Genomic DNA, 50,317 nt, shown 5'->3' with positions numbered 1-50,317 from the left:
AAGATCATTCCCGAACGACGCCGTCTCCGACGTGAAACGGTCACCCGTCAGCTGCATACCGTCACCCGAATCACCCGCGAAACGGATGATCACACGGTCCACGCGGCGGATTTCCTTGCCGGTTCCATCGGGCGCATGCTCGCTGCGCTGCTCACCGATGGACCCACCGGCCCCGTCGGCCTGCTCGGCCGGGCTACTGACCTGGCTGGTCACTGAACTGGACCTCCTTCGAGGCGCGGGCGTTCGTTCCCAAGGCCAACCCTACGTCCGTGAGGATTTTCGGCCTCTGGGCGCCCGCATTCTGGACCGGCCTTTCGGGGCCGGTCTGTCCGACAGACGTCGTGCTCCAAACGAATATTCCGAATCCCCCGACCTGTGCCGGTGTGCTCTACCTGACAGAGTGTCAGTCGATCAGGACCTCAGATAGGTGAGGACGGCCAGTACGCGCCGGTGATCCCCGTCACTCGGGGACAGCCCGAGCTTCATGAAGATATTGCTGACGTGCTTCTCGACCGCCCCGTCACTGACCACGAGCTGCTTGGCCACGGCGGAATTCGTGCGTCCTTCCGCCATCAGGCCCAGCACCTCCCGCTCGCGCGGGGTCAGGCCGGCCAGGACGTCCTGCTTGCGGCTCCTGCCGAGCAACTGGGCCACGACCTCGGGATCCAGGGCCGTACCGCCCCGGGCCACCCGGACGACGGCGTCGAGGAACTCTCGAATGTCGGCCACGCGATCCTTGAGCAGATACCCCACTCCGGTGCTGGAACCGGCCAACAGTTCGGTGGCGTACTGCTCCTCCACGTACTGGGACAGCACGAGCACCCCGATCCCGGGATGCTCCCGGCGCAGACGTACGGCGGCCCGTACGCCCTCGTCGGTGTGCGTCGGCGGCATCCGGACGTCGGCCACCACCACGTCCGGCAGCGCGTTCTCGGCCGCGAGGTCCGCCACCGTCTTGATCAGGGCTTCCGCGTCCCCGACGCCGGCCACGACGTCATGCCCCCGGTCGGTCAGCAGCCGGGTCAGGCCCTCACGGAGCAGCACTGAATCCTCGGCGATGACCACCCGCACCCTGTCGTCCACGTTCAGCAGCTCCCGCGTCCACTCGTCATCCGCAACCCATTCCCGGCAGCCGGGTTTCCCTGGCCGAGCCAAGCATCCCAGCCCAAAGGCCCGGTAAAGGGCGGTCTTGGTCAACAAGTGCGCGCGGGACGAACGAAATCCGGCCGAATCAAGCCTGGCCGATCAATTCCAGCCGCCCGAGTGGAATCCGGCCCGCCGGGCGGGGCGGTGGCTAGGAGGGGTGCTGGGCCGCGCGGATGGGGGCTGGGCGAATCCAGCTCCGCGGGTGTTGGAGGGGCTGGGCCTGGCAAATCCAGCCCTGCGAGCGAAATTCAGCCTCGCCGGCGTTTGAGGCGCGGGGGTCCGGGTGCGGAGCCCCCGGGAGACGACCCGCACCGATCCGGCAGCCTCCCCGGCGCCTGAGGGGGGAACGGGCGAAGGGCGGGTCGGGGACCAGCCCCGCGCAGCGGCCCCGGGCCCCGGGCCCCGGGATCCGCACCGGGCCCGGGCCCCGATCGGCCGCCCCCCCGGAAGGCCCCCGTACCGGCCCGGCCAGGGCAGCGTCATGCCCGCCAGGGAAGCTCCGCCGTCACCGTGGTCCCCCGCCCCGCCTCGGAGTCCACGACCAGCACCCCGTCCACCGCGTCCAACCGCTCGGAGAGCCCCGCCAGCCCCGTCCCGCCCCGCGGATCGGCCCCGCCCCGTCCGTCGTCCGTGACCTGGACCAGCAGCCGCCCCCCGGACTTCCACACGTCGACGCTCGCGCCCCGCGCCCCCGCGTGCTTGCTGACGTTCTGCAGCAGCTCGGAGACGGTGAAGTACGCGATCCCCTCGATCGCCGCCACCGGGCGGCCCGGCAGGTCCACCGACACCTTCACCGGCACCGCACACCGCGAGGCCACCGAGGACAGCGCCGCGTCCAGGCCCCGGTCGGTCAGCACGGCCGGGTGGATCCCGCGCGCCAGGTCCCGCAGCTCCTGGAGGGCGACCTTGACCTCCCCGTGGGCCGCGTCCACCATCCGCGCGGCCCCCGCCGGGTCCTCCGTCAGCTTCTCCTTCGCCAGACCCAGGTCCATCGCGAGGGCGACGAGCCGTGCCTGGGCCCCGTCGTGCAGGTCCCGTTCGATGCGCCGCAGGTCGGCCGCCGCCGTGTCCACGACCACCCCGCGGTCGGACTCCAGCTCCTGGACCCGGTCGTCGAGGCGGGAGCGCCCCAGCAGCCCGCCGACCAGGATCCGCTCGACGCCGGTCAGCGCGCGGATGACCCAGGGCGTGGCGAGGGTGACCAGCAGCCCGGCCAGGCAGGTGGCCGCCACGGCGACGGGCGAGTCGAGGTAGAAGGTGTACTCGCCGTTCTGGACGAGCTGCAGGCCGGGCTGGTTGGTGAAGGCGGGGAACACCCAGAACCACAGCGGGTACAGCAGGGCGCTCCACCCGTAGGCCCACAGCGTCAGCGCCAGGCAGAAGGCGAACACCGCCCACGGGAAGTGCACCACCGAGTACAGCACGTGGCGCCAGGCGCTCCCGCTCTTGAGCAGCGCCCCCATGCCCGCCAGCGCCCCGCCCTTGGCGGACCGGACCGGCGCCGGTTCGGCGACCGGCATCCGCAGCAGCGACCGTACGCGGCCGCGCTCGATCCGCCCGAAGCCCCGGCACACCAGGAGGACACCGGCCAGGACCGGTACCCCGACGAAGGTGACGAGCAGCCCGGCGCCGAGGGCCACGCCCGTCAGGGCGACGCAGAAGTACAGGGTGCTCAGCGGCAGCCCGATCAGCAGGTACCCGAACTCCCGCCAGGTCCGCGCCGCCACCGGTGCCCGCAGCACGGCGGCGAGCCCGCTGCCGCCCGGCCCGTCGCTGCCGCCCATGCCGTTGCCCATGATCCCGCCCCGCCCTTCCTCGTGTCCTTGTCGGCTCCCAGCCTGCCGCCCGGCCCTATTCCGGACCATGCGGCGGGTCGGCCTCTGCTCCCGGGGGATAACCCCACCCCACTGCGCCCCGCCCCGCCCCGCCCCGCCCCGACCCCGGACCCCGGACCCCGGACCCCGGACCCCCGACCCCGGACCCCGGACCCCGGACCCCGGACCCCCGACCCCGGACCCCGGACCCCCGACCCCGGACCCCGGACACACGGGCGGGGCCTCCGCCCGCCCCGGCCGGAAGCCCCGCTCGATACCCGGATCTACGCCCGTTCCCGCCACGGCAGCTCCGCGGACACCACCGTGCCCTCCCCTTCGGGGGAATCCACCACGAACACCCCGTCCACCGCCCGCAGCCGCTCCGCGAGCCCGGACATCCCCGTCCCCGTCCCGCCGGCCATCCGCGCCCCGCCCCGCCCGTCGTCCGAGACCCGGATCAGCAGCCGCGGCCCCGCCCGCCACACCTCGACGCTCGCGCTCCGCGCCCCCGCGTGCTTGCTGACGTTCTGCAGCAGCTCGGAGACGGTGAAGTACGCGATCCCCTCGATCGCCGCCGCCGGCCGGGCCGGCAGGTCCACCGACACCTTCACCGGCACCAGGCAGCGCGAGGCCACCGAGGACAGGGCCGCGTCCAGGCCCCGGTCGGTCAGCACGGCCGGGTGGATCCCGCGTGCCAGGTCACGCAGCTCCTGGAGGGCGAGCTTCACCTCCCCGTGCGCCTCGTCGACCATCGCCGCCGCCCCCTCCGGGTCCTCCAGCAGCTTCTCCTTCGCCAGACCCAGCCCCATCGCGAGGGCGACGAGCCGTGCCTGGGCCCCGTCGTGCAGGTCCCGTTCGATGCGCCGCAGGTCGGCCGCCGCCGTGTCCACGACCACCCCGCGGCCCGACTCCAGCTCCGCGATGCGCCGCTCCAGCTCGTCCGAGGGCGACAGCAGGCCCCGTACCAGCGCCCGGTCCACATTGGCCATGCCGCGGACCAGGTACGGCAGGACCGGCCACAGCACGAACAGACCCGTCAGCGTTACCGTGAAGGTCAGCACCCCCCACGGCAGCCGGACCAGCTCGTACAGCACGGTCCGCCAGCCCACCGGGTCCTTCACGCCCGCCCACAGCCAGGCGAAGAACCCGCCCGCGCGCCGCGGCCCCGGCAGCGGGGTCGGCTCGGCCACCCGCACCCCCAGCAGGGCCCGCGCGCGTATCCGCTCGAACTTCCCGAGCAGGCGAGTCCCGTAGAGGCCGCAAACGAGCAGGGGCAGTCCGACGGCGGTCACGGACAGTCCACCGGCCGTGGCGACCATGAACACCGTGTAAACAAAACCGATCAACGCCAGCGGCAGATTGCCCAACAGGTGAGCGATCTCCTTCCACGTGACCGCGTCGAAGGCGGGGCGGACGGGAGGAGGGGACGGAGCTTGATCGTTCACGGTCATGCCGGACAGCCTGCCAATTCCGTCCGGCCGATGCCATGGGGCGGCCCGGCGGCAGTGAACGGGGGATAACCCCACCCCGCGCAGCCCAGGCCCTAGACTCCCGTCCGTACCAGATCAACCAGATCGTCGACAGTGGCCGAGGAACGAGGAAACGGACGTGCCCGACCCAACGGTATCGACCGTGACCGTGACCGCCGCGGACTACTTCCGGAGTTATTCGGTCGTCGGCCTGCTCGCGGTCCTCGGCGTGCTCTTCGTGGCGGTGGCCTTCGGCGCCGGCCGCCTGCTGCGGCCCGTCGTCCCGACCCCCGAGAAGCTGCTGACCTACGAGTGCGGTGTGGACCCCGTGGGCGAGGGCTGGGCGCACACCCAGGTCCGCTACTACGTCTACGCCTTCCTCTACGTCATCTTCGCCGTCGACTCGATCTTCCTCTTCCCGTGGGCGACGGTGTTCGCCGCCGCCGGTTACGGCGCCACGACCCTGGTGGAGATGTTCGTCTTCCTCGGTTTCCTGGCCGTCGGCCTGCTCTACGCGTACAAGAAGGGCGTCCTCGAATGGACGTGACACCGCAGGTGGACGTGACTGTCCAGCCCGAGCTGCTCCCGGAGCCCAAGCGCCTGGGAGTCCTCTCCCGCCTCGCCCCGGAGCCCATGAAGGTGGTCCTGAACTGGGGTCGCCGCTACAGCCTGTGGGTGTTCAACTTCGGGCTCGCCTGCTGCGCGATCGAGTTCATCGCCGCCTCCATGGCCCGCCACGACTTCATCCGGCTCGGCGTCATCCCCTTCGCGCCGGGCCCGCGCCAGGCCGACCTGATGATCGTCTCGGGCACGGTGACGGACAAGATGGCCCCGGCCGTCAAGCGGCTCTACGAGCAGATGCCCGAGCCGAAGTACGTCATCTCCTTCGGCGCCTGCTCCAACTGCGGCGGCCCCTACTGGGACTCGTACTCGGTCACCAAGGGCGTCGACCAGATCATCCCGGTCGACGTCTACGTCCCCGGCTGCCCGCCCCGTCCCGAAGCGCTCCTCCAGGGCATCCTCAAGCTCCAGGAGAAGATCGCCCGGGAGTCCCTCGCGGAGCGGTACGCGGCGGCCCCCTCGGTCTCCCAGCTCACCAGCGGCCTCGTCACGCCCCCGCCCGCCCCCGTCTCCGCCCCGGAGGCCGGCGCGTGAACCTCTACGACTCCCTCCCCGACGCGGCCTCCACCGTCTTCGGCGCCGAGGCCGTGGGCTCCTTCTCGTACGACGTCCTCACGGTGGACGTCCCGGTCGGATCCTGGGTCCCCGCCCTGGAGATCGCCCGCGACAAGCTGGGCTGCACCTACTTCGACTGGCTGAGCGCGGTCGACGAGCCCGGCACGGGCTTGCGGATCTGCGCGCACGTCGTCTCCCTGGAGAACCACCGCGTGCGCCGCCTGCTGCTGCGCACCACCGTCCCGCACGCGGCCCCGTCCCTGCCGTCCGCCGTCGCCGTGTACGCCGGGGCCGAATGGCACGAGCGCGAGACGTACGAGATGTTCGGCGTGACCTTCACCGACCACCCGCACCTCGTCCCCCTGCTGCTCCCGGAGAACTTCGAGGGCCACCCGCTGCGCAAGGACTTCGTCCTGGCGGCGCGCGTCGCCAAGGCGTGGCCCGGAGCGAAGGAGCCGGGCGAGGCCCACGACCCGGACGCGCCCAAGCGGCGGCAGATGCTGCCGCCCGGGGTGCCCGACCCGAACGACTGGGGTCCCCTCAAGGGCCAGCTCCCGCCGGCCCCCGCCCGCCCCGCCCGCACCCCGCGCGCGGCCGGCGAGGGCGCCCCCGCCCGCCGTCCGCGTCCGGCCGGGGAGGCCCCGGCGGCCCGCCGCACCCGCTCGGTGACGGAGGGCTCGGCCACCCAGGCGACCCCGACGGCGGAGGCCACTGCTCCGGGTACGGCCGCTCCGGACGCCGCGCGCCCGGTCCGCCGCAGCCGCTCGGTATCGGAGGGCTCGGCGAGCCAGGCGGCCCCGGCGGCGGAGGCCGCTGCTCCGGGGCCCGCAGCCCCGGACGCGGCGCGTCCGGTCCGCCGTAGCCGTTCGGCTTCGGACGGTTCGGCGAGCCAGGCGGCCCCGGCGGGGGACACCGGGACGACCCCGCAGCCGGAGGCCCCCCGGCGCTCCGCCCCGCGCGGCGACGACGCCCCCTGGCACAACCCGAAGCCCGCCTTCGAAGACCCCGGGGGGTCCCCGGCCGCACCCCCGGACCCCGAGGCCAAGCCGGAGCCCAAGCCGGAGCCCAAGGCGGAGCCCCAGGCCGAGCCCAAGCCCGGCACCCCCCAGCCCGAATCCGATCCCGATCCCGACACCACCGGAGGCGACGCGTGAACGACGTCCTCGACGTCGCCCTGCGACTCATCGTCGTCTTCGCCGTCTTCCTCGTGCTCCCGCTCGTCGTCGGACAGACCGAGCACAAGGTGATGGCGCACATGCAGGGCCGCCTAGGCCCCATGTACGCCGGCGGCTTCCACGGCTGGGCCCAGCTCGTCGCCGACGGCGTGAAGTTCGCGCAGAAGGAAGACATCGTCCCGGCCAACGCCGACCGCCGCATCTTCCAGCTCGCCCCGGCCGTCGCCCTGCTGCCGTACCTGCTCGTCCTCCTGGCCATCCCCATCGGGCCGGGCGAGGGCGCCGTCGGCCAGGTCATCGACGCCGGCCTCTTCTTCGCCCTCGCCGTCATGGGCATCGGAGTCCTCGGCTCCCTCATGGGCGGCTGGGCCTCCGCGAACAAGTTCTCCCTGCTGGGCGGCCTCCGCACGGCTGCCCAGCTGCTCGCGTACGAGCTGCCCATGCTGCTCGCCGCCGCCTCCGTGGCCATGGCCGCCGGGACCGTGTCCCTGCCCGGCATCGTCAACGCCTTCGAGTGGTGGTGGCTGCCCTGGCAGATCATCGGCGCGCTCGTCTTCTTCACCGCCGGCCTCGCCGAACTCCAGCGGCCCCCGTTCGACATGCCCGTCGCCGACTCCGAGATCATCTTCGGCGCGTACACCGAGTACACCGGGCTGCGCTTCGCGCTGTTCCTGCTCGCCGAGTACGCCGGCATCGTCGTCCTGTGCGCCCTCACCACCGTCCTCTTCCTGGGCGGCTGGCACGGCCCCTTCGGCGGCGACGGCCTCGGCTGGGTCTGGACCCTCCTCAAGGTCGCCGTCCTCGCCTTCGTCGTGATCTGGCTCCGCGTGAGCTACCCCCGCCTGCGCGAGGACCAGCTCCAGAAGCTCGCCTGGACCGTGCTCATCCCCCTCGCGCTCGCCCAGATCGCGCTCACCGGCATCGTGAAGGTGGCGATCCAGTAATGCCCCCGATCCCCGGATCCGGCCTCGCCAAGGGCCTGGCCGTCACCCTGCGCACGATGACGAAGCGCGCGCACACCGCCCAGTACCCCGAGACGCAGCCCGAGCTCCCGCCCCGCAGCCGCGGGGTCATCGGCCTGTTCGAGGAGAACTGCACGGTCTGCATGCTGTGCGCCCGCGAGTGCCCCGACTGGTGCATCTACATCGACTCCCACAAGGAGACGGTGCCCGCCGCCACCCCCGGCGGCCGCGAGCGCAGCCGCAACGTCCTCGACCGCTTCGCCATCGACTTCTCCCTCTGCATGTACTGCGGCATCTGCATCGAGGTGTGCCCCTTCGACGCCCTCTTCTGGTCGCCGGAGTTCGAGTACGCGGAGACCGACATCCACGAGCTCACCCACGAGCGCGACAAGCTGCGCGAGTGGATGTGGACCGTGCCGGCCCCGCCCGCCCTGGACCCCGCCGCCGAGGAGCCCAAGGAGATCGCCGCCGCCCGCAAGGCCGTGGACAAGGCCGAAGCCGCGGCCGCGGCCGCCGCCGCCCAGGACCGGGCGGCGGACACCGCGCCCGGTACGCCCCCGACCACCCCGGAGGCCGACGCGTGAGCATCGCAACCGCCCCCCTGGCCGCCGCGGGCCACGGCTTCCTCTCGCCGACCGGCGTCGAGATCGCCTTCGTCCTCGTCGGCCTCGCCACCCTCGGCGCCGCCCTCGTCACGGTCACCACCAAGCAGCTCGTGCACGCCGCCCTCTGGCTGGTCGTCGCCCTCGGCGGGATCGCCGTCGAGTACCTGCTGCTGACCGCCGAGTTCATCGCCTGGGTCCAGGTCCTGATCTACCTCGGCTCCGTGGTCGTCCTCCTCCTCTTCGGACTCATGCTCACCAAGGCCCCCATCGGCCGCTCACCGGACGCCGACTCCGGCAACCGCTGGGTCGCCCTCGGCGTCGCCGGTCTCGCGGGCGCCGCGCTCGTCTGGGTCGTGGTCGACGCCTTCCGCACCACCTGGATCGACCTCGACGGGCCCGCCCAGGGCTCCACCAAGGTCACCGGCGAGATCCTCTTCCAGCACTGGGTGCTCCCCTTCGAAGCACTCTCCGTCCTCCTCCTCGCGGCCCTCATCGGCGCCATCGTGCTCTCCCAGCGCAACACCGCCGCCGAGGAAGCCGCCGACGCCGCCGCCCGCACCGGGAAGGGCCAGCGCTGATGCACCTCGCCTACCCCGCCGTCCTGGCGGCGCTCCTGTTCGCCACCGGCCTCTACGGCGTGCTCGCCCGCCGCAACGCCATCCTGGTCCTGATGTCCGTCGAGCTGATGCTCAACGCCGTCAACCTCAACCTGGTGGCCTTCGACGTCTGGCTGCGCGACACCCTCCACGCCGGACAGGCCCTCACCCTCTTCACGATCGCCATCGCCGCCGCCGAGATCGGCATCGGCCTCGCGATCGTGCTGATGGTGTACCGCAACCGCGGCACCTCGGACATCGACAAGCTGCGCGACACCGCCGAGGGCCACGAGCCCGCCCGGCCCGACGACAACACCGCCCGGCCGGAGGTCGCCGCGTGAGCACCACGACCCTCGCGGTCCTCGTCCCCGTCCTGCCCTTCCTCGGTGCGGTGGCAGGCCTGCTCCTCGGCCGCACCGCCCCCGGATTCGTCCGGCCGCTCGCCATTCTGCCGACGCTGGGCGCCGCCGTACTGGCCGTGTTCGTCGCCGTCCGCCAGGGCGGCGGCCCGGCCATCGAGACCGCCACCGAACTGACCCCGACCGGCTCGGTGCCCATCGACCTGTCGCTGTACCTGGACGGCTTCGCCGTCCTCGTCGCCGTCCTCGTGGGCGTCGTCGCCACCTGCGTACAGCTCTACTCGACGGCCTACCTCCGCGACGACCCGCGCTACCCCTCGTACGCCGCGCTCGTCTCCCTCTTCACCTCCGCCATGCTCCTCGTCGTCTACTCCGGCGACCTGATGGTGCTGCTCGTCGGCTGGGAGGTCATGGGCATCTGCTCGTACTTCCTGGTCGGCCACTACTGGGAGACCGAAGCAGCCCGCTCCGCCTCCCTCAAGGCCTTCCTCGTCACCAAGCTCGGCGACGTCCCCTTCCTCATCGGGCTGTTCGCCCTCGCCACCGACGCCGACTCCTTCCAGATCACCAAGATCCTGGGCACCGTCGCCTCCGGCGGGCTCGACCACCCGACGCTGATCGCGCTGCTCCTGCTCGCGGGCGTCGCTGGCAAGTCCGCCCAGTTCCCGCTGCACACCTGGCTCCCGGACGCCATGGCCGGCCCCACCCCCGTCTCCGCGCTGATCCACGCCGCGACGATGGTCGCCGCCGGCATCTACTTCGTCGCCCGCCTCCTGCCCGTCTTCGAGGCCTCGCGCGCCGCCCTGGTCGTCATGGCCGTCATGGCGGCCGTCACGATGATCGGCTCCGCCCTCGCCGCCCTGGCCCAGGACGACATCAAGCGGGTGCTCGCCTACTCCACGATCGGCCAGCTCGGCTACATGACCGGGGCCCTGGCCGTCGGCGACCGCGCGGCCGCCGTCTTCCACCTCCTGTCCCACGGCGCCTTCAAGGCGCTCCTCTTCCTCGGCGCGGGCGTCATCATCCACGCCGCCGGAACGAACTCCCTGGCCGCCATGTCCCGCATGGACGGCCTGGCCAAGCGCATCCCCGACGCCTTCTGGACGATGACGATCGCGCTGCTCGCGCTCGCCGCCATCCCGCCCTTCGCCGGCTTCTTCTCCAAGGAAGCCGTCCTCGTCGCCGCCGAGCAGACCGCGACCGGACACTCCGACACCGCCCCCGGCGCGGCCGGCTGGCTGGTGCTCGTCGCCGGCGTGCTGACGGCCCTGCTCACCGCCGCCTACGCCACCCGGCTGTGGCTGATGGCCTTCCGCGGCCGGGGCGCGGCCGCCCCCGACCACGGCAAGGAGCCCGTCGCCATGACCGGCGTGCTGTGGCTGCTGGCGATCCCCACGGTCGGCTTCGGCCTCGCCGCCGGAAACCTCGCCGACTGGTTCGGCGGCCGGGAGCTCACCCCGACCGTGGCCACCTCGGTCCTCGGCACGGGCGCCGCCCTCATCGGCGTGGTCCTCACCTACGGCCTCTGGCAGCGCGCCGCGGCCAAGGCCGCCGCCGTCACCGCCGGCGCCACGGCCGCGCCCGCCCCCGGAACGGCCCCCGCCGGCCCGGCCACGGGCGCCCCCGTGCCCGCCTCCGTCGCCGCCGACGAATCCGCCGCGCTCGCCGCCGTGTCCGCCGCCGAGACCCCCGAGGTCGCCGAGGTCACCCACGACCACCCCGCCGTCCCGGCCGGGCCCGCCCCCGACCCGGGCCGCGCGTTCCTCGGCCCCCTGCACCGCCACGCCGCCGACGGCTTCCACCTCGACGCCGTCTACGACCGGCTGTTCATCCGCCCCGTCCGGGCCGCCGCGACCCTGGTCCGCTTCCTCGACCGCGAGGTCGTGGACACGTACGTCCGCGGCGCGGGCGCAGGCCCCCGGCTGCTCGGCGCCCTCGTACGCCGGGCCCAGACCGGCAACGTGCAGAGCTACCTGAGCGCCCTGCTCGCCGGCGCCGTGGTCCTGGCGATCGCCACCGCCGTCCTCGCCAACGTCAACGCCGGATCGTGAGCCGTGAGTCAGCCGTGATTGATATCAGCCCGTCCGTGATGCAGTTCCTTCTGGCGTTCACCGTGGCCGTGCCGCTCCTCGGGTCCGTCGCGGCCCTGCTGCCCGCCCCGCCCGGCCTCAAGGGCAAGAACCCCGACCAAGCGGTCCTCCGCCACGGCGTCACCGTCACCGGAGTCGTCCTCGCCGCGGCGATCGCCCTCGCCCTGGGCTTCGACCACGACGCCCCGTCCCGCTTCCAGGCGACGACGGACATCAGCTGGATCCCGGCGCTGGACATCCGGATCCACCTCGGCATCGACGGCATCTCGCTCCCCCTCCTCCTGATGACCGCGCTGCTGTTCTTCCTCTGCGCGGTGTACAGCTACTTCAAGCTCCCCGAGGGCCCCTCCCCGAAGGCCTTCGTCTCCCTGCTGCTCGTCCTGGAGGCCGGCACCCTCGCGACCTTCGCCGTCCTCGACCTGCTGCTCTTCTTCCTCGCCTTCGAGATGGTCCTCATCCCGATGTACTTCCTCATCGCCCGCTGGGGAGGCGCTCAGCGGCAGGCCGCCGCCTGGAAGTTCATCCTGTACACCCTCCTCGGCTCCGTGGTCATGCTCCTCGGACTGCTGCTGATCGGACTGAACAGCGGCACCTTCGACATGGTGGCACTCGCCTCTGACAACGGCCGCGAACTGTCCCACACCACCCAGGTCCTGGCCGTCCTGGCCATCGGTCTCGGCCTCGCCGTGAAGACCCCGATGTGGCCGCTGCACAGCTGGCTGCCGGACGCCCACACCGCCGCCCCCACCGTCGGCTCCGTGCTGCTCGCGGGCGTGATGCTGAAGATGGGCACGTACGGGTTCGTCCGCATCCTGCTGCCCGTCACCCCCGAGGGCATGCACACCTTCGCCCCGTACCTCGGCGCCTTCGCCGCCGTCGGCATCGTCTACGGATCCCTCGCCTGCCTGTCCCTCGCCCGCAAGGGCAACAAGGGCGACCTCAAGCGGCTCATCGCCTACTCCTCCGTGGGCCACATGGGCTTCGTCCTGCTCGGCATCGCCACCCTTACCCCCACCGGGGTCAACGGCGCGCTGTTCGCGAACATCGCCCACGGCCTGATCACCGGCCTCCTCTTCTTCCTGGTCGGCGCCCTCAAGGACCGCTACGGCAGCAGCGACCTCGACACCCTCGCCGGAGTCACCGGCGCGGCCCTCTACGGCCGCGCCCCCCGCCTCGGCGCGCTCCTGGCCTTCGCCGCCGTCGCCTCCCTCGGACTGCCCGGCCTGGCCGGCTTCTGGGGCGAGATGCTGGCCCTGTTCGGCGCCTTCGACCCGGCCGAGGGCCTGTCCCGCCCGGCCTTCCTCACCTACATGGCCGTCGGCGCGTTCGGCACCCTGCTGACCGCCGCCTACCTGCTGATCGTCGTACGGCGCGTCTGCATGGGCGACCCGAAGGCCGGTCCCGAGGTCTCCCTCGCGGACGTCCAGCACTACGAGTTCGCCGCCTGGACCCCGCTGGTCGCCCTCACCGTCCTCGCCGGCCTGTGGCCCGCGACCCTCCTCGGCCTCACCGACCCGGCCGTCCAGAAGCTCCTCGCAGGAGGCAACGCATGACGGCCCCCACGGTCCTCGCCGCCGACACCGCCACCCTGGTCCAGTCCGTCGACTGGCTCGCGATCGCGCCCGTCGTCGTCCCCGCCGCCGTCGCCCTGCTCGTCCTGGTCGCCGACCTCTTCGTACCGGAGGCCCGCAAGCCGCTCCTCGGCTGGATCTCGGTCGCCGGCCTGGCCGTCGCGACCGCCGCCCTGCTGCCGCTGCGCGCCGGGAACCGCACCACCTTCTGCCTCACCGGCGACCCCACCGCGTGCAGCTACACCGCCGACCACTTCGCCCTCGTCATCCAGTTCCTGGTCCTGGCCGGAGCCCTGGTCACCGCCCTGCTGTCGCTGACCGCCGTCCGCGAGGGGCGCATCCCGGCCGGCGAGTACTGGTTCCTGCTGCTCTCCTCCGCCGCCGGCGCGGCCCTGCTGCCCGCCGCGCGCGACCTCGCGACCCTGATCGTCGCCCTCGAAGTCGCCTCGCTGCCGGCCTTCGCCCTCGTCGGCATGCGCCGCGGCGACCGGCTCTCCTCCGAGGCCGCCCTCAAGTTCTTCCTGTCCTCGGTCACCGCCACCGCCGTGTCCCTGATGGGCGTCAGCTTCGTCTACGGCGCCACCGGCTCCCTGCACCTGTCCCAGGTCGCCGACCGGCTCGAAGACGTCCCGGGGCAGCTCGACAACCTCGCCATGGCGGGCGTCGCGCTCACCCTCGTCGGCTTCGCCTTCAAGACCGCGGCCGTGCCCTTCCACTTCTGGGTCCCGGACACCTACGTGGGTGCCCCGCTGCCCGTCGCCGGCTACCTCTCCGTGATCGGCAAGGCCGTCGGTTTCACCGGCCTCGTCCTCGTCACCGTGATCGCCTTCCCGGCGTACTCCGACGTCTGGGGCCCTGCCCTGGCCGTCCTCGCCGCGCTCACCATGACCCTCGGCAACGCCGCCGCCCTGCGCCAGTCCCCGGACCGCCCCAACAGCGCAGTCCGGCTGCTCGCCTGGTCCTCCGTGGGCCAGGCCGGCTACCTGCTCGTCCCGATCGCCGCGGCCGCGTACTCCGACCGCGACCAGATCGGCTCCACCGTCGCCTACGCCCTGATGTACGCCACCGTGAACCTCGGCGCCTTCTCCGTGGCCGCCCTGGTCGCCCGTACGAAGCCGCTGAACCGCATCAGCGACTACCGGGGCCTGTACGCCGAGCGCCCCCTCGCCGCCCTCTCGATGGCCTTCTTCCTGCTCTGCCTGGCCGGCCTGCCGCCCGGCATCATCGGCCTCTTCGCCAAGGTCGTCGTCTTCCGGTCCGCCGTCGACGCGGGCCTGGGGTGGCTCGCCGTGCTCATGGCCTTCAACGTCGTCGTCGCCCTGTACTACTACCTGCGCTGGACGGCGCTCCTCTTCCGCCCCGCGCGGGAGGGAGCGGCCGAGGGGGCCGTACACACGAAGACGCCCCCGCCGGTCAAGGCCGCGATCGCCCTCACCGCCGTCACCGCCCTGGTCCTGTCCGGAGCCCCCCAGCTGGTCCTGCGGTTCGCCTCGGGCACCCTCTTCCCGCAGTAGCCCGACGCGGCCACCCGAACGGAGCAACGCCCGCCGCCGCCCCCGGCCCAGGCCACGGGGGCGGCGGCGCCGTCGTGCCCGGGGAACCAGAAGCCGCCACCTCGCGTTGACCAGGAAGGGAAGGTCCACTGGACCGAAGACCCTCGGACAGGACGGGGTTCCCCTGCCGCACCACTTGGAGGGCGTACCGTGCACCGCCGGCACAACGGGCTGAAGACCGCCGTACTCCTCGGCGGGCTGTCCGCACTCATCATCCTCATCGGAAGCTTCTTCGGACGGGGCGGCCTGATCATCGCCGTCATCGTCGCCCTGGGGACGAACGCGTACGCGTACTGGAACAGCGACAAGCTGGCTCTACGCGCGATGCGCGCCCGGCCCGTCAGCGAATTCGAAGCCCCCGAGCTCTACCGGATGGTGCGCGAGCTCTCCACGTCCGCGCGCCAGCCCATGCCACGGCTCTACATCTCCCCGACCGAGGCCCCCAACGCCTTCGCCACCGGCCGCAACCCGCGCAACGCCGCCGTCTGCTGCACCGAGGGCATCCTGCGGATCCTCGACGAGCGGGAGCTGCGCGGGGTCATCGGCCACGAGCTGAGTCACGTCTACAACCGGGACATCCTGATCTCGTCGGTCGCCGGAGCCCTGGCCTCCGTGATCATGTTCCTGGTGAACTTCGCCTGGCTGATCCCGATCGGCCGGTCCAACGACGACGAGGGCCCCGGCCTCATCGGTATGCTGCTGATCATGATCCTCGGCCCGCTGGCCGCCTCCGTGATCCAGCTCGCCATCAGCCGCTCGCGCGAGTACGAGGCGGACGCCTCCGGGGCCCAGCTCACCGGCGACCCCCTCGCGCTGGCCAGCGCCCTGCGCAAGCTGGACGCCGGCACCAAGCAGCTTCCCCTGCCCCCGGAACCCCGACTGGAGACGGCGAGCCACATGATGATCGCCAACCCGTTCCGGCCCGGCGAGGGGCTCTCCAAGATGTTCTCGACGCATCCTCCGATGGCCGAGCGCATCGCCCGACTCGAACAGATGGCAGGACGCGGCCAGTGAAAACCATCCTGAACGTCATTTGGCTCGTGCTCAGCGGGATCTGGCTCTTCCTCGGCTACTGCCTCGCCGGGGTACTGCTGTGCATCACCATCATCGGCATCCCGTTCGGCATCGCGGCCTTCCGCATCGCCGTCTACGCCCTCTGGCCCTTCGGCTACACCACGGTCGAGCGCCACGACTCCGGCGCCGGCTCCTGCATCGGCAACGTCCTGTGGCTGGTCCTCGCCGGCTGGTGGCTCGCCATCGGCCACATCGTCACCGGCATTGCCCTGTGCATCACGATCATCGGCATCCCCTTCGGCATCGCCAACTTCAAGATGGTCCCCCTCTCCCTGCTCCCGCTGGGCCGCGAAATCGTCCCGACGGACGCCCCCTTCGCCTCCCGCTGACCCCGCTCCACAACCCCCCGGCGGCCCTGCCTCCGGGGGGTTATCCACAGGCCTGGCGGAGTGTCGGTGGCGTGCCTCACCATGAACACATGAACGAGACCGAGCAGTTGCTCCAGCAAGTCGTATGCCGCTCAAGCCCCTGCCCGCGCCGCCCCCGCACCGCCCGCAGGACAGGCCCTGCGGGCGGTACGGGGACCCGCCCGGCCGCACCCGTGCGGCCTCGCTCCGCCTCCCTCCGGCCCCCGCACCGCCGCCGTTCGCCGGAGCTCGCGCGGGGGAGGGGCGAGCCCCGGAGACGCCCCCTCGAACCCGCTCCAGCCCGCGTTCAGCTCCCGGAGCCCGACCGGCGTCGCACCCCGTAGGACAGCGCCCCCAGCGCCAGCACCGCGGCCCCCGTCACCGTCGAGGCGAGGGGCAGCGCGCAGCCGAGCAGTACACAGCCGGACAGCCCGACCGCTGCCACGGCCCGATCCTTGACAGCTGAACCGAGAGTCCACGCGGAGGCGTTCGCGATCGCGTAGTAGGCCAGCACTCCGAAGGAGGAGAAGCCGATCGCGCCCCGCAGATCGACCGTGGCCGCGAGCACCGCCACCACCGCGCCCACGGCCGCCTCGGCATGGTGCGGGACCTGCCGCCGGGGATGGACGGCGGCCAGCGGACGCGGCAGATGGCCGTCCCGGGCCATCGCCAGGACGGTCCGCGACACCCCGAGCACCAGGGCCAGCAGGGAGCCCAGCGCGGCCAGCGCCGCCCCCACCCGCACCACCGGCGCCAGTCCGGGCCACCCGGCCGCCCGCACCGCGTCCGCCAGCGGGGCCGTCGACCCCGCCAGCACGTCGGCCCCGAGCACCGACAGCACCGCCACCGTCACGGCGGCGTACACGCACAGGGCGATCCCCAGCGCGATCGGCACCGCGCGCGGGATCGTGCGCTCCGGATCGCGCACCTCCTCGCCCAGGGTGGTGATCCGGGCGTAGCCCGCGAAGGCGAAGAACAGCAGCCCCGCCCCCTGCAGCACCCCGACCGCGCCGGGGTCCGCCCCGCCGAGCCGGCCGGACTGCGCCGCCCCCGACGTCAGGCACGCCACCACCACCGCGGCCAGCACGGCCAGTACCGCCGCCACGATCAGCCGGGCGATCCGGGCGGACTTCCGCACCCCGCCGTAGCCCGCCGCGGTCACCGCCACCACCGCCAGGGCGGCCACGACGTGCTCCCGTCCGGGCCACACGTACGCGCCCACGGTCAGCGCCATCGCCGCGCAGGAGGCCGTCTTGCCCACCACGAAGCCCCAGCCGGCCAGGTACCCCCAGAAAGGACCGAGCCGCTCGCGCCCGTACACGTACGTCCCGCCGGAGGACGGATACCGGGCGGCGAGCCGCGCCGAGGAACGGGCGTTGCAGTAGGCCACCAGGGCCGCCACCGCCAGAGCGCCCAGGAGGGCGCCGCCCGCCGCCCGCGCCGCCGGGGCCAGGGCCGCGAAGATCCCGGCGCCGACCATCGCACCCAGCCCCACCACGACCGCGTCCGACACGCCCAGGGTGCGTCTCAACTCGTTGTCCACGCGCGGAGGGTAACCGCCTTAGATGACTCCCTCCCGGCCGGGAAGCGGCGTCCGCGTGCGCTCCCACCCCTCCAGGGCCGTCAGACAGGCGTGGTCGAGGTGCCGCAGCCCGCTGAGGTCGAGGCGCACCGACTGGGCGTGCGGCACCGCCTCCAGGGAGTCCAGGAGCTTCGGCAGCTTCAGGAAGCTGGCGTTCCCCACGACCCGGACGCACAGCTCCTCGCCCTCCCAGACCTCCTCGATGTGCACGTGGGAGGTCTCCCAGGCCGCCTTGGCCACGGCGAGCCCCAGCCCGACCAGCACTCCCTCGAACAGGCTGGTCGCCACGATGGCGACGGCCGTCGCCAGCAGGACCACCGCCTCCCCCCGGTGTGACCGCCACAGGGCGGCCACCGCGCGCGCCGGCAGCAGCTTCCAGCCCGCGTGCAGCAGCACCCCGGCGAGCGCCGCGAGCGGCACGGCCTCCAGCGCCCCGGGGAACACCGCGGCGAACAGCAGCAGCCAGGCGCCGTGCAGGATCCGCGAGGCCCGGGTGCGGGCCCCGGCCTCCACGTTGGCGGAGCTGCGCACGATGACGGCGGTCATCGGCAACGCTCCGAGCAGACCGCAGATGGTGTTGCCCACCCCCTGGGCGATCAGCTCCCGGTCGTACTCGGTCCTCGGCCCCTGGTGCATCCGGTCGACGGCCGCCGCGCTGAACAGGGTCTCGGCCGAGGCGATCAGCGCGAGGGCGATCACCGTCCCGACGGCCCCCGCGGACGCCAGCACCCCGAAGTCGTCCCAGCCGGGCGGCGCCACGGCGTCCAGCACCCCGGTCACCCGTACCCGCTCCACGGGCAGCCGCAGCAGCGCGGCCGCGGCGGTGGCGGCGGCCACCCCGACGAGCGCCCCGGGCACCAGCCGCAATCGGGGCGGCACCCGCCGCCACAGGACCAGGACCGCGATGGTCCCGGCGCCGAGCGCCACCGCCGCCCAGTCCGCCCGCGCGCCGAGCTCGTGCATCGCGCCCAGCTTGGCCAGCGTCCGCCCCGGTGCCTCGACGCCGCCCAGGGCGTAGAGCTGTCCCACGATCAGCACCAGCCCGATCCCGGCGAGCATTCCGTGCACGACGGCCACGGAGATCGCCCGGAACCACCGGCCCAGCCGCAGCGCGCCCATGACGAGCTGGAGGAATCCGGCGGCCAGCACCAGCACCCCGAGCGCGGGCAGTCCGTAGGCGCTCACGGCCTCGTAGACCAGCACCGTCAGCCCGGCGGCCGGGCCGCTGACCTGCAGTGAGCTACCCCGGAACCAGCCGGTCACCAAGCCGCCGACCACCCCGGTGACGATCCCCAGCTCGGCCGGCACCCCGGAGGCGACGGCCACCCCCACGCAGAGCGGTAGCGCGACCAGCGCCACGACGACGGACGCCCCGAAGTCCGCACGGAAACTGCCGGCCCCAGGCATGCGGGAACCCCCTGTCACACGGTGGTTGATGTTTCACCCAGCGTGACGGGCGCACCGGCCCGCGCCTAGTGACCATGAGGGGGCCGCGGAGGAGCGTGCGCCGCTCACGCCGGGCACACACCCTGACGAGCGCCGACACGACGAAGGGCACAGCGCGGGCGATCGCCGAGGAAGTCTCGGCGATCTGCCCCCGCTGTGCCCCGCGGGTCCGCTCAGCGGCGCGTCACAGGCGCCGGTCAGCGGTAGTTCACGAACTGGATCGCGAAGTCCAGGTCCTTGCCCTTCAGCAGGGCCTGGATGGCCTGGAGGTCGTCGCGGCTCTTGGAGCTGACGCGCAGCTCTTCACCCTGGACCTGGGCCTTGACGCCCTTGGGGCCCTCGTCCCGGATGATCTTCGCGACCTTCTTGGCGTTCTCCTGGGAGATGCCCTCCTCGATCGTCGCGAAGATCTTGTACTCCTTGCCGGACAGCTGCGGCTCGCCGGCGTCCAGCGCCTTCAGCGAGATGCCGCGCTTGACCAGCTTGGTCTCGAACACGTCGAGGACGGCCTTGACGCGCTCCTCGGAGTTCGCCTCCATCAGGATCTTCTCGCCGGACCAGGCGATCGACGCGCCCGTGCCCTTGAAGTCGTAGCGCTGCGAGAGCTCCTTCGAGGACTGGTTGAGGGCGTTGTCGACCTCCTGCCGCTCGACCTTCGAGACGATGTCGAAACTGGAGTCGGCCATGTGCTGTGGCTCCTTGAAGTCGGCTGTGATGTGCCCCGGAGGGCGCGGCCGGACATCCCCGGACCGCTCCGCAAAGCCTAGCCACCGCACCCGCGCGCGGCGCTGATCAATCCGGTGGCTAACCACCCCCGAGCATCGGGTATTGTTTACGTCGTTGCCAAGGAGCGCCGCCGAGAGGCGGAAAGAAGGCAGCGATCTTGGCGGTGTGCCCGAGTGGCCAAAGGGAGCAGACTGTAAATCTGCCGGCTCAGCCTACCCAGGTTCGAACCCTGGCGCCGCCACGCGAGTGGAACCCCCGTTCATCTGCGGAAGCGCAGTGGGCGGGGGTTTCTTCGTACACCCGCACGCCCGCCCCGGCCTACGCGGCCGCCGGATCGGTCACCGTCAGGTGGTAGGTGGTGTCGGCCCAGAAGCCCCGGGTGTCGGCCGCCTGGATCTCCAGGACGAACTGACCCGCCGGGAGAGGCGCGAGAGCGCACCACAGACCCCAGGCGACCCGGGGTATGCCCCTGCTCAGGAAGGGCTTCGAGGTGAACTCGCTCAACGGCAGGGGAGTGCTGTTCAGCGCCGCGGAGGCCCGGGTCGCGTCCAGGCGCCGCGGCTTGGTCACGAAGGGCACCACCGGGCGCTGGGTGTTCAGGACCGGGAAGAACAGCCGCCGCCCCGCCGGGACGCTGCACCGGCGCACCACCCGGCCGCCGAAGGTGCCCGCCAGGAACCACAGGTCCGACGGCTGGCGCCACCCCGCGTAGGCCCCCGTCACATCGGCCACGGGGCTCTCGTCGACCGGCGCGGACAGGGCCCACTTCCACCACCTGGCGGCGAGCCGGCCACCCTCCGCCGCACCGATCCGCCAGTCGCCCTCGCCCATGCCCCGACCCCGCCGCCTCACGCCACCGCCCCCTGCGGCCGATTCCGGGTGACCCTATCGGGCCACTCGGGCGCACCGATGTGGACGGACCGTCGTTCACGGGGCGTGACATGGACATCGGACACACGGGGGAAGGTCGGCGGCGGCGTGCTGGCCGCCCTGCTCGGCGCGGGCATCCCGGCCCTGCTCGGAGCGACGCTCCACGGACACGCGGGGGAGCCCTACAGGGAAACCCGGCTCTCCTTCGGCACCGAACGCCCCGGTGGCCGCGACCCCGTCGCCCGGGACGAGTTCATGCGGTTCCTGGACCGGGAGGTCACCCCCGCCTTCCCCGAAGGACTGACCCTCCGGGACGGACACGGCCAGCGGAGCGGACCCGGCGGGGCGATCGTCCGCGAAGCCTCCTACGAAGTCGTCCTGCTCTACCCCGAGAAGGAGGCCGAGGAGCGCGACACCCGCGTCGAACGGATCCGCCGGACCTACCGGGAACGCTTCCGGCAGGAATCCGTCGGCCGCTCCGACGACAAGCTCGAGGCCGACTTCTGACGGGCACTCGGAACGTGCCGCACCCCCGCCCTCAGTTGCCCGCCACGTCCTTCACCGCCACCGACACCGGCGTCGAACCCGACACGAGCTCCAGCGTCAGACCGGCCGTCGCCGGAGTGTCGACCAGCTCCGCCAGCACCGCCGCCACGTCCTCGCGCGGCACCGGCCCCCGGCCGGTGCGCGCCTCCAGCCGGACCAGACCCGTACCGGCGTCGTCCGTCAGCGCTCCCGGCCGCAGGACCGTCCACTCCAGCCCCAGCCGCGTGCGGACGTGGTCGTCGGCCTCGCCCTTGGCCCGCAGGTAGAAGTCGAAGACCTCGCCCCCGTCGTGGCGGGCGTCGGCACCCATCGAGGACACCATCAGGAAGCGCCGCACGCGCGCCCGTTCGGCGGCGTCGGCGAACAGCACCGCCGCCGCCCGGTCCACGGTGTCCTTGCGCTCCGCGCCGCTGCCCGGACCGGCCCCGGCGGCGAACACCGCCACGTCCGCGCCCTGCAGGATCCCCGCCACGTGCTCGACCGAAGCCGACTCCAGGTCGCACAGCACCGGCTCGGCGCCGGCCGCCCGCAGATCGGCGCCCTGCTCCGGATCACGGATGATGCCCGCGACCTCGTACCCGCGCGCGGCGAGCAGGGGCTCCAGCCGCAGCGCGATCTGACCGTGTCCACCCGCGATGACGATGCGCATGTCCAGACCGTACGACGTACCGGGCGCCCACGCCCGCGAACGGCCCGCGGACGCTCAGGGCCCGGACTCCGTACGGCCCTGCCGGGGCAGGTCCAGGGCCACCGCCACCGCCGAATCGCAGTACTCCCGTACGGCACTCGTCCGGGCTACCACGCGCCCCCGGTGGATCACGATCCTGCTGTACGCGAGGGACAGCACCCCCGCGATCCGTTCCCCGCGCACGGCGAGCAGCTCCGCCGGGAACCCCGCCTCCACCCGCACCTCCGGCAGGCCCATGGCCTCGCGGGCGGCCGCGCTCACCGCCTCGTAGGCCTCCGCGGGGCGCAGCCCGCCCTGGGAGGCGAGCAGGTACGCCGCTTCGAGCGGATCGCCCCGGCCGACCGGGTTCCCGGCGTCCCGCAGCGCCCCGCTGCCGGCGGCGACCCGGACCCCGGCCGCGCGCAGGAGGCGTACGGGAGCGGTGCGCAGGCCGCGGCGCTCCAGTGCGGCACAGTCCCCCTGGGGCAGGCAGGTCACCCGCACCCCGGCCGCGGCGAGCTGGTCGGCGGCCCGCGCGGCCGCGTCCAGCGGCAGCCGGGACAGCCCGCCGCACGGGCCGATGGTCACTCCGGGTCGCAGCCCCCCGGCCATCGCCGCGAGGCGGGCGAGACGGCCCGGATCGTCACCGTCGGTGTGCAGGTCGACGGGGCAGCCGTGCTCGCTGGCCAGTTCGAGGACGGCTTCGAGGAAGCCCGTGGGGTCCGGGTCCAGGTCGGGGCAGCCCCCGATCACCGAGGCGCCCATCTTGACGGCGTCGCGCAGCATGGCGAGCCCGTCGGCGCCGGCCACCCCGGTCAGCAGCCGGGGGACGGCCACCGTGGTCAGGTCGGTGAGGCCGCGCAGCGAGCGGCGGGCCTGGAGCGCGGCCTCCATGGGACCCAGCCCGTGCACGTCCCCGATGCGCACGTGGGAGCGGACGGCGGTGGCGCCGTGGCCGAGCTGGAGCAGCGCCGCCTCGGTGGCCCGGCGCTGCACGTCGTCGGGGGCGTACGAGACGGGGCCCTCGCCGTCGGCCGTGAGGGCGGTGTCCCCGTGGGCGTGCGGCTCGGCGGGGGCGGGCAGGAGCAGGTACCCGCTCAGGTCGACCCGGGCCATGGCCGGCGCGGGGAGGCTGCCCGCCGTCCCGACGGCCTGGATCCGGCCGCCGCCGAGCCGTACGTCGACGGTGCGGCCGTCGGTGAGCCGCGCCCCGGCGAGGAGGAGGCCGGTCGCCTCGGAGGCGGGGCCGCCGAGGGGGTCGCGGGCCGGGTTGCGGGAAGGGCCTTCGGCAGGGTTCCGCGGGGAGTGGGACGGCTGCTGCGGCTGGCTGTCGGACATCGCGCTCCTGCGGGGGCTCGGGCGGTTCCTGTGCCGTGGCCGCAGCCCGCGGCCCAAGATCACGCAGCGTGCTCAGAGCCTAGGGCGCGGGGGTCCCGGGTTCGCGGAAGAGCTCAATAGTCGTACCGGTGTGGTGCCCATGCGTCCGGCGCCCGGGTGGGGGAGAGGGCGGGGGCGTCCGGACCGGATGCGGCTCCGGGAATGATCCCCGGGGTGTGACCCCGGGCACATTTGGGGGTGAAAGTGGGTCGGGAGGGGGTGCGGGGTCGGTGGGGAAAGCCCTGGTCCCGCCTTCAGAGCCCAGTCCCCCCAAAGGATTTGGGCGATCGGCTGGCAACCGTGTAATGTCTTCCTCGCTCGCCCCAATAGCTCAGTCGGTAGAGCGTCTCCATGGTAAGGAGAAGGTCTGCGGTTCGATTCCGCATTGGGGCTCTGGTGAGAGAGGTTCCCCACCCTCGGGTGGGGAGCGGATCTCATCAAAGCGGCGTAGCTCAGTCGGTAGAGCAAGCGGCTCATAATCGCTGTGTCACCGGTTCAAGTCCGGTCGCCGCTACAACCAGTAGCCGATTGCGGGGTCGGTCTCCCGATCGGCTACTCTTTTATGCGTTCATCCGTCCCATAGTCCGTCAAGGAGCACTCACGTGGCTGCCACCGACGTCCGCCCGAAGATCACGCTGGCCTGCGTGGAGTGCAAGGAGCGGAACTACATCACCAAGAAGAACCGGCGTAACAACCCGGACCGCATGGAGATGAAGAAGCACTGCCCGCGCTGCAACTCGCACACCGCGCACCGCGAGACCCGCTGATCCTGGCGAAGTCTTCAATATAGGCACCGTCATGAGGTCGTCCCCTTCAATGGGGGGCGGCCTTGTGTCGTTTCTGCTCCGGTTTCTTGATCGGCGATCGATGATCGTCGATCGGTCGACCGCAGCCTTTCGTGTCCCTTCAACAGGAGGTAGTGAGCCATGGCCCTCGACCAGACCTTCGTGGGGCGGACGTACCCGCCCACCGAGCCGTACGAGGTCGGCCGGGAGAAGATCCGCGAATTCGCGGTAGCGGTGGGTGACGAGAATCCCGTCTACACCGACCCCGAAGCCGCCAAGGCGTTCGGTCACCAGGACGTGATCGCCCCGCCGACCTTTGTGTTCGCCATCACTTTCGCGGCCGCGGGCCAGGTCGTCGAGGACCCGCAGCTGGGGCTGGACTACAGCCGCGTCGTGCACGGCGACCAGAAGTTCGCGTACGTCCGCCCCGTGCGGGCCGGTGACCGTCTCACCGTGACCTCCACCATCGAGGCCGTGAAGTCGCTCGCGGGCAACGACATCATCGACATCCGCGGCGAAGTCCACGACGAGTCCGGCGAGCACGTGGTGACCGCCTGGACCAAGCTCGTGTCCCGCGCCCCCGAGGAGGCCTGAGATGACCGCGCAGATCCAGTACGCAGACGTCGAGGTCGGCACCGAACTGCCGGCGGCGTCCTTCCCCGTGACCCGCGCCACACTGGTCCGCTACGCCGGGGCGTCGGGTGACTTCAACCCGATCCACTGGAACGAGAAGTTCGCCAAGGAGGTCGGACTGCCGGACGTGATCGCACACGGCATGTTCACCATGGCCGAGGCGATCCGTGTGGTGACCGACTGGACGGGCGACCCGGGTGCGGTCGTCGAGTACGGGGTGCGCTTCACCAAGCCCGTGGTCGTCCCGAACGACGATCAGGGCGCCCTGATCGAGGTCACGGCGAAGGTCGCCGCCAAGCTGGACGACAAGCGCGTACGGGTCGACCTGACGGCGATGAGCGCGGGCCAGAAGGTCCTGGGCATGTCCCGCGCGGTAGTCCAGCTGGGCTGAGGGGCCAGGCGGCCCTGGGCGGGGTCGGGGTGGGAGTGCACCCCGTGCGGGCCCTGGGCCCTGGGGGCTGGTCGGGGGTGGGGTGGGCGGGACTTGACCTGGGCCGTGTCCCACCGCTCCCCACCGCTCCCCACCGCTCCCCGCCCCGCTCGTTCACCCGCCCTTGACTTAGTTAGTGAGTGAGCACTAACTTTGAGGCGTGGCAAGGATGAGTGCAGAAGAGCGGCGCGAGAGCGTCATTCGGGCGGCGGCCAAGGAGTTCGCTCGCGGGGGGTACTACGGGACCTCCACCGAGGCGATCGCCAAGCGGGTCGGTGTTTCGCAGCCCTACCTTTTCCGGCTCTTCCCGAACAAGCAGGCGATGTTCCTCGCGGCGTCCGCGCGGTGCCTGGAGACCACCCGGGCCGTTTTCGCCCGGGCGGCCGAGGGGCTGGAGGGTGAAGAGGCCCGGAGTGCGATGGCGGACGCGTACATGCGGCTGATCGCCGAAGACCCGCACGTGCTCCAGATGCAGCTCCAGATGTACGTCACCGTCTCCGCCGCGGAGGCCGCCGGCGACCACGAGCTCGGTGAGCTCGTGCGGGAGGGCTGGATGAAGCTGTGGGACACCGTGACGGCGCCGATCGGTGGCGACGTCAAGGAGACCACCACCTTCATGGCCTACGGGATGCTCATCAACACCCTCGCCGCCATGGGCTTCCCGCCCGGGCACCGCATCTGGGAAGGGCTCCACCCCTCGGGTGGGGCCGACGTGGCCGACGTGGCCGACGCTGCCGACGTGGCCGAGGAGAAGCCCGCCCGCGGGGGCGTCGAGTAGTCGCCCCGCTCCACCCCGCCCCGCCGGCCCCGTACCCGGGCCGCTTTCTGGCCTTCAAAGTTAGTCAGCAATAACTAACAACCTTCAGGGGGAATCGTGAACCAGCAGGACCGGCTCAGCAGGCCCGCGGTGTGGGCCCTCGTCCTCACGGGGGCCGCCAGCTTCATGGCCGCGCTCGACAACCTCGTCGTCACCACCGCCCTCCCCGCCATCCGCGCCGACCTCGGCGGAAAGCTGGAGGACCTGGAGTGGACGGTGAACGCCTACACGCTCACCTTCGCCGTCCTGCTCATGTTCGGCTCCGCCCTCGGGGACCGCTTCGGGCGCCGCCGGCTCTTCATCGCCGGACTCGCCGTGTTCACGACCGCCTCCGCCGCGGCCGCCCTCTCGCCCGGGATAGGCCAGCTGATCGCCGCCCGCGCCGTCCAGGGCGTCGGGGCCGCCGTCATGATGCCGCTGTCCCTCACCCTGCTCACCGCCGCCGTCCCGGCCGCCCGGCGCGGCATGGCGCTCGGCATCTACGGAGCCGTCAGCGGTCTGGCCGTCGCCAGTGGTCCGCTGATCGGGGGCAGCCTCACCGAGCACATCTCCTGGCAGTGGATCTTCTGGCTCAACGTGCCGATCGGCCTCGCCCTGATCCCGCTCGCCCGCCTGCGCCTCGCCGAGTCCACCGCCCCCAACTCCCGCCTCGACATCCCCGGCACCCTCCTCATCAGCGGCGGGCTCTTCGGGGTCGTCTACGGACTGGTCAACGCCAACGCCCACGGCTGGACCAGCGCCCCCGTCCTCACCGGCCTGATCGCGGGCAGCGTCCTCATCGCGGGCTTCGTCCACCACGGCTTCAACAGCGCGAACCCCATGCTCCCCATGCGGCTCTTCCGCAGTCGGGGCTTCTTCGGGATCAACCTCGCCAGCCTGCTGATGTACCTCGGCATGTTCGGGTCGATCTTCCTGCTCAGCCAGTTCCTCCAGGGCGTCGCCGGCTACTCGCCCACCGAGGCCGGTCTGCGCATGCTGCCCTGGACCGGTATGGGGATGATCGTCGCCCCGATCGCGGGCATCGTGTCCGACCGGATCGGCGGCCGCCCCGTCGTCGTCGCCGGGCTGGCCCTCCAGGCGCTCGGCCTCGGCTGGTTCGCGGCGGTTCTCGCTCCGGACGTTTCCTACGCCGCCCAGCTCCCCGCCCTGATCCTCAGCGGGATCGGCATGTCCCTGTACTTCGCCCCGGCCAACAACGTGCTGATGTCCACCGTCGCCCCCGCCGACCAGGGCAAGGCCTCCGGCACCAACAACGCCCTCCGCGAGGTCGGCGGAGCCCTCGGCGTGGCCGTCCTGGCCTCGGTCTTCTCCACCCGGGGCGGCTACGAGACCCCGCAGGCCTTCACCGACGGGACCGTCCCCGCCCTGTGGATCGGCGCCGCATCGGTCGCCCTGGCCGCAGCCCTGGCCCTGCTCCTGCCCCGCCGCTCCACCCCCCGGGCCATGCAGTCCGCCCACTCCACCCAGGCCACCCCCGCCCCCACCGCGGCCGTATCCGCGGACAAGGTCCCCACCACCCGCTGAAGCCCCGGACGAGAACGCAAGGAAAGGAACAGCAGCCATGCCCGACGTGCCCTGGTCCACGCCCCACGAGCCCGCCCCCGACGCCGAGGTCTACGTCATGGCCTCCCGCTTCGAGACCGAGACCCTCATCGGGGCGCTCAGGTTCTTCCTCAAGGCCCCCGGCATCATCCGCCAGATCCGCAAGGCCCCCGGCGCCCACGGCGTCGCCCTCCGCGCCCGGGTGACCCGTCGCACCTTCCTGACCCTCTCCGCCTGGGAGGACCGGGACGCCCTCCACCGCTTCGCCCGCAGCGAGCCCCACCGCTCCAGCTCGCGCGCGGCCGCGGCCTTCATGAAGGAGTCCGCCTTCACCTACTGGACCGCGCCCGCCTCGGAGCTGCCCATCGGCTGGGCCGAGGCCGAGCGCCGTCTGGCGGAGAGCGAGCAGGGCTACTGAGTGCCCCGCCGGGATGCGAGGGGGACGGACCGTACTCTTGTCCACGTGCAGGAACTCCACGACGCCCCCCTCGCCCCGCTGACCACCTTCCGCCTCGGCGGCCCGGCGGCCAGGCTGGTCACCGCGACCACCGACGCCGAGGTGGTCGACGCCGTACGCGCCGCCGACGCGAGCGGCACCCCCCTCCTGATCATCGGAGGCGGCAGCAACCTGGTCATCGGCGACCGGGGCTTCGCCGGAACCGCCCTGCGCATCGCGACCACGGGCTTCACCCTCGACGGCACCACCCTGGAACTCGCCGCCGGCGAGAACTGGAGCGACGCCGTCGCCCGCACCGTCGAAGCGGGCCTCGCGGGCATCGAATGCCTCGCCGGCATCCCCGGCTCGGCCGGAGCCACCCCGATCCAGAACGTCGGGGCGTACGGCCAGGAAGTCTGCGACACCATCGCCGAGGTCGTCGCCTACGACCGCACCACCGACGCGACCGTCACCCTCTCCGCCGCCGAGTGCGCGTTCCGCTACCGCAACAGCACCTTCAAGGACCAGCCCGACCGCTACGTCGTCCTGCGCGTCCGCTTCGCCCTGGAGGACGCCGGCGGTCTCTCCGCCCCGGTCAAGTACCCCGAGACGGCCCGTGCCCTCGGCGTCGAGGCCGGCGACCGGGTCCCGGCCGCCCTCGCCCGCGAGACCGTCCTGCGCCTGCGCGCCGGCAAGGGCATGGTCCTCGACCCCGCCGACCACGACACCTGGTCCGCGGGCTCCTTCTTCCACAACCCGATCCTGACCGACGAGGCCTACGCCGCCTTCCTCGCCCGCGTCCAGGACCACCTCGGCCCCGACACCGCCCCGCCCGCCTACCCGGCCGGCGAGGGCCGTACGAAGACCAGCGCGGCCTGGCTGATCGACAAGGCCGGATTCACCAAGGGCTACGGCACCGGCCCCGCCCGCATCTCCACCAAGCACACCCTCGCCCTCACCAACCGCGGCGAGGCCACCACCGAAGACCTCCTCACCCTGGCCCGCGAGGTCGTCGCCGGAGTCCACGCGGCGTTCGGCGTCACCCTCGTCAACGAGCCGGTGACGGTCGGCGTCCACCTCTGACATGCACTGCCCCCTGCACGGGGCCGGTACGGACCCCACCCGCCTGGTGGGCCGCGAGATCAGCCGGGTCGTCGCCTCCTGGCACATCTGCGAGGGCGAGCGCTCCGAGGCACCGCTCGACGTCTGGCTGATCGACAGCGACGGCGAGTCCACGCGGATCACCACCGGCTCGGACCAGTGCCTCATCGTCGAGTCCGCCACGCCCCACGAGCCCTACGACACGGGGGAGTGGGGCCGGATCGTGGTCGGCGAGGACCTCGGCGACCACCCCTTCCTGCGCCACCTCGGGCAGACCGTCGCCTCGGTCGCCGAGTTCGCCGTCCCCGAGCAGGGCCGCACCCACCTGGAGATCGTCTTCGAGGACGGCCACCGGGTACGGGCCGACTGCTACGAGGGGGACCTGCGGCTCACCCGTTGAGCCAGTGGTCGATCCCGTCCAGCAGCTTGGCCTTGACCTCGTCGGGCGCGGCCGAACCGCGCACCGACTGCCGCGCCAGCTCGGCGAGCTCCGCGTCCGTGAAGGCGTGGTGGCGGCGGGCGATCTCGTACTGGGCCGCCAGCCGGGACCCGAACAGCAGCGGGTCGTCCGCACCCAGCGCCATGGGCACCCCGGCCTCGAAGAGGGTGCGCAGCGGCACGTCCTCGGGCCGCTCGTAGACGCCGAGCGCCACGTTGGAGGCCGGGCAGACCTCGCAGGTGATCTGCCGGTCGGCGAGCCGCTTCAGCAGCCGGGGGTCCTCGGCGGCCCGTACGCCGTGCCCGATGCGGGCGGCGTGCAGGTCGTCGAGGCAGTCGCGGACGGAGGAGGGCCCGGTGAGCTCGCCGCCGTGCGGGGCCGCGAGCAGGCCGCCCTCACGGGCGATGGCGAAGGCGCGGTCGAAGTCCCGGGCCATGCCGCGGCGTTCGTCGTTGGAGAGCCCGAAGCCGACGATGCCGCGGTCGGCGTAGCGGACGGCTAGGCGGGCGAGGGTGCGGGCGTCGAGGGGGTGCTTCATGCGGTTGGCGGCGATGAGGACCCGCATGCCCAGGCCCGTCTCGCGGGAGGCCGCGTCGACGGCGTCGAGGATGATCTCCACGGCCGGGATCATGCCGCCGAGCAGCGGGGCGTAGGAGGTGGGATCCACCTGGATCTCCAGCCAGCCGCTGCCGTCCCGGACGTCCTCCTCGGCGGCTTCGCGGACCAGGCGGCGGATGTCGTCGGGCTCGCGCAGGCAGGAGCGGGCGGCGTCGTAGAGCCGCTGGAAGCGGAACCAGCCGCGCTCGTCCGTGGCGCGGAGCTTGGGCGGTTTCCCGGCGGTCAGGGCGTCCGGCAGCCGGACGCCGTACTTGTCGGCCAGCTCCAGCAGGGTCGACGGGCGCATCGAGCCGGTGAAGTGCAGGTGCAGGTGGGCCTTCGGCAGAAGCGTGAGATCGCGTACGTGCTCCATCTGGTGATCCTGCCGCATCGCTCACCCGATTGGCAGCGGATTACCTGAACGGGACGTTGCCCGAACGTGAATCTGATGCCGACCGGCCCTCCCACCGCTCCCGGCGGCCGGAAACGCCGGAGCGGCGCCACCCGACGGGGTGGCGCCGCTCCGTATCCGCTCCGCTCGACCGCCGGAGGCCGAGACCTAGGCCTTGGCCTCCGCCAGGAGCTTCTGGACGCGGGAGACGCCCTCGACCAGGTCCTCGTCGCCCAGGGCGTAGGACAGGCGCAGGTAGCCCGGGGTGCCGAAGGCTTCGCCCGGGACGACCGCGACCTCGACCTCGTCCAGGATCAGCGCGGCGAGCTCGACGGAGCTCTGCGGGCGCTTGCCGCGGATCTCCTTGCCGAGGAGCTCCTTCACCGACGGGTACGCGTAGAACGCGCCCTCGGGGGTCGGGCAGAAGACGCCGTCGATCTCGTTCAGCATCCTGACCATGGTCTGGCGGCGGCGGTCGAAGGCCTTGCGCATCTCCGCGACCGCGTCCAGGTTGCCCGAGACGGCGGCCAGCGCGGCGACCTGGGCCACGTTGGAGACGTTGGAGGTGGCGTGCGACTGCAGGTTGGTCGCCGCCTTGATGACGTCCTGCGGGGCGATGACCCAGCCCACGCGCCAGCCCGTCATCGCGTACGTCTTGGCGACGCCGTTGACGACGATGCACTTGTCGCGCAGCGCCGGGACCAGGACCGGCAGCGAGGTGAACTTCGCGTCGCCGTAGACCAGGTGCTCGTAGATCTCGTCCGTGAGCACCCACAGGCCGTGCTCGGCGGCCCACTCGCCGATCGCCTTCGCGTCGGCCTCGGAGTACACCGCGCCCGTCGGGTTGGACGGGGAGACGAACAGGACGACCTTGGTGCGCTCGGTGCGCGCGGCCTCCAGCTGCTCGACGGAGACCCGGTAGCCGGTGGTCTCGTCGGCGACGACCTCGACCGGGACGCCGCCCGCGAGGCGGATCGACTCCGGGTAGGTGGTCCAGTACGGGGCCGGGACGATGACCTCGTCGCCCGGGTCGAGGACGGCCGCGAAGGCCTCGTAGATGGCCTGCTTGCCGCCGTTGGTCACCAGGACCTGGGAGGCGTCCACCTCGTAGCCCGAGTCGCGCAGCGTCTTGGCGGCGATCGCGGCCTTCAGCTCGGGCAGACCGCCGGCCGGCGTGTAGCGGTGGTACTTCGGGTTGCGGCAGGCCTCGACCGCGGCCTCGACGATGTAGTCCGGGGTCGGGAAGTCGGGCTCGCCCGCACCGAAGCCGATCACCGGGCGCCCGGCGGCCTTGAGGGCCTTGGCCTTGGCGTCGACGGCGAGGGTGGCGGACTCGGAAATGGCGCCGATACGGGCGGACACCCGGCGCTCGGAGGAAGGCGTTGCAGAGGTCATGCGGCCAATCGTCCCAGACGCCTCCGAGCCGCCGCACACCGTTTCAAACACCGGACGGAGCAGGTCCGGATGTCTTCTGTTCGACGTCAGGGCCCAGAACACGTACACTCACCTGTCGTTGGTCCTCAACAGCCGCCCCAGAGCGTGAGCACTCCGTGCACTCGCTCGGATGCGGTAGGTTGAGGGGCGCAAAGGGTCGTAGCTCAATTGGTAGAGCACTGGTCTCCAAAACCAGCGGTTGGGGGTTCGAGTCCCTCCGGCCCTGCTTCACACTCCTCTCGGACGTGTGCGCAGGTACGTACTTCGATGCAACGCCGTGCGGCGCAACCGGGCGCGGCTACGGCCACGACCCGGATTCAGGTGAGAGACGTGACGGACGCCCTGGGCTCCATCGACATGCCTGACGCCGAGGACGACACCCGCGAGAAGAAGGCCCGAAAGGGCGGCAAGCGCGGCAAGAAGGGCCCTCTCGGCCGTCTCGCGCTTTTCTACCGCCAGATCGTCGCGGAACTCCGCAAGGTCGTATGGCCCACCCGTAACCAGCTCTCGACGTACACCACCGTGGTGATTGTCTTCGTCGTCATCATGATCGGTCTGGTGACCGTGATTGACTATGGGTTCCAGGAAGCCATCAAGTTCGTCTTCGGCTGATCCCCGCGGAGGGCGGCGCCTTGATGGGTGCCGCCCGTTTTCGCATGTTCCACCACCTTTTGTATCCAGGAAGAAGCAGCCACCGTGTCTGACCCGAACCTGAACGTGAGCCACGACTCCGTCGAGTCCGTCGAGGACGAGCTCGACATCGTCGAGGCGGCAGACGCTGTGGACCCCGACGAGGCCGAGCTCGCCGACGCCGAGGCCGGCATCGCCGCCGAGGAAGCCGCCCTGCACGTCGAGGACGAGGTCGACGCCGAGGCCGATGACGACGCCGACGCCGAAGAGGCCGACGTCGAGGACGAGGACGCCGACGAGGACGAGGACGAGGGCGACGCCCCGGCCGAGGCCGACGAGGAGGCCGAAGAGGCCGCCGAGGTCGAGCCCGCCGAGCCGGTCGACCCCATCCAGGCCCTCCGTGACGAGCTGCGCCTGCTCCCCGGCGAGTGGTACGTGATCCACACCTACGCGGGCTACGAGAAGCGCGTGAAGGCGAACCTCGAACAGCGCGCCGTCTCGCTGAACGTCGAGGAGTTCATCTACCAGGCCGAGGTGCCCGAGGAAGAGATCGTCCAGATCAAGAACGGCGAGCGCAAGAACGTCCGGCAGAACAAGCTGCCCGGTTACGTTCTCGTCCGCATGGATCTGACGAACGAGTCCTGGGGCGTCGTCCGCAACACCCCGGGCGTCACCGGCTTCGTGGGCAACGCCTACGACCCGTACCCGCTGACCCTCGACGAGATCGTCAAGATGCTCGCCCCCGAGGCGCAGGAGAAGGCCGCCAAGCAGGCCGCCGAGGAGGCCGGTCTGCCGGCCCCCGCCGTCAAGCGCACCATCGAGGTCCTGGACTTCGAGGTCGGCGACTCGGTCACCGTCACCGACGGCCCGTTCGCCACGCTGCAGGCGACGATCAACGAGATCAACCCGGACTCGAAGAAGGTCAAGGGCCTCGTGGAGATCTTCGGCCGCGAGACCCCGGTCGAGCTGAGCTTCGACCAGATCCAGAAGAACTGATCCAGATCTTCTGAGCGACGCTTCCGAAACAGGTCAGACCAGCCCGCGAAGGGCGGTCTGACCTGCTCGGTTTTTAGCCCCGCGCCTATACCCGCTATCGTGGTGCGGTATGCCTCCATCCGGATGACCGGTTGGCGGCTGAAAACTCTCACTAGGACCCGGAGAGAGCAATGCCTCCCAAGAAGAAGAAGATCACGGGGCTTATCAAGCTCCAGATCAAGGCCGGTGCGGCCAACCCGGCTCCGCCGGTCGGCCCCGCGCTCGGTCAGCACGGCGTCAACATCATGGAATTCTGCAAGGCCTACAACGCCGCGACCGAGTCGCAGCGTGGCATGGTCGTGCCGGTGGAGATCACGGTCTACGAGGACCGTTCCTTCACCTTCGTCACCAAGACTCCGCCGGCCGCGCGCCTCATCCTGAAGAGCGCGGGCGTGGAGAAGGGCTCTGGCGAGCCGCACAAGACCAAGGTCGCCAAGCTGACGCGTGACCAGGTCCGCGAGATCGCCACGATCAAGATGCCCGACCTGAACGCCAACGACATCGACGCCGCCGAGAAGATCATCGCCGGCACCGCGCGTTCGATGGGCATCACGGTCGAAGGCTGATTCAGCCACCCCAGCACGACAGTGGTAGGACCAAGCGCTGGTCCGCACCACGACTCCACGCCTGAAGTCACAACACAGGAGCAGAAGTGAAGCGCAGCAAGACTCTCCGCGCTGCGGACGCCAAGGTCGACCGGGAGAAGCTCTACGCCCCGCTCGAGGCCGTCCGTCTCGCCAAGGAGACCTCCGCGACCAAGTTCGACAGCACCGTCGAGATCGCCTTCCGCCTGGGTGTCGACCCGCGTAAGGCCGACCAGATGGTCCGCGGCACCGTGAACCTCCCGCACGGCACCGGCAAGACCGCCCGGGTCCTGGTCTTCGCGACCGGTGACCGTGCTGCGGCCGCGGTGGCCGCCGGCGCCGACATTGTCGGCGACGACGAGCTGATCAACGAGATCGCTAAGGGCAACCGCCTCAACGAGTTCGACGCCGTTGTGGCCACCCCGGACCTCATGGGCAAGGTCGGCCGCCTCGGCCGCGTGCTCGGTCCCCGTGGCCTCATGCCGAACCCGAAGACCGGCACCGTCACGATGGACGTCGCCAAGGCTGTCACCGAGATCAAGGGTGGCAAGATCGAGTTCCGCGTCGACAAGCACTCGAACCTGCACTTCATCATCGGCAAGGTCTCCTTCTCCGATGAGCAGCTGGTCGAGAACTACGCGGCGGCCCTGGACGAGATCATCCGTCTGAAGCCGTCCGCCGCCAAGGGCCGCTACATCAAGAAGGCCGCCCTCAGCACCACGATGGGCCCCGGCATCCAGCTGGACTCCAACCGCACCCGGAACCTCCTCGTCGAGGAAGACCCGGCCGCTGTCTGATCCGGCCTCTGCCTGATCGGACCACCGAGTGGTTGAACGGGCCCTTCGCCCCCTTCCGGGGGCGAAGGGCCCGTTTTCTTTTACCGCCGAGTAAGGTCGGGCCTTGATCGAACAGAAGCACATCAGGGGTGGGGGACTCCATGCTCACGTACCGGAAGAGGGCCGCGGGGGCCGCGCTGGCGGGCGTACTGCTCCTGGCCGGGGCGACGGCCTGTGAGGGCGGGAAGAAGGACGGTACGGGCAAGGCCGCGGCGCCTTCGCCGGCCGACCGGCGTCCGTCCGGGCGGACCGCCGACGCGAAGGACGTCGAGGCGCTCACGACGGCGTACGGGAAGACCGCGGCCGCCAAGTCCGCGAAGGTCCGCATGGCGGTCTCGGTACCGCAGTCCTCCGGCGGCGCCGGAGCGCCCATCGAGACGACGGGCGTCCAGGGCTGGGACCCGGGCGTCGTGGACCTCACCGTGAAGGGCGCCTCCGCACCCGGGCTCGGCTCCGGGTCCATGCGCGTGATCGGCCTCAAGGACGTGAGCTACGTACAGCTGCCCGCCGACTCGCCCCTGGCCTCCGGCGGCAAGCGCTGGGTGAAGCTCGACCTCAAGGAGGCCGGCGGGACCACCGACGTGCTGAGCAAGCTCGGCGGGCTGGGCGACGCCCCGCGGCAGGGCCAGGACCCGGCCAGGCAGCTGGCCCTGATGATCAGCTCGCCGGACCTGAAGCGCGTGGGCACCGAACAGGTGGCGGGGGCGGACGTCGAGCACTACGCGGGCACCCTGACCGTCGACGAGTTGCTCGCGGCCAAGGGCTCCAACGCGGTGCTGACCCCGGAGGACCACGGGAAGCTCGTCGCGGAGATGCGCGCGGCAGGGATCCAGGGCTACACCTTGGAGGTCTGGCTGGACGGGGCCGGCCTTCCGGTCCGCACGAAGACCGTCGCGCACACGCCCGGCGGGTCCGACGCCCCTCACAAGAGGTTCGACGTCGACGCCTCCTACTCGGAGTACGGCGCCGCGGTCACCGTGCAGGCTCCGCCGGAGAACGAGACCGTCGACCTGTTCGGGATGCTCACGAAGCTCGGGGAGGGCGCGTGAACCGGACGGCAAGGAAGCGGGCCGCCGCCGCGCTCGCGGGCGCGGCCCTGCTCGTGGGCGGCCTCACCGCCTGCGACGGCGGGGCGAAGGCCGGCGCGGGCGGGGGTGCGGCCGAGGAGGGCGCCACGGCTGGGGCGGCCCGGGCGCCGTCCCCCGTGGACGCGGTGAAGGCGTCCTGGCTCAAGACGGCGGCGGCGAAGTTCGCGACGGCCGAGATGTCCGGCACGGACAGCGACGGCAAGACCACCACCCAGGCCGGCACGAAGGGCTGGTACCCGTCGGCCCACGACCTGAAGATCAAGGGCCCCACGTCGGAGTCCCGCTCCGTCATGACGGACGACGTGATCTACACCGAGCTCAAGAACCCGATCGACGGCAAGCCCTGGATGAAGCTGGACCTGGCCTCGGGAGGCAAGCCCGGCGTGCGGATGAACGAGGACCCGGCGGAGTACCTCGCCCTGCTCCTGGGCCAGCCCAAGGTCGCCCTGGTCCCCGCGACGGCCACCGACACCCCCGGGTCCCGGCACTACCGGGCCGTCCTCACCGGCGCGGACCTGCAGGCGGCCGACGAGTCCACCAAGGTGATGCCGGAGAAGGACCGCCGGTACCTGCACGAGTCCGTGAAGCACCTCACGGTCCTGGAGACGGACGTGTGGATCGGCAAGGACGGCTTCCCCGCGCGCGTCGTCACGGTGGGCAAGGACGACAAGGGCACCTCCAGCACCACCGCCACCTTCGACGGCTTCGGCCAGGTCGCGCCGGTGAAGGCCCCGCCGGCCGACCAGGTCGCCGACTTCGACGCGGTGCTGAAGGGCGGCTCCTGAGGGGCGGCTCCGGAGGCGATTTGCCTCGTCCGGGCGCCTTCGCGTACGCTTCCGGAGAAGCCAAAGACCGCTGGTCGTTGCCGTGCTCGAAAGAGGACGGTGGCCGAAGGATTCGCTGCGAGCGGACGTCCTGCGCAGGTGTTCGAGGAAAGTTCCCGGAATTTCATTTCGGTTGAGCCGTGCCCCGTGCGCCATGCGCCGGGGCGTTTTGTTTGTCCAGCCCCTTCTGAGCGGTCCTCATCACCCGGAAGGAGGCCGACGCTCTATGGCAAGGCCCGACAAGGCTGCTGCGGTAGCCGAGCTTGAGGACCAGTTCCGCAGCTCGAACGCCGTTGTGCTGACCGAGTACCGGGGTCTCACCGTTGCGCAGCTCAAGACGCTGCGTCGTTCGCTCGGTGAGAACGCCCAGTACGCCGTGGTGAAGAACACGCTGACCAAGATTGCGGCCAACAACGCCGGGATCACCTCGCTCGACGACCAGTTCACCGGTCCGACGGGCGCCGCCTTCATCACCGGTGACCCGGTGGAGTCGGCGAAGGGTCTTCGTGACTTCGCCAAGGAGAACCCGAACCTCATCATCAAGGGCGGTGTCCTTGACGGTAAGGCGCTGACCGCCGATGAGATCAAGAAGCTCGCGGACCTCGAGTCCCGCGAGGTTCTGCTCAGCAAGCTGGCCGGCGCGTTCAAGGGCAAGCAGTCCCAGGCTGCCTCGCTCTTCCAGGCGCTGCCGTCGAAGTTCGTCCGCACTGCGGAAGCGCTTCGCGTCAAGCTCGCCGAGCAGGGCGGTGCCGAGTAATTCGGCTCGCGCACTGATCTACGCCGCCTAGTGCGTGGGTCGTAGCGGGCCGTTACGCCCGCCTCTCAATACATCCGGCACCTGCCGAATTAGTGGAAGGATCGCCCATCATGGCGAAGCTCTCTCAGGACGACCTCCTCGCCCAGTTCGAGGAGATGACCCTCATCGAGCTCTCCGAGTTCGTGAAGGCCTTCGAGGAGAAGTTCGACGTCACCGCCGCCGCGGCCGTCGCCGTTGCCGGCGTTGCCGGTCCGGCCGCCGTTGAGGCCGAGGAGGAGAAGGACGAGTTCGACGTCATCCTCACCGGTGCCGGCGACAAGAAGATCCAGGTCATCAAGGTCGTGCGTGAGCTGACCTCCCTGGGCCTGAAGGAGGCCAAGGACCTCGTCGACGGCACCCCGAAGCCGGTCCTCGAGAAGGTCAACAAGGAGGCCGCTGACAAGGCCGCCGAGGCCCTCAAGGCCGCCGGCGCTGGCGTCGAGGTCAAGTAACACCTCTGGGGCCCTCTGAGGCCCCTCCAAAGGGCGATCACCCGTAAGGGTGGTCGCCCTTTGGCGTACCCCCAGTGCCTGACTTGCCCTGGTCTCGTTGGGGAGTAGGGTGATCATCGTTGCCCCGGTGCGGGGTCCGCGGATGATCCGCTCGGAGCACGGGGCCTTGACGAACGGCCAGCGGCGCGCAATTCTCAGAGCCGTCGCCAGCTCGGCCGGGTCGATCCCGGATTCGAGGCATGGATCGACTACGAAGAGGGCAGTACTGATACGCGCTCTGTGTACGAGGGTCGCAGCGTTGGTGTTGGTTTGAACGAGTTGGGGAAGGCCTGTTGCCGGTTTCCGGAAACCTGGTCTGGACATCAGTGAGCCGAGTGGCTACACTGACCCTTTGCGCTGCCTGTTAGCTGACCCCTGCCCGTCGCCAGGGTCATGCCCACGCTTGAGCACACCTGATTGATACGCCCCGACCTGGTCTTTTGGCCAGCTGGGGAGAGTCTGTCTTCTGTGTCGGCTGGGACCGGTACGCGCGTAGTGAGTCCGAGCCCTCGGAAGGACCCCCTCTTGGCCGCCTCGCGCAACGCCTCGACCAATACGAACAACGGTGCCAGCACCGCCCCGCTGCGCATCTCCTTTGCAAAGATCAAGGAGCCCCTCGAGGTTCCGAACCTCCTGGCGCTGCAGACCGAGAGCTTTGACTGGCTGCTCGGCAACGCCGCCTGGAAGTCTCGCGTCGAGTCGGCGCTTGAGAGTGGACAGGACGTCCCCACCAAGTCCGGTCTGGAAGAGATCTTCGAGGAGATTTCGCCGATCGAGGACTTCTCCGGGTCGATGTCGCTGACCTTCCGCGACCACCGTTTCGAGCCGGCGAAGAACTCTGTCGACGAGTGCAAGGAGCGCGACTTCACGTACGCGGCGCCGCTCTTCGTCACGGCCGAGTTCACGAACAACGAGACCGGTGAGATCAAGTCTCAGACGGTCTTCATGGGCGATTTCCCGCTCATGACCAACAAGGGCACCTTCGTCATCAACGGCACCGAGCGTGTCGTCGTGTCGCAGCTCGTCCGTTCCCCGGGCGTCTACTTCGACTCCTCCATCGACAAGACGTCCGACAAGGACATCTTCTCCGCCAAGATCATCCCGTCCCGGGGTGCCTGGCTGGAGATGGAGGTCGACAAGCGCGACATGGTCGGCGTCCGCATCGACCGCAAGCGCAAGCAGTCCGTCACCGTCCTCCTGAAGGCTCTCGGCTGGACCACCGAGCAGATCCTCGAAGAGTTCGGCGAGTACGAGTCCATGCGCGCCACCCTGGAGAAGGACCACACCCAGGGCCAGGACGACGCGCTGCTCGACATCTACCGCAAGCTGCGTCCGGGCGAACCGCCGACCCGCGAGGCCGCTCAGACGCTGCTCGAGAACCTCTACTTCAACCCGAAGCGCTACGACCTCGCCAAGGTCGGCCGCTACAAGGTGAACAAGAAGCTCGGCGCCGATGAGCCGCTGGACGCCGGTGTGCTCACCACCGACGACATCATCGCGACGATCAAGTACCTCGTGAAGCTCCACGCGGGCGAGACCGAGACCATCGGTGAGTCGGGCCGTTCGATCGTCGTCGAGACCGACGACATCGACCACTTCGGCAACCGTCGTCTGCGCAACGTCGGCGAGCTCATCCAGAACCAGGTCCGCACGGGTCTGGCTCGTATGGAGCGCGTCGTGCGCGAGCGCATGACCACGCAGGACGTCGAGGCGATCACGCCGCAGACCCTGATCAACATCCGGCCGGTCGTCGCCTCCATCAAGGAGTTCTTCGGCACCAGCCAGCTGTCGCAGTTCATGGACCAGAACAACCCGCTGTCGGGTCTGACGCACAAGCGTCGTCTCTCGGCGCTGGGTCCCGGTGGTCTGTCCCGTGAGCGGGCCGGCTTCGAGGTCCGTGACGTCCACCCGTCGCACTACGGCCGCATGTGCCCGATCGAGACCCCCGAAGGCCCGAACATCGGTCTGATCGGCTCGCTCGCCTCCTACGGCCGCGTCAACGCGTTCGGTTTCGTGGAGACCCCGTACCGCAAGGTCGTCGAGGGCGTCGTCACCGACGACGTCGACTACCTGACCGCGGACGAGGAAGACCGCTTCGTGATCGCCCAGGCCAACGCCGGCCTGAACGACGAGATGCGCTTCACCGAGAACCGCGTGCTGGTCCGCCGTCGTGGCGGCGAGATCGACTACATCGCCGGCGACGACGTCGACTACATGGACGTCTCCCCGCGCCAGATGGTGTCCGTCGCGACCGCGATGATCCCCTTCCTGGAGCACGACGACGCCAACCGTGCCCTCATGGGCGCGAACATGATGCGCCAGGCCGTTCCGCTCATCAAGGCGGAGGCCCCGCTCGTCGGCACCGGCATGGAGTACCGCTGTGCGGTCGACGCCGGTGACTCGATCAAGGCGGAGAAGGACGGTGTCGTCCAGGAGGTCTCGGCCGACTACGTCACCGTCGCCAACGACGACGGCACGTACACCACGTACCGCGTCGCCAAGTTCTCCCGCTCGAACCAGGGCACCTCGGTCAACCAGAAGGTCATCGTCAACGAGGGTGACCGCATCATCGAGGCCCAGGTCCTCGCCGACGGTCCTGCGACCGAAGAGGGCGAAATGGCCCTCGGCAAGAACCTGCTCGTCGCGTTCATGCCCTGGGAAGGTCACAACTACGAGGACGCGATCATCCTGTCGCAGCGCCTCGTGCAGGACGACGTCCTCTCCTCGATCCACATCGAGGAGCACGAGGTCGACGCCCGTGACACCAAGCTGGGCCCCGAGGAGATCACCCGGGACATCCCGAACGTCTCCGAGGAGGTCCTCGCGGACCTCGACGAGCGCGGCATCATCCGCATCGGTGCGGACGTCGTCGCCGGCGACATCCTGGTCGGCAAGGTCACGCCCAAGGGTGAGACCGAGCTGACCCCGGAGGAGCGCCTGCTCCGCGCGATCTTCGGTGAGAAGGCCCGCGAGGTGCGTGACACCTCGCTCAAGGTTCCTCACGGTGAGATCGGCAAGGTCATCGGTGTCCGCGTCTTCGACCGCGAGGAGGGCGACGAGCTTCCCCCGGGCGTGAACCAGCTGGTCCGCGTCTACGTCGCCCAGAAGCGCAAGATCACCGACGGTGACAAGCTCGCCGGCCGCCACGGCAACAAGGGTGTCATCTCCAAGATCCTTCCGATCGAGGACATGCCCTTCCTTGAGGACGGCACGCCGGTCGACATCATCCTGAACCCGCTGGGTGTCCCGTCCCGAATGAACCCGGGACAGGTCCTGGAGATCCACCTCGGCTGGCTCGCCAGCCGCGGCTGGGATGTCTCCGGTCTCGCGGAGGACTGGGCCGAGCGTCTGAAGGTCATCGGCGCCGACCGCGTCGAGCCCGGTACCAACGTCGCCACCCCGGTGTTCGACGGTGCCCGCGAGGACGAGCTCGCCGGCCTGTTCGAGCACACCATCCCGAACCGCGACGGCGACCGCCTGGTCCTCCCGTCCGGTAAGGCGCGCCTGTTCGACGGCCGCTCCGGTGAGCCGTTCCCGGACCCGATCTCGATCGGGTACATGTACATCCTCAAGCTGCACCACCTGGTCGACGACAAGCTCCACGCGCGTTCGACCGGTCCCTACTCGATGATCACGCAGCAGCCGCTGGGTGGTAAGGCGCAGTTCGGTGGCCAGCGCTTCGGTGAGATGGAGGTGTGGGCGCTTGAGGCTTATGGCGCCGCTTACGCCCTCCAGGAGCTGCTGACCATCAAGTCCGACGACGTCACCGGCCGCGTGAAGGTCTACGAGGCCATCGTCAAGGGCGAGAACATCCCCGAGCCGGGCATTCCCGAGTCCTTCAAGGTGCTCATCAAGGAAATGCAGTCGCTCTGCCTCAACGTGGAGGTGCTGTCCTCGGACGGCATGTCCATCGAGATGCGCGACACCGACGAGGACGTCTTCCGCGCGGCGGAGGAGCTCGGTATCGACCTGTCCCGGCGAGAGCCGAGCAGCGTCGAAGAGGTCTGACGGGCCTGACGGGGGGCTCGCTCAAGAGCCCCCCGTCATCCCCGGGACCGTTCAGACCATGATTGAGACTCGACCCCGAAAGAGGGATTGACGCACAGTGCTCGACGTCAACTTCTTCGACGAGCTGCGGATCGGCCTTGCCACCGCGGACGACATCCGAACCTGGTCGCACGGCGAGGTCAAGAAGCCGGAGACCATCAACTACCGCACCCTCAAGCCCGAGAAGGACGGACTCTTCTGCGAGAAGATCTTCGGTCCTACCCGGGACTGGGAGTGCTACTGCGGCAAGTACAAGCGTGTCCGCTTCAAGGGCATCATCTGTGAGCGTTGTGGCGTCGAGGTCACGCGCGCCAAGGTGCGCCGTGAGCGGATGGGCCACATCGAGCTTGCCGCTCCCGTCACCCACATCTGGTACTTCAAGGGCGTCCCCTCGCGCCTGGGCTACCTGCTGGACCTCGCGCCGAAGGACCTTGAGAAGGTCATCTACTTCGCCGCGTACATGATCACGTTCGTCGACGACGAGCGCCGTCAGCGCGACCTGCCGTCGCTGGAGGCCCACGTCTCCGTCGAGCGCCAGCAGATCGAGAACCGCCGTGACGCGGACCTCGAAGGCCGGGCCAAGAAGCTCGAGACCGACCTGGCCGAGCTTGAGGCCGAGGGTGCGAAGGCCGACGTGCGCCGCAAGGTGCGCGAGGGTGCCGAGCGCGAGATGAAGCAGCTCCGTGACCGCGCCCAGCGCGAGATCGACCGCCTCGACGAGGTGTGGAACCGCTTCAAGAACCTCAAGGTCCAGGACCTCGAGGGCGACGAGCTGCTCTACCGCGAGCTGCGCGACCGCTTCGGTACGTACTTCGACGGTTCGATGGGTGCCGCGGCGCTGCAGAAGCGCCTGGAGTCCTTCGACCTGGAGGAGGAGGCCGAGCGCCTCCGCGAGATCATCCGTACCGGCAAGGGCCAGAAGAAGACCCGTGCGCTCAAGCGCCTCAAGGTCGTCTCCGCGTTCCTGCAGACCAGCAACAGCCCCAAGGGCATGGTTCTGGACTGCGTCCCGGTCATCCCGCCGGACCTGCGTCCGATGGTGCAGCTGGACGGTGGCCGCTTCGCGACCTCCGACCTGAACGACCTGTACCGCCGTGTGATCAACCGCAACAACCGCCTGAAGCGCCTTCTCGACCTCGGTGCCCCCGAGATCATCGTGAACAACGAGAAGCGCATGCTCCAGGAGGCGGTCGACGCCCTCTTCGACAACGGCCGTCGTGGTCGCCCGGTCACGGGCCCCGGCAACCGTCCGCTGAAGTCCCTGAGCGACATGCTCAAGGGCAAGCAGGGTCGATTCCGTCAGAACCTCCTCGGCAAGCGCGTGGACTACTCCGCGCGTTCCGTGATCGTCGTCGGTCCGCAGCTGAAGCTGCACCAGTGTGGTCTGCCCAAGGCCATGGCGCTGGAGCTCTTCAAGCCGTTCGTGATGAAGCGCCTGGTCGACCTGAACCACGCGCAGAACATCAAGTCGGCGAAGCGCATGGTCGAGCGCGGCCGCACGGTCGTCTACGACGTCCTCGAAGAGGTCATCGCCGAGCACCCGGTCCTCCTGAACCGTGCGCCCACGCTGCACCGCCTCGGCATCCAGGCCTTCGAGCCCCAGCTGGTCGAAGGCAAGGCCATCCAGATCCACCCGCTCGTCTGCACCGCGTTCAACGCGGACTTCGACGGTGACCAGATGGCCGTGCACCTGCCGCTCTCCGCGGAGGCGCAGGCCGAGGCCCGCATCCTGATGCTGTCCTCGAACAACATCCTCAAGCCGGCCGACGGCCGTCCGGTCACGATGCCGACGCAGGACATGGTCCTGGGTCTGTTCTTCCTGACCACCGACGGTGAGCTCCGTGACGTCAAGGGCGAGGGCCGTGCGTTCGGCTCCACCGCCGAGGCGATCATGGCGTTCGACGCCGGCGAGCTCGCGCTGCAGTCGGCCGTCGACATCCGCTTCCCGGTGGGCACCATCCCGCCGCGCGGCTGGGTGGCGCCGGTCGCCGAAGAGGGCGAGCAGGAGTTCCAGCCGGGCGACAGCTTCCGTCTGAAGACGACCCTGGGTCGCGCGCTCTTCAACGAGCTGCTGCCCGAGGACTACCCGTTCGTCGACTACTCGGTGGGCAAGAAGCAGCTCTCCGAGATCGTCAACGACCTGGCGGAGCGCTACCCCAAGGTCATCGTGGCGGCGACGCTCGACAACCTGAAGGCGGCCGGCTTCCACTGGGCGACCCGTTCGGGCGTCACCGTGGCCATCTCCGACGTCGTCGTTCCCGAGGCGAAGAAGGAAATCGTCGCGGGCTACGAGGCCAAGGACGAGAAGGTCCAGAAGCAGTACGAGCGCGGTCTGATCACCAAGGAAGAGCGCACTCAGGAGCTCATCCAGATCTGGACGCAGGCGACCAACGAGGTCGCCGAGGCGATGAACGCGAACTTCCCCAAGACGAACCCCATCTTCATGATGGTTGACTCGGGTGCCCGAGGAAACATGATGCAGATGCGACAGATCGCCGGTATGCGTGGTCTGGTGTCGAACGCGAAGAACGAGACCATCCCGCGTCCGATCAAGGCGTCCTTCCGTGAGGGCCTCACCGTTCTGGAGTACTTCATCTCCACGCACGGTGCCCGTAAGGGTCTGGCGGACACCGCCCTGCGTACCGCCGACTCGGGTTACCTCACCCGTCGTCTGGTGGACGTCTCGCAGGACGTCATCATCCGCGAGGAGGACTGCGGCACCGAGCGCGGCCTCAAGCTCAAGATCGGTGTCAAGGACGAGGCGGGTGTCCTCCGCAAGGCGGACGACGTCGAGACCTCCGTGTACGCCCGCATGCTGGCCGAGGACGTCGTCATCGACGGCAAGGTCATCGCGCCGGCGAACGTGGACCTCGGCGACGTGCTCATCGACGCCCTCATCGCGAACGGCGTCGAGGAGGTCAAGACCCGCTCGGTCCTGACCTGCGAGTCCGCGGTCGGCACCTGTGCCTTCTGCTACGGCCGCTCGCTGGCCACCGGCAAGCTGGTCGACATCGGTGAGGCGGTCGGCATCATCGCCGCCCAGTCCATCGGTGAGCCCGGTACCCAGCTGACGATGCGTACCTTCCACACCGGTGGTGTGGCCGGTGACGACATCACGCAGGGTCTGCCGCGTGTCGTCGAGCTCTTCGAGGCCCGTACCCCGAAGGGTGTCGCCCCGATCTCCGAGGCCGCCGGCCGCGTGCGGATCGAGGAGACCGAGAAGACGAAGAAGATCGTCATCACGCCCGACGACGGCAGCGAGGAGACGGCCTTCCCGATCTCCAAGCGCGCCAAGGTCATCGTGCACGAGGGCGACCACGTCGAGGTGGGCCAGAAGCTCACCATGGGTGCCACCAACCCGCACGACGTGCTGCGCATCCTCGGCCAGCGTGCCGTCCAGGTCCACCTGGTCGGCGAAGTCCAGAAGGTCTACAACTCGCAGGGCGTGTCGATCCACGACAAGCACATCGAGATCATCATCCGGCAGATGCTGCGCCGCGTGACGATCATCGAGTCCGGCGACGCGGAGCTCCTGCCGGGCGAGCTCGTCGAGCGCTCGAAGTTCGAGACCGAGAACCGTCGCGTGGTCACCGAGGGCGGTCACCCCGCCTCCGGCCGTCCGCAGCTGATGGGTATCACCAAGGCCTCGCTGGCGACTGAATCCTGGCTGTCGGCCGCCTCCTTCCAGGAGACGACCCGAGTCCTGACGGATGCGGCGATCAACGCCAAGTCCGACAGCCTCATCGGCCTCAAGGAGAACGTCATCATCGGTAAGCTCATCCCGGCCGGTACGGGTCTGTCCCGTTACCGCAACATCCGGGTCGAGCCCACCGAAGAGGCCAAGGCCGCGATGTACTCGGCCGTCGGCTACGACGACATCGACTACTCGCCCTTCGGCACCGGCTCCGGCCAGGCGGTCCCGCTGGAGGACTACGACTACGGCCCGTACAACGGCTGAGTCGCAGCAGAGCAGTAACCGCAGGGCGGTCACCCGAGAGGGTGGCCGCCCTGCGGCGTTCCCGGGGTCTGTCGGAGGTGCCGCTGGAGGTGGTGGAGGCGGGTGCGGTGGTCGGGGTGGGAGGCGAGCAGGCGGGACAGCCGGCCGGTGCCGTCCGCGCCTCCCTTCGCCTCCTCGGCCAGTACCCCGTGCAGCACCTGGGCCAACATCGGGCCGAAGCCCAGCACGGCAGCATGCGCGTCGGCACGCAGTTCGGCCCGTCGGCCCACGGCGGCGGTCAGGTACGGCAGCGCGAGCAGCAGGAGGGGCAGTCCGTAGGTCGCGGTCAGTGTGGCGAAGGCGAGCCAGCCGAGCAGGAGCACCAGGACCACGGCCACCGGGTAGGAGAATCCGCTGGTGACGCGGACCAGCCTGACGGTGCCCGCGGCCAGCCCCCGCCAGGCCAGCCGGCCCGGCAGCGCGTACCACCAGGTGAGCAGCCCCGACCAGGTGTGGCCCCGGGTGTGGTGGCCCAGTTCGTGGGCGAGTACGGCTGCCAGCTGGCCGGTCGGCAGCTGCTCCAGCGCTCGCCGGGTGACGGCGACGATGTGGCCGGCCGCGGCGAGTGCGTTCAGGCCGTCGCTCTCCTCGATCCACAGCTCGTAACGGGCCCCGTCGATCCCGGCACGGGCGGTGACCTCGCGCCAGACGGGGGCGAGCGTGGCCAGCTCGGCCGGGAGCGGGTGCTGGAGGCCGAAGAAGTGACGGGCGAGGAACCGCTCGCTCGGCCGGTGGAAGACGAGGGCGCCGGAGCAGAGCCACAGGCTCGCGGGCAGCCAGGCCGGCGGACCCAGCCAGGCCTCCAGCAGCATGCCCGCCCCGGCCACCACGAGGAGGCTGGTCAGGAACCCGGGAAGGTGGAGGGCGAGCCGCCCCCAGACCGTGGCGTCCGCGGACCGCTGGCGGGCACGGAGGTGGATCCGGGTGCCGGGGGCGTTGCGGTAGTCGAGGTCGTCGACCGGAGCCCGGGACTCCTGGGGGATCCCCGGTGTGGGCGGGGTGGTCACGAACCCGCCTTCGGGCCGGCGGGCGGGAACGGCCGGCGGCCGTAGCCGGGAGGCGGATCCGAGGGGGCCTTCTCGGAGGACGGCCGGCGGGGGCCCGGCGCCAGGGCCTCGTTGATCTGGTCGAACATGAGCTGCCGGGTGGCGCGCAGTTCGTGGGCCTCGGCCCCCTCCTTTCCGAGCAGTGCCTTGACCTGTTCGAGCCGCGAGGCCAGCAGGTCGAGCTGGTTCTTGTGCATGCTGTCCAGCGCCAGCCTGGTGTCCTGGGGGTGCTGCGCCAGGTGCAGGGCCCAGGCCTCCACCCCGCCCTGGGCGAGGTGGTGCTGGTAGAAGGCGATCCGCTGGGCCTCGTATCCCTGGAGTTCCATCCGGTGCCGGGCTTGCTGGAGCTCCCGCTCGTGCTCGGTGTTGGCCGGGTCGCGGCGCAGCCGGACGGTCCAGTCGGTCCGCAGGCCCGCGCCCTCGCCGAGCGGTTTGCCGTGCCCGACCTCGAGGAGCAGGGCGTCCTCGGCGGCGGCGCTGCACGCGATGGGGAAGCGCCGGGCGACCGGGCGGGCGGCCCGCTCCAACTCGCCGGTCAGCAGACGGGGGACGTCACGGCAGCCGCTGCGGACGTACCGTGCGGGATCGACGACCTGCCACGTGAGTTCGACGGACACCTCGAATTCGTGGGCGTCGTTGTCGCTGGGCAGGGCGAACTCTGCGCGAAGCGGGTGGACGCCGGTGTCCACCTCGTACACGGCGGTGAAGCGCCTGGTCGTGCCCGGCCTCTCCGGAGGCATGAAGGGCTCGTAGGTGCCCTGGGCGGACACGTAGACGAGGGCGTGGTCGATCCGGGTCCGTGCCCTGCGGGACAGGCCGAACCGGCCGAGCTGCTGGACGGTGACGACCGCGTCGGTCAGCTCCGTGTTCCGATGGGCGTGCTGGTCGAAGTCGTACATCGTGCGGGCCTTCCCTTCAGACGGACACGGGCTGGTCGAGGGCGTCGCGCAGCCGGGCGGCGACCGCGGGGTGCGGACCGCCGTCGTCGCCGCCGGGCGTGCGCAGGAGGTGGTCGAGCCGGGAGTGCTCACCGGGCGAGCCGGCCAGGGCGGGCAGCAGCGCGGCCAGGGCCCATTCGGTGGCCTCGTCCCGGTCCGCGTCCCGGATCCAGCCGCGCAGTACCTCCTCGGCCTGCCCGGTGTGGGCGCGGTCATCGAGCGCGGTGCGCATGAGGCGGGTGATTCCGGGCGCGGTGGGGGCGCCGGCGTCCGCTGCCCGCGCGTACCAGTCCAGGATCTGGGGGCGTCCGTGCCCGGCGTCCTCGTCGCGCTGCTCGCAGGCGGCGAGGAAGCCGCGCACGGCCAGGCCGCGGGCGGAGCGGTGCTCGGACAGGGTGCGCAGGAGCTCCGTCAGGACCGTTTCGGCCCGGTCGGAGAGGAGCAGCAGGCCCACCGACGCCGGGAGCTCTTTGGCCACGGCCGCGTCGGGGGTCGGCTTGCCGTCCTGCAGGCGGGCCTGGCGGCGCAGGGCGGCCAGGGCTTCGACGGGGCGCTCGGCCCCGATCAGCCCGTGGGCCCGTACCGCCACCCAGCAGGGCCTCGGGTCGTCGGCGTTCGCGCTCCAGCCGTCGATGATGCGGGGGATGTTGGGGGTGCCGATCCGGTGGGCGAGGGTGAGCGCGCTGACGGCGGCGGTCCGCCGCCGGGCCTGGTCGGAGTGCGCCCACTTCTCGATGATCAGGGCCATCGCGGACGGCAGGTCGGTGGAGGCGAGCACGGCGGCGGTGGCGGCGGCCCGGGTGCGGACCAGGGGGCGTCCGTCGTTGGCCAGGTCGTCGAGCCACCCGACGAGGGCGGGGCGGGCCGCGGGATGGCCGGTCCACACTTCGGGCAGGACGACCATGGCGGCCCGCTCGTCCGTGAAGCGGGCCTTCACCTGGGTGACGGGACCCCATTCGGTGTCCTCCTCAGCGGTGTACATCAGGGCCCGGGCGAGTTCGAGGCGCTTGCCGATGTGGGTGCTGAAGACAGGGATGACCACGTGCCGTTTGGGGTCGCCGATGCGCTGGAAGGCCTCGTACAAGCGGTCGCTGAGCTCCGCGGTCAGTGCGTACGGACCCCCGTCGAAGGCGGCCAGCGCGATCAGGAAGGCCTTGTCCCGCAGGTGGACGATCTCCTCGGGCTCGGCGAACCACTCCTGCACCTGGTCCTTCAGCGCGCGCAGCGGGTAGCCGTCGAGCTCTTCGCCGGAGGCCTGCCCCGTGGCGTAGCGGAGTAACGCGGTCGCGTATCCGACGACCTCGCGGAGCTGGGGCTCACGGGAGAGGAACGTGGCGACCGAGGGCAGGGCGAGCAGGGACCGCGCGGCTCCTTCTCCGGCGTCGCGGGTCACGTGGGCCGCCAGGACGGCCCGCCGCGGCGGCGGCTTCCAGGCTTGCGCGTGGATGGAACCGTCGAGGTAGGCGCCCAGGCCGGTCGTGATGACCAGGTGGGCGTCCTGCTCGCGCATGAGGTCGCGCAGGGCGTTGAACTGGGCCTCGCGCAGGGGTGCGTCACGGGTCGTGGCGAGGTCGCACAGCACGTAGCCGCCGGCCCTGCCGGGCGGATCGAACAGGGCGGCCAGCTCTCCGGGCCCGGTGGTGTTGTCCAGGACGTGCACGGGTGCGGCGCCGACGCGGCGCAGCAGCATCAGCGCGGCGCTCCGGCGGCCGGTGAACGGGGCGCCGGTCAGTACGAGGACCCGCTCCTTGCGGAGGCGGTCGAGCAGGTCCTCGAAGCGGGTGGATTCGGTGACGAACGCTCCGGCCAGGCGGTCCAGGGTTCCGGCGGTGATTTCGCCGGAGACGGGGCCGGCGCTGCCGAAGCCGCCGAACCGGTAGTGGATTTCCGTCTTGACGTCGCCGATGATCTGGCCGGCGGAGATCCCGTTGTTGGTGCCGTCGAACCGCATCGAACTGGGTGCGTGGGAACGGAGGTCGCGGCGGGTGGCCCAGGGCTGCTGGGCCTCCTCCTCCGGGCTGTCCCTGCCCGCCTCCTTGGCCTCGGTGCCCTCCTCCGGGGCGCGTTCCGGCTGGTCGGCGGAGGGCGGCGGCTGTTCCGGACCCGTGGTCATCGGCGCTCACCGAAGGTGATGCCGCCGTGGACCACTCCGGCCTGGACCCCGTTGTTGGTGCCCCCGAAGTGGACCTCCGTCGTCGGAACGCTCTCGGGCGCGGGGGAGGACGCGGGGGAGGACGCGGAAGCGGGTG

At 70.9% G+C, this 50,317-nt stretch carries 46 protein-coding genes, 4 tRNA genes and 1 pseudogene (1 of these 51 running past the window's edge); 35 read left to right on the top strand and 16 right to left on the bottom strand.

Features of this window, described 5'->3' with window-relative positions; genetic code table 11:
- From ACEPPI_RS07720 to ACEPPI_RS07705, 4 genes and pseudogenes are all read right to left on the bottom strand, one after another.
- Positions 1 to 213 (bottom strand): annotated as a pseudogene (locus ACEPPI_RS07720) (2-oxoglutarate ferredoxin oxidoreductase subunit alpha); the annotation flags it as partial.
- A 198-nt stretch (positions 214 to 411) separates the two neighbouring features.
- The gene (locus ACEPPI_RS07715; protein WP_373914461.1) at positions 412 to 1,071 is read right to left on the bottom strand and encodes a LuxR C-terminal-related transcriptional regulator; all 660 of its coding nucleotides are present in this window, start codon (positions 1,069 to 1,071) and stop codon (positions 412 to 414) included.
- Between the two features lie 554 nt (positions 1,072 to 1,625).
- A complete protein-coding gene (locus tag ACEPPI_RS07710) occupies positions 1,626 to 2,942 on the bottom strand; it encodes a sensor histidine kinase (RefSeq protein ID WP_373914458.1) in 1,317 nt (438 codons plus the stop codon).
- A 302-nt stretch (positions 2,943 to 3,244) separates the two neighbouring features.
- Positions 3,245 to 4,411: a sensor histidine kinase gene (locus tag ACEPPI_RS07705; RefSeq protein ID WP_373914457.1), complete on the bottom strand. Its 1,167-nt coding sequence runs from the start codon at positions 4,409 to 4,411 to the stop codon at positions 3,245 to 3,247.
- Between the two features lie 157 nt (positions 4,412 to 4,568).
- Here ACEPPI_RS07705 and ACEPPI_RS07700 point away from each other — a divergent pair, with 157 nt between their 5' ends.
- The 12 genes from ACEPPI_RS07700 (at position 4,569) to ACEPPI_RS07645 (ending at position 15,919) form a co-directional block, all read left to right on the top strand.
- Positions 4,569 to 4,976, top strand: coding sequence for an NADH-quinone oxidoreductase subunit A (locus ACEPPI_RS07700; protein WP_030241197.1), 408 nt, complete (start codon positions 4,569 to 4,571; stop codon positions 4,974 to 4,976).
- The gene (locus ACEPPI_RS07695; protein ID WP_266841090.1) at positions 4,967 to 5,584 is read left to right on the top strand and encodes an NADH-quinone oxidoreductase subunit B family protein; all 618 of its coding nucleotides are present in this window, start codon (positions 4,967 to 4,969) and stop codon (positions 5,582 to 5,584) included. The genes ACEPPI_RS07700 and ACEPPI_RS07695 overlap by 10 nt, the downstream gene beginning before the upstream one ends.
- Complete coding sequence (locus ACEPPI_RS07690) at positions 5,581 to 6,759, top strand: NADH-quinone oxidoreductase subunit C (RefSeq protein ID WP_373914456.1); 1,179 nt, start codon at positions 5,581 to 5,583, stop codon at positions 6,757 to 6,759. The genes ACEPPI_RS07695 and ACEPPI_RS07690 overlap by 4 nt, the downstream gene beginning before the upstream one ends.
- Positions 6,756 to 7,724 (top strand): NADH-quinone oxidoreductase subunit H, encoded by a 969-nt coding sequence (locus tag ACEPPI_RS07685; RefSeq protein ID WP_373914455.1) that lies wholly within the window; start codon positions 6,756 to 6,758, stop codon positions 7,722 to 7,724. The genes ACEPPI_RS07690 and ACEPPI_RS07685 overlap by 4 nt, the downstream gene beginning before the upstream one ends.
- On the top strand, positions 7,724 to 8,326 hold the full coding sequence (locus ACEPPI_RS07680) for an NADH-quinone oxidoreductase subunit I (protein ID WP_373914454.1): 603 nt from the start codon (positions 7,724 to 7,726) through the stop codon (positions 8,324 to 8,326). The genes ACEPPI_RS07685 and ACEPPI_RS07680 overlap by 1 nt, the downstream gene beginning before the upstream one ends.
- Positions 8,323 to 8,925: an NADH-quinone oxidoreductase subunit J gene (locus ACEPPI_RS07675; RefSeq protein ID WP_373914453.1), complete on the top strand. Its 603-nt coding sequence runs from the start codon at positions 8,323 to 8,325 to the stop codon at positions 8,923 to 8,925. The genes ACEPPI_RS07680 and ACEPPI_RS07675 overlap by 4 nt, the downstream gene beginning before the upstream one ends.
- Positions 8,925 to 9,284 (top strand): NADH-quinone oxidoreductase subunit NuoK, encoded by a 360-nt coding sequence (gene nuoK / locus ACEPPI_RS07670; RefSeq protein WP_373914452.1) that lies wholly within the window; start codon positions 8,925 to 8,927, stop codon positions 9,282 to 9,284. The genes ACEPPI_RS07675 and nuoK overlap by 1 nt, the downstream gene beginning before the upstream one ends.
- Complete coding sequence (locus ACEPPI_RS07665) at positions 9,281 to 11,353, top strand: NADH-quinone oxidoreductase subunit L (protein WP_373914451.1); 2,073 nt, start codon at positions 9,281 to 9,283, stop codon at positions 11,351 to 11,353. Before nuoK ends, ACEPPI_RS07665 begins: the two co-directional genes overlap by 4 nt.
- 38 nt (positions 11,354 to 11,391) lie before the next feature.
- A complete protein-coding gene (locus ACEPPI_RS07660) occupies positions 11,392 to 12,945 on the top strand; it encodes a NuoM family protein (protein ID WP_373914460.1) in 1,554 nt (517 codons plus the stop codon).
- Positions 12,942 to 14,477 carry an NADH-quinone oxidoreductase subunit N gene (locus tag ACEPPI_RS07655; protein ID WP_373914450.1) on the top strand — a complete coding sequence of 512 codons (1,536 nt, stop codon included), beginning with the start codon at positions 12,942 to 12,944 and terminating at the stop codon, positions 14,475 to 14,477. Before ACEPPI_RS07660 ends, ACEPPI_RS07655 begins: the two co-directional genes overlap by 4 nt.
- 189 nt (positions 14,478 to 14,666) lie before the next feature.
- A complete protein-coding gene (gene htpX / locus ACEPPI_RS07650; RefSeq protein WP_373914449.1) occupies positions 14,667 to 15,530 on the top strand; it encodes a zinc metalloprotease HtpX in 864 nt (287 codons plus the stop codon).
- Positions 15,527 to 15,919 (top strand): YccF domain-containing protein, encoded by a 393-nt coding sequence (locus ACEPPI_RS07645; RefSeq protein ID WP_356223292.1) that lies wholly within the window; start codon positions 15,527 to 15,529, stop codon positions 15,917 to 15,919. Before htpX ends, ACEPPI_RS07645 begins: the two co-directional genes overlap by 4 nt.
- Positions 15,920 to 16,244: 325 nt before the next feature.
- On the opposite strand, the gene ACEPPI_RS07640 is transcribed toward ACEPPI_RS07645, so the two are convergent.
- The 3 genes from ACEPPI_RS07640 to ACEPPI_RS07630 all read right to left on the bottom strand — a co-directional run bounded on the left by ACEPPI_RS07640 (position 16,245) and on the right by ACEPPI_RS07630 (position 19,651).
- A complete protein-coding gene (locus ACEPPI_RS07640) occupies positions 16,245 to 17,480 on the bottom strand; it encodes an APC family permease (RefSeq protein ID WP_373914448.1) in 1,236 nt (411 codons plus the stop codon).
- Between the two features lie 18 nt (positions 17,481 to 17,498).
- Positions 17,499 to 18,926 carry a SulP family inorganic anion transporter gene (locus ACEPPI_RS07635; RefSeq protein ID WP_373914447.1) on the bottom strand — a complete coding sequence of 476 codons (1,428 nt, stop codon included), beginning with the start codon at positions 18,924 to 18,926 and terminating at the stop codon, positions 17,499 to 17,501.
- Between the two features lie 236 nt (positions 18,927 to 19,162).
- Complete coding sequence (locus ACEPPI_RS07630; protein WP_373914446.1) at positions 19,163 to 19,651, bottom strand: YajQ family cyclic di-GMP-binding protein; 489 nt, start codon at positions 19,649 to 19,651, stop codon at positions 19,163 to 19,165.
- Positions 19,652 to 19,850: 199 nt separating this feature from the next.
- Here ACEPPI_RS07630 and ACEPPI_RS07625 point away from each other — a divergent pair.
- A tRNA-Tyr gene (locus ACEPPI_RS07625) sits at positions 19,851 to 19,932 on the top strand.
- Positions 19,933 to 20,009: 77 nt separating this feature from the next.
- On the opposite strand, the gene ACEPPI_RS07620 is transcribed toward ACEPPI_RS07625, so the two are convergent.
- On the bottom strand, positions 20,010 to 20,543 hold the full coding sequence (locus tag ACEPPI_RS07620) for a hypothetical protein (protein WP_373914445.1): 534 nt from the start codon (positions 20,541 to 20,543) through the stop codon (positions 20,010 to 20,012).
- 84 nt (positions 20,544 to 20,627) lie between these two features.
- Between ACEPPI_RS07620 and ACEPPI_RS07615 the strand changes: the two genes are divergently transcribed.
- Entirely contained in the window at positions 20,628 to 21,068 is a 441-nt protein-coding gene (locus ACEPPI_RS07615) for a DUF3574 domain-containing protein (protein ID WP_373914444.1), read from the top strand.
- A 31-nt stretch (positions 21,069 to 21,099) separates the two neighbouring features.
- Here ACEPPI_RS07615 and ACEPPI_RS07610 read toward each other — a convergent pair whose 3' ends face one another.
- Together ACEPPI_RS07610 and ACEPPI_RS07605 are read right to left on the bottom strand one after the other, a co-directional pair.
- Positions 21,100 to 21,756 (bottom strand): SDR family oxidoreductase, encoded by a 657-nt coding sequence (locus tag ACEPPI_RS07610; RefSeq protein ID WP_356223302.1) that lies wholly within the window; start codon positions 21,754 to 21,756, stop codon positions 21,100 to 21,102.
- A 54-nt stretch (positions 21,757 to 21,810) separates the two neighbouring features.
- Positions 21,811 to 23,112: an amidohydrolase family protein gene (locus ACEPPI_RS07605; RefSeq protein WP_373914442.1), complete on the bottom strand. Its 1,302-nt coding sequence runs from the start codon at positions 23,110 to 23,112 to the stop codon at positions 21,811 to 21,813.
- Between the two features lie 359 nt (positions 23,113 to 23,471).
- Between ACEPPI_RS07605 and ACEPPI_RS07600 the strand changes: the two genes are divergently transcribed.
- From ACEPPI_RS07600 to ACEPPI_RS07555, 10 genes are all read left to right on the top strand, one after another.
- Positions 23,472 to 23,544, top strand: a tRNA-Thr gene (locus ACEPPI_RS07600).
- A gap of 48 nt (positions 23,545 to 23,592) precedes the next feature.
- Positions 23,593 to 23,665: transfer RNA gene (locus ACEPPI_RS07595), tRNA-Met, on the top strand.
- An 88-nt stretch (positions 23,666 to 23,753) separates the two neighbouring features.
- A complete protein-coding gene (gene rpmG, locus ACEPPI_RS07590; protein ID WP_007265873.1) occupies positions 23,754 to 23,918 on the top strand; it encodes a 50S ribosomal protein L33 in 165 nt (54 codons plus the stop codon).
- A 159-nt stretch (positions 23,919 to 24,077) separates the two neighbouring features.
- Positions 24,078 to 24,530: a MaoC family dehydratase N-terminal domain-containing protein gene (locus tag ACEPPI_RS07585; RefSeq protein ID WP_030241242.1), complete on the top strand. Its 453-nt coding sequence runs from the start codon at positions 24,078 to 24,080 to the stop codon at positions 24,528 to 24,530.
- A 1-nt stretch (position 24,531) separates the two neighbouring features.
- On the top strand, positions 24,532 to 24,960 hold the full coding sequence (locus tag ACEPPI_RS07580; protein ID WP_030241244.1) for a MaoC family dehydratase: 429 nt from the start codon (positions 24,532 to 24,534) through the stop codon (positions 24,958 to 24,960).
- Between the two features lie 199 nt (positions 24,961 to 25,159).
- The gene (locus tag ACEPPI_RS07575; RefSeq protein ID WP_373914441.1) at positions 25,160 to 25,777 is read left to right on the top strand and encodes a TetR/AcrR family transcriptional regulator; all 618 of its coding nucleotides are present in this window, start codon (positions 25,160 to 25,162) and stop codon (positions 25,775 to 25,777) included.
- A gap of 96 nt (positions 25,778 to 25,873) precedes the next feature.
- A complete protein-coding gene (locus ACEPPI_RS07570) occupies positions 25,874 to 27,340 on the top strand; it encodes a DHA2 family efflux MFS transporter permease subunit (protein ID WP_373914440.1) in 1,467 nt (488 codons plus the stop codon).
- A gap of 37 nt (positions 27,341 to 27,377) precedes the next feature.
- Entirely contained in the window at positions 27,378 to 27,776 is a 399-nt protein-coding gene (locus ACEPPI_RS07565) for a DUF3291 domain-containing protein (protein WP_373914439.1), read from the top strand.
- Positions 27,777 to 28,877: a UDP-N-acetylmuramate dehydrogenase gene (locus tag ACEPPI_RS07560; RefSeq protein ID WP_373914438.1), complete on the top strand. Its 1,101-nt coding sequence runs from the start codon at positions 27,777 to 27,779 to the stop codon at positions 28,875 to 28,877. It begins immediately after the preceding gene.
- A 1-nt stretch (position 28,878) separates the two neighbouring features.
- A complete protein-coding gene (locus tag ACEPPI_RS07555; RefSeq protein ID WP_373914437.1) occupies positions 28,879 to 29,295 on the top strand; it encodes a hypothetical protein in 417 nt (138 codons plus the stop codon).
- Here the strand turns inward: ACEPPI_RS07555 and ACEPPI_RS07550 are convergent.
- Positions 29,285 to 30,304 carry an adenosine deaminase gene (locus tag ACEPPI_RS07550; protein ID WP_373914436.1) on the bottom strand — a complete coding sequence of 340 codons (1,020 nt, stop codon included), beginning with the start codon at positions 30,302 to 30,304 and terminating at the stop codon, positions 29,285 to 29,287. The two genes, ACEPPI_RS07555 and ACEPPI_RS07550, sit on opposite strands and share 11 nt — an antisense overlap.
- 186 nt (positions 30,305 to 30,490) lie before the next feature.
- Entirely contained in the window at positions 30,491 to 31,717 is a 1,227-nt protein-coding gene (locus ACEPPI_RS07545) for a pyridoxal phosphate-dependent aminotransferase (RefSeq protein WP_373914435.1), read from the bottom strand.
- Between the two features lie 192 nt (positions 31,718 to 31,909).
- Between ACEPPI_RS07545 and ACEPPI_RS07540 the strand changes: the two genes are divergently transcribed.
- From ACEPPI_RS07540 to ACEPPI_RS07490, 11 genes are all read left to right on the top strand, one after another.
- Positions 31,910 to 31,982 (top strand) — tRNA-Trp (locus tag ACEPPI_RS07540).
- A gap of 104 nt (positions 31,983 to 32,086) precedes the next feature.
- A complete protein-coding gene (secE, locus tag ACEPPI_RS07535; protein ID WP_030230573.1) occupies positions 32,087 to 32,368 on the top strand; it encodes a preprotein translocase subunit SecE in 282 nt (93 codons plus the stop codon).
- Positions 32,369 to 32,452: 84 nt separating this feature from the next.
- Positions 32,453 to 33,382, top strand: a complete 930-nt coding sequence (gene nusG, locus ACEPPI_RS07530; protein WP_373914434.1) for a transcription termination/antitermination protein NusG — start codon at positions 32,453 to 32,455, stop codon at positions 33,380 to 33,382.
- 170 nt (positions 33,383 to 33,552) lie between these two features.
- A complete protein-coding gene (rplK, locus tag ACEPPI_RS07525; protein ID WP_267012789.1) occupies positions 33,553 to 33,987 on the top strand; it encodes a 50S ribosomal protein L11 in 435 nt (144 codons plus the stop codon).
- A gap of 86 nt (positions 33,988 to 34,073) precedes the next feature.
- Entirely contained in the window at positions 34,074 to 34,802 is a 729-nt protein-coding gene (rplA, locus tag ACEPPI_RS07520; protein ID WP_373914433.1) for a 50S ribosomal protein L1, read from the top strand.
- A gap of 140 nt (positions 34,803 to 34,942) precedes the next feature.
- Positions 34,943 to 35,890 carry a hypothetical protein gene (locus tag ACEPPI_RS07515; protein WP_373914432.1) on the top strand — a complete coding sequence of 316 codons (948 nt, stop codon included), beginning with the start codon at positions 34,943 to 34,945 and terminating at the stop codon, positions 35,888 to 35,890.
- Positions 35,887 to 36,714 carry a hypothetical protein gene (locus ACEPPI_RS07510; RefSeq protein WP_373914431.1) on the top strand — a complete coding sequence of 276 codons (828 nt, stop codon included), beginning with the start codon at positions 35,887 to 35,889 and terminating at the stop codon, positions 36,712 to 36,714. Before ACEPPI_RS07515 ends, ACEPPI_RS07510 begins: the two co-directional genes overlap by 4 nt.
- A 265-nt stretch (positions 36,715 to 36,979) precedes the next feature.
- Positions 36,980 to 37,510, top strand: coding sequence for a 50S ribosomal protein L10 (gene rplJ / locus ACEPPI_RS07505; protein WP_266574556.1), 531 nt, complete (start codon positions 36,980 to 36,982; stop codon positions 37,508 to 37,510).
- Positions 37,511 to 37,620: 110 nt separating this feature from the next.
- Positions 37,621 to 38,001, top strand: a complete 381-nt coding sequence (gene rplL, locus ACEPPI_RS07500; protein ID WP_373914430.1) for a 50S ribosomal protein L7/L12 — start codon at positions 37,621 to 37,623, stop codon at positions 37,999 to 38,001.
- Positions 38,002 to 38,565: 564 nt separating this feature from the next.
- Positions 38,566 to 42,048: a DNA-directed RNA polymerase subunit beta gene (gene rpoB / locus ACEPPI_RS07495; protein WP_356218064.1), complete on the top strand. Its 3,483-nt coding sequence runs from the start codon at positions 38,566 to 38,568 to the stop codon at positions 42,046 to 42,048.
- A gap of 97 nt (positions 42,049 to 42,145) precedes the next feature.
- Positions 42,146 to 46,045 carry a DNA-directed RNA polymerase subunit beta' gene (locus ACEPPI_RS07490; RefSeq protein WP_356218062.1) on the top strand — a complete coding sequence of 1,300 codons (3,900 nt, stop codon included), beginning with the start codon at positions 42,146 to 42,148 and terminating at the stop codon, positions 46,043 to 46,045.
- Positions 46,046 to 46,074: 29 nt separating this feature from the next.
- Here the strand turns inward: ACEPPI_RS07490 and ACEPPI_RS07485 are convergent, their stop codons facing one another.
- The 4 genes in view from ACEPPI_RS07485 to ACEPPI_RS07470 are tightly spaced (at most 16 nt apart) and all read right to left on the bottom strand, a layout consistent with a single transcriptional unit that may run on beyond the window.
- A complete protein-coding gene (locus ACEPPI_RS07485; protein WP_373914429.1) occupies positions 46,075 to 47,091 on the bottom strand; it encodes a M48 family metalloprotease in 1,017 nt (338 codons plus the stop codon).
- Entirely contained in the window at positions 47,088 to 48,029 is a 942-nt protein-coding gene (locus ACEPPI_RS07480) for a hypothetical protein (protein WP_373914428.1), read from the bottom strand. The genes ACEPPI_RS07485 and ACEPPI_RS07480 overlap by 4 nt, the downstream gene beginning before the upstream one ends.
- A 16-nt stretch (positions 48,030 to 48,045) precedes the next feature.
- Positions 48,046 to 50,181: a hypothetical protein gene (locus ACEPPI_RS07475; protein ID WP_373914427.1), complete on the bottom strand. Its 2,136-nt coding sequence runs from the start codon at positions 50,179 to 50,181 to the stop codon at positions 48,046 to 48,048.
- Positions 50,178 to 50,317 carry the end of a hypothetical protein gene (locus ACEPPI_RS07470; protein WP_373914426.1) on the bottom strand. Its footprint extends 619 nt past the window's final position, so only the last 140 of its 759 coding nucleotides appear in the window; its start codon lies off the right edge, out of view; its stop codon occupies positions 50,178 to 50,180. The genes ACEPPI_RS07475 and ACEPPI_RS07470 overlap by 4 nt, the downstream gene beginning before the upstream one ends.

The organism is Streptomyces sp. AB3(2024), assembly GCF_041862025.1.
In the GTDB taxonomy this organism is placed as follows: Bacteria; Actinomycetota; Actinomycetes; order Streptomycetales; family Streptomycetaceae; genus Streptomyces.
The sequence above is the reverse complement of the archived record's forward strand: the minus strand, read 5'-3'. Positions and strand labels throughout refer to the sequence as shown.

Excerpts from the sequence above, each read along its gene's own strand:
- ACEPPI_RS07515 (WP_373914432.1), top strand. The coding sequence starts at position 34,943 with ATGCTCACGTACCGGAAGAGGGCCGCGGGGGCCGCGCTGGCGGGCGTA.
- ACEPPI_RS07585 (WP_030241242.1), top strand. The coding sequence starts at position 24,078 with ATGGCCCTCGACCAGACCTTCGTGGGGCGGACGTACCCGCCCACCGAG.
- ACEPPI_RS07680 (WP_373914454.1), top strand. The coding sequence starts at position 7,724 with ATGCCCCCGATCCCCGGATCCGGCCTCGCCAAGGGCCTGGCCGTCACC.
- rplJ (WP_266574556.1), top strand. The coding sequence starts at position 36,980 with ATGGCAAGGCCCGACAAGGCTGCTGCGGTAGCCGAGCTTGAGGACCAG.
- ACEPPI_RS07565 (WP_373914439.1), top strand. The coding sequence starts at position 27,378 with ATGCCCGACGTGCCCTGGTCCACGCCCCACGAGCCCGCCCCCGACGCC.
- ACEPPI_RS07580 (WP_030241244.1), top strand. The coding sequence starts at position 24,532 with ATGACCGCGCAGATCCAGTACGCAGACGTCGAGGTCGGCACCGAACTG.
- ACEPPI_RS07555 (WP_373914437.1), top strand. The coding sequence starts at position 28,879 with ATGCACTGCCCCCTGCACGGGGCCGGTACGGACCCCACCCGCCTGGTG.
- rplK (WP_267012789.1), top strand. The coding sequence starts at position 33,553 with ATGCCTCCCAAGAAGAAGAAGATCACGGGGCTTATCAAGCTCCAGATC.
- ACEPPI_RS07475 (WP_373914427.1), bottom strand. The coding sequence starts at position 50,181 with ATGACCACGGGTCCGGAACAGCCGCCGCCCTCCGCCGACCAGCCGGAA.
- ACEPPI_RS07655 (WP_373914450.1), top strand. The coding sequence starts at position 12,942 with ATGACGGCCCCCACGGTCCTCGCCGCCGACACCGCCACCCTGGTCCAG.
- ACEPPI_RS07635 (WP_373914447.1), bottom strand. The coding sequence starts at position 18,926 with ATGCCTGGGGCCGGCAGTTTCCGTGCGGACTTCGGGGCGTCCGTCGTC.
- ACEPPI_RS07480 (WP_373914428.1), bottom strand. The coding sequence starts at position 48,029 with ATGTACGACTTCGACCAGCACGCCCATCGGAACACGGAGCTGACCGAC.
- ACEPPI_RS07705 (WP_373914457.1), bottom strand. The coding sequence starts at position 4,411 with ATGACCGTGAACGATCAAGCTCCGTCCCCTCCTCCCGTCCGCCCCGCC.
- ACEPPI_RS07660 (WP_373914460.1), top strand. The coding sequence starts at position 11,392 with ATGCAGTTCCTTCTGGCGTTCACCGTGGCCGTGCCGCTCCTCGGGTCC.
- ACEPPI_RS07695 (WP_266841090.1), top strand. The coding sequence starts at position 4,967 with ATGGACGTGACACCGCAGGTGGACGTGACTGTCCAGCCCGAGCTGCTC.
- ACEPPI_RS07605 (WP_373914442.1), bottom strand. The coding sequence starts at position 23,112 with ATGTCCGACAGCCAGCCGCAGCAGCCGTCCCACTCCCCGCGGAACCCT.
- ACEPPI_RS07610 (WP_356223302.1), bottom strand. The coding sequence starts at position 21,756 with ATGCGCATCGTCATCGCGGGTGGACACGGTCAGATCGCGCTGCGGCTG.
- rplL (WP_373914430.1), top strand. The coding sequence starts at position 37,621 with ATGGCGAAGCTCTCTCAGGACGACCTCCTCGCCCAGTTCGAGGAGATG.
- nuoK (WP_373914452.1), top strand. The coding sequence starts at position 8,925 with ATGCACCTCGCCTACCCCGCCGTCCTGGCGGCGCTCCTGTTCGCCACC.
- ACEPPI_RS07545 (WP_373914435.1), bottom strand. The coding sequence starts at position 31,717 with ATGACCTCTGCAACGCCTTCCTCCGAGCGCCGGGTGTCCGCCCGTATC.
- ACEPPI_RS07630 (WP_373914446.1), bottom strand. The coding sequence starts at position 19,651 with ATGGCCGACTCCAGTTTCGACATCGTCTCGAAGGTCGAGCGGCAGGAG.
- ACEPPI_RS07550 (WP_373914436.1), bottom strand. The coding sequence starts at position 30,304 with ATGGAGCACGTACGCGATCTCACGCTTCTGCCGAAGGCCCACCTGCAC.
- ACEPPI_RS07710 (WP_373914458.1), bottom strand. The coding sequence starts at position 2,942 with ATGGGCAACGGCATGGGCGGCAGCGACGGGCCGGGCGGCAGCGGGCTC.